This is a genomic window from Cysteiniphilum sp. 19S12-1 (assembly GCF_052030685.1).
Classification (GTDB): Bacteria; Pseudomonadota; Gammaproteobacteria; order Francisellales; family Francisellaceae; genus Caedibacter.
The window spans coordinates 1-53,535 of the sequence record NZ_JBQAJM010000016.1 but is presented as its reverse complement, the minus strand read 5'-3'; the positions used below and the strand labels follow the sequence as shown (position 1 = coordinate 53,535).

Genomic DNA, 53,535 nt, shown 5'->3' with positions numbered 1-53,535 from the left:
AAGTTAAGTAGAACATCATCAGGTTTTTTATTATTACAAAGGCACCTAACGGTGCCTTTTTGCTTTGTGATATAGAATTTATAGTAAAGCCTTCCAATGGTGATCTTGGAATGTTTTGTAAAAAATCATAAGGAAAAGCAGTCTTAACTGATCTATACTTTATGGTGTATGGATTATCTTGGCGATTGACTATGTATAATAATAAATATAATCAACACGGTGGTGTTTTACTCATTGCATTAATTATTGTTGCAGTGGTCTCAATACTATCTGGTTCAATTTTATATATGTTGAAAACCAACGTTGTTCAGAACCAAGCCATTGAGAACTATAATAATTCACGCAACAGTGCGTTTTTATCATTAAAAAGCACTTTGGAAGCAAATGATTATATTTATACTAATACACCAGTTCTTTCAAGTGTTAAAAACTATAGCTCAGGCAATTCAAATATTACGGTAACAAGTACCGTACAATCAGATTTAAATGATGCAATATTTCCAGATAGTGTTGCGTTAAATAATGCCTCAGCAGTGTTACAGTATCATGTTAATATGCAGGTCACAGCTCAAACGCAACATCAGGCAAAGTATGTAGCAATTGTAAATGCACCTAGTCAATATTATCAAGAAAATGATCTGTCTCCTCAAGACACACAGAATGTTAATATCCCCAGTATTATTCTGAACAATCTTGATTTAGCTCAAAAGAGTAGCTCAGAGACCATTGAAAATGGTAATGCAGGATTTCTTGGTGCACTAGAAATAGATAACTCAGGAAGTGTTTCAGGAAGTGGTAAACAAATTAATTACACTCTCAAAGGAACTGTAAATACCTACAGCTTAAAATTTAAAGATAATGGAAATTATCTTCTTGAACAAGGCTGGTATCTAGAGGATGGAGACTGGAACTTAGGAATCCTAATCTATGACAAAAATACTGGAGTAGTATGGCAAACGAGCATAGGATTAACACAACTAGAAAATTTATCAACAAACGACACATTTTCAACTTTGGACTGGACTCAAATATTAGGAACAACAACATATAACCCCGCGTTAGCATATGTCTTGCCAGACTACGTTATTTTTGATGGTCAAAAATTTATGGCACTAGATGATATTGATCCTGGCGATAATCCATATGAGAAACCTAAGGATTGGCGAGTTATCATCGCCCCTTTGAGCTTTCCTCAGTTTAATGCAAATATCGAATACTATGCTGGTGATATAGTTACCGATGATGGTGATAAGTATGTAGCTGAAAGTGATATTAACTCAAACAAAGATAGCCTAGCAGCAGGAGGAAAAGATTGGGTGATAGTTCCAACAACAACAGGATCGCCCTGGGTTTCTCAGAAATATAATCCAGGGGAAGTTGTAACGTATGGAGGCTTTACTTTTGTAAATATCAAAAAAAGCAATAAAAAGAAAAATCCATTTGAGCAAAGTAAGAACTGGCGGATTATTCCGCAAAACTTTCAGGCTATTCCTTATTTGGATGATATATACTATACGGAAGGGTTAGTTGTCATGGATGACAATAAATACTTTGTTAACATTAAAGGTAGTGACGGAAAATCACCTCCAAATTCTGGAAGTAATAACAATTGGTATGAGATATCCGAACCAAATAGCATTTTGGGAGCTAAATTAATTAGTAAAAGTGATCAAATTTATAGCTTTATAGTGAAACAATTTTCTTCTGGAAAAATAGAAGGGGAAATCTATAATGATGTAGGTGCAAGCACTTCTATTGCCCATGATTACGGGGTGGTTCAAGACGTAAGTAAAGTTTATTTGTTAGCCACTGACCAATTACAAAGTCAGAACACAGATCAAGTTATCTTGTTCTTTTCAACAAGTTCAGGGTTAAAACGCATAGTTGTAAGCAATATTAGTAGCACTCCTGAAATTACTAGTGGAACTATATTGTTAGGTATAGCATCACCTATTGATCCCATACAGTACGCACCACAAATTATACCCGATAGCACCACAGAAAACTTTTTAGTATTACCTTATGCATCTTCTGTAGATATTTATAAATATACGCCGGCAACGCCTAGTCTTACATTCTTGAGAACGGTGAGTTTTAGTAATCAAATCGTTAAGCAAGTTTTACCTTTTAAGGGTTTTATTATTGTGATTACAAAAAACGATCCATATTCACCAGAAGCTAGAGATGCACATTTTATTGCATTGAGTGTTGATAAAGAGTTTGCAAGTATAGACCTTATGGAACTATCATCAGTTGATGGTGTTTATTTAACCTATGATCCCGCTACGCAAAAAACCTTTTTAAAAACAGCGACTGATTCAACAGGAGTTGAAATTCAAGACGCTCCCATGCCATATGGTGTGATTGGTATGCAATCAACGCAATAAAATAGCATGTACATAAGTAAGTTTATCTTATAGTATGGATGGCAATATTTTAGGAATTTTTAATTATAAATAATGAAAAAAATTTTATTATGTGTCACCGGAAGCATCGCTGCGTATAAAGCGCTTGAATTAACCAGATTATTAGTCAAAGCAAATTGTGAGGTTAAAGTTTTATTAACTGAATCAGCCAAAGCTTTTGTTACCGGTTTAAGTTTTGAGGCGTTATCGCAGCACAAAGTCTATGATGATTTGTTTGCCTATACCGATCGCCCAATTGAACATATCGAACTTGCGCGCTGGGCAGACGATATAGTGATAGCACCAGCATCGGCTAATACGATTGCCAAATTAGCCTTGGGGTTAGCAGATGATTTGCTAGGCAATGTGATCCTTGCAACGGACAAACCGATATTTATAGCACCGGCAATGAACGTTGTTATGTGGCAGAACAGTGCTGTGCAAGCAAATATAAATCAGTTGAAAAATCGTGATTTTATCATTTTGCCACCAGAAGCTGGAGAGCAGGCTTGTGGCGATATAGGCGATGGGCGCTTGATGGAGCCTGAAAATATTGTAAAGCATCTATTAAAGCCAAAAATAAAAACTGATAAACATGTGGTAATAACTGCAGGACCCACCATTGAGGCGTTGGATCCGGTGCGTTATTTATCAAACCACAGCTCAGGTAAGATGGGTTATGCATTGACCGAAGCTTTTATTGATATTGGTTGGGAAGTGACTTTAATTTCAGGACCTACTCAATTAAAAGCTTCTCAAAACTGTGATGTTGTTCAGGTGAAAAGTGCCAATGAAATGCATGATGCTGTACTTGAAAAGGTGAAAACGGCAGATCTCTTTATTGCAGCAGCGGCCGTTGCTGATTATCGCCCGGAAATATGTGCTGTTGAAAAAATCAAAAAGACAGATCAAAGTGATGAGTTGATGTTGAAATTGGTTAAAAATAAAGATATTTTGGCAAGTGTTGCAAACTTGGCAAGAAACAGGCCTTGTTGTGTCGGGTTTGCCGCAGAGACACATAATGCGCAAGCGCATGCACGAGCTAAAATTGAATGCAAGAATCTTGATTTCTTAATATTAAATCAAGTTAATACGGATACTGGCTTTCCTTTTTATGGTGATCACAATGAAGTAAAGATCTTTAATAAACATTATGAGCAAGTATTAGCCCTACCTTTGGCATCAAAGCGTGATATTGCCGATCATATTGCTGATTATTTAAATGAAAACGTTATCAAAAAAGAAGTGCAAACGGAATTAAATTATGAGTAGACGAATTAAAGTCTTATCCACTGAACTAGCTAACCAGATTGCTGCCGGAGAAGTTGTTGAAAGACCTTCTTCGATTGTGAAAGAGTTATTTGAAAACGCCTTAGACGCTGGAGCGACTGAGATTACATTAGAGCTTGAGCACGGAGGTAAAGAAAAAATATTGATACGTGATAATGGCTCGGGTATTGAAAAAGATGACTTACCATTGACTTTAATGCCGCATGCAACCAGTAAAATATATTCTTTAGATGAGCTTGAAGCGATTAACAGCATGGGCTTTAGAGGAGAAGCACTTGCCAGTATTGGCTCAATTGCTAAAGTTAAGATTACCTCAAAAACAGCACAAGATGAACATGCATGGTCTGTCGATAATCAGTTAGATAATGAATTGATTCCTGCATCTCATCCGATTGGAACGACGATTGAGGTGGCAGAAGTTTTTTATAATACACCTGCCAGGCGCAAGTTTTTAAAAGCTGAACGCACGGAATATGTGCATATTGATGAGCTGTTGAAAAAGTTTATGCTTTGCCACTTCAATGTAGCATTAACTGTTTGGCACAATGGCAAGGAGGTGAAGTCATATCCTGTAGCTGATACACCGCAAAAACAGCAACAGCGTATTGCAGATATCTGTGGCGATGAGTTTGTTGATAATGCCTTATTAATTCAAGCTGAAGCAATGGGACTTCAATTATATGGTTGGGTGGCTAAGCCGCAGTTTTCAAAATCACGTGCTGATTTGCAGTATTTTTATGTCAATGGTCGAATTATCAAAGATAAGCTAATCGCGCATGCGATAAAGCAGGCGTATAAAGATGTATTGCATCATCAAAGATATCCTGCGTTTATTTTGTTTTTTAATATCGATCCACATGCGGTGGATGTAAATGTTCATCCAACCAAACATGAAGTGCGTTTTCGTGAGTCGCGTTTAGTGCATGATTTTCTGTTTGCCAAAATTCATCATGCTTTGGCAGATACTAAGCCACAATTACCAGAGTCATCTGAAGCTGAAAATGACGTTGACTCATTAACATTTAGTACGCCTGAGAAGCCTGCAACACAACTAAATAATCATTGGCAGGACAAACGTCAGTATACACAATCTTCAAGCTCCAGCCATCTCAATGATATGGCGTTATATGGACAGTTGATTAATCAAAAAGATGAAATTCAATACCCTGAAAATACCAGTGATACTCATGATGAAATAAAAGCACAAACCCTTCAAGATAAATGGCAAGATGCTACACAATTAGCTATGCCTTTGGTGATTGAGGAGGTAGTGAAAGAAACCGTCATAGATCAAAATGCTGCAATGACAGAAATAACAACAAAAGCAAAGCCTGTAAAAGATGGTAATATATACCCTTTGGGTTTTGCCTTGGCACAGGTGCATGGCATCTTTATTTTGTCACAAACGGAAGATGGTTTGATTATCGTTGATATGCATGCAGCACATGAGCGAGTGTTGTATGAAAAGGTAAAAACACTATGGGCAAAACATCAAACGGTATCGCAAGTACTCTTATTACCTCTAACCTTTGAGATAAGCCCAGTATTACTCGATGTATTAGATATGCATGAAGCCCTTTTGAATAAATTGGGGTTTGAATATTCAGCACTTGGCGAGAAAACCTTAGTGATTCGTGCTATTCCGGTTTATTTAAAGAATAATCATATCGAAAGTCTTATTGTTGATATTGCCAACAGCCTTAAGGTCAGTGGTAAAGCCAAGCCAATGGATGATTATATGCATGCAATTTTAGCAACTATGTCATGCCACAAAGCCGTGCGTGCGCATGATCAAATTACCATTGAGGAAATGAATCAATTGCTACGCGATATGGAGCAAACAGCAAGAGCAGATCAATGCAATCATGGACGCCCGACATGGGTGAAAATGACAGTCAATGATTTAGATAAGCTTTTTATGCGAGGGAAATAGTCATATAAATTTTGCGCTAACTACTTTTGCCAAGCTGCGTTTCTATAGTAAACTAGGCGTTGATTTTGAATTTTAAATTGATACCAGTAGAGCAAGCATGATTACAACTAATGAAATTAGACGGTCTTTTATTGACTTTTTTAAATCCAAAGGGCATCAAGAAGTAGCGAGTTCATCGTTGGTGCCAGTCAATGATGAAACTTTATTATTCACAAATGCTGGCATGGTGCAATTCAAAGATGTTTTTTTGGGTGCGGATAAAAGATCGTATACGAGAGCTGTGAGTTCACAAAAATGTGTGCGAGCAGGTGGTAAGCATAATGATTTGGAAAATGTCGGTTATACGGCGCGCCATCATACTTTTTTTGAGATGTTAGGTAATTTTAGCTTTGGTGATTACTTTAAACGTGATGCTATCTTCTACGCGTGGGAATATTTGACAGAAGTATTAAAGCTTCCCAAGGAGAAGCTATGGGTGACTGTCTTTAAAGAGGATAAAGAAGCTGAAGATATCTGGATTAATGAAGTAGGTGTTGATCGTAGACGTCTATCACGCATAGGTGCTAAAGATAATTTCTGGGCAATGGGTGACACAGGGCCGTGTGGGCCATGTACTGAGATCTTTTATGACCATGGTGCAGAAGTTGCAGGCGGTCCTCCTGGGACGCCTGAGGAAGATGGTGATCGCTATATTGAAATCTGGAATTTGGTGTTTATGCAATATAATCGTTTGATCGATGGTACGTTAGAGGCATTACCTAATCCATCGGTTGATACTGGGATGGGACTTGAGCGCATTGCCGCAGTATTGCAGCATGTGCACAGTAATTACGAGATTGATATATTCCAGAAACTTATTGATGCTGCAGCAAAGATTGTGGCAACAGAAGATATCAATAATCCATCGCTTAAAGTCTTAGCAGATCATATTCGCGCGTGCAGTTTCTTGATTGTCGACGGTGTTTTGCCTTCAAATGAAGGGCGTGGTTATGTATTGCGTCGCATTATTCGTAGAGCAGTGCGCCATGGTTATAAGCTAGGTGCGGTGGACACTTTCTTTTATCGGTTGATTGCGACACTGGTTACAGTGATGGCTGAAGCTTATCCTGTTTTAAAAGAAAAACAAACGTTCATTGAAGATGTCTTAAAAAAAGAAGAAGAGCAATTTGAAAAAACACTAAGTCATGGCATGAAGATTCTTGAGGAAGAAATTGCTGAACTTGATAGCAATGTAATCTCAGGACAGACGGCATTTAAGCTATATGATACTTATGGTTTTCCATTGGATTTAACAGCAGATATTGCCAGAGAGCGCAATTTAACGGTTGATGAAGCAGGATTTACACATTCTATGGAAGCGCAAAAAGCGCGGGCAAAGTCAGCCAGCAAATTTGGTGTTGATTATAATCAGATGATCAAGACAGACTTACAGACAACGTTTGTTGGTTACTCATTGCCAGTGTCTGATGCACAGGTGTTGGCACTTTTTAGCGAGGGTAAAAAAACAGATAAACTGATTACAGGGCAAGAGGGTGTTATTATCTTGAATCAAACACCTTTCTATGCAGAGTCTGGTGGGCAGGTTGCCGATAAAGGTGTTATTGAAGCGTTAGGTAGTGAATTTACTGTTGAAGATGTGCAAAAATCAGGATCAGCCTTTTTACATATTGGTAAGGTAGTAAGGGGAAGTTTTGTGGTTGATGATGAAGTGACCGCGCAAATCTCTAACAAACGCACAACAACAGCAGCACACCACACCGCGACACATTTATTGCATGCAGCATTACGCGAAGTCGTTGGTTGTCATGTTGAGCAAAAAGGATCGTTGGTTGAATTCAATAAACTGCGTTTTGATTTCTCAAATCCTTCAGCTGTGACAACAAAGCAAATAAAAGAAGTAGAGCATTTAGTTAATGCCATTATTCGTCAAAACCTTGTTGTTGAAACGATAGAAACTTCGCCTGAAGCGGCTAAAAACATGGGAGCTATGGCGCTTTTTGGTGAAAAATATGGCGATGTTGTGCGCGTGTTGCGCGTTGGAGATTTCTCTATTGAGCTTTGCGGAGGTACGCATGTCACTCAAACTGGCGATATAGGCTTATTTAAAATAACCTCTGAAAGCGGTATTGCCTCTGGCGTGCGCCGTATTGAAGCAGTCACAGGTCTTTATGCTGAAAACTATATTGAAGAAAAAGAAGAAACATTAACAACAATTCATGAGCTGTTAAAATCTAGTGATGACAATGTTCTGGATAAATTGTTGAAATTGCAGCAGCAAATCAAAGCGCAAGATAAGGTGATTAAAGGCTTAAAACAGCAAATTTCATCAGGTGACGCTATTGCCATTAACGAGATGCAAATTGATGATGTCACACTAATCTCAGCGCTATTGCCAAATGTTGATATGGGCGTGCTACGCGAAAAGATTGATCAATACAAAGCACAAAAGTCCAAAGTGGTTGTTGCTCTTTCTACTGAAAATGAAGGTAAAGCGCAAATTGCCGTAGGTGTGAGTAAAGCGATTACGGATAAGATTAAAGCTGGTGAATTAATCAATTTTATTGCCAATCAAGTTGATGGTAAAGGTGGTGGACGCCCTGATATGGCACAAGCTGGTGGCAATGACCCACAAAATTTACCAAAAGCGATGACTTCGGTGCATGAATGGGTAAAAGAGAGACTATAATAGCAAGGTGCTATATCGAACATTAAACTTAGGAAAAAGGTATGACCTTTAAAATAAAGACACTTCTTGGAATATCACTTGTTGTAAGCTCGGGTGTTGCTATGGCGACTACTAAAGCGCCTGTTGAAAACTTGATGCAAGTTTACCAACAAGCACTTGATAACTCCCCGCAATATAAAGCTGATTTTTACACGATGCAATCAAGCAAAATGGCGGAGCCTATTGCTTTAGGTGCCTTACTACCAAATATTGGTTTAAATGCAGGGGCAACAGTTAATCAAATCCAGACAACACCACAAAGTGGCAGTTATCGCAACTACACAGCGGGCATCACGCTCACTCAAACGCTTTTCAACTATGGTGACTATCAGACTTACCAGGCATCAAAACAAAGTGCCTTAAGTGCTGAGGAAACCTATAATGCACAAAAGCAGCAGTTTATTTTGGATGTGGCAACGGCATACTTTAACGTGCTCAATGCTAAAGAGCAGGTCGTCTTTTTAAAAGAGAAATTAAAATCGGTTAAAAGCACATTAGATCAATCAAAGCTAAAGCTTAAAGTTGGGATGTCAACAAGTGTTGATGTGAAGACTGCTGAAGCAAATTATTATAGTGCATTGGCGGATTTAAAGGCCGCTGAGAACAGCCTTGAGTCTGCTTATTATGCCTTGTATCAATATACGGGTGTTGATAATAAATCATTAGCTGATTTAAAGAGTAATGTTAATTTCACTAACCCTGCACCTGATAGTATTGACGAGTGGGTTAAGCGCGCACATGCTAGTAATCCAAATCTTAAAGCACAGATTTACACTCAAAATGCAGCAGCAAAAACGTGGTCTGCATCAACAGGTAATTTCTTGCCAAATGTCAGTTTAATGGCAAATTATAGTATTAATGATAACTCAGGAAGCGCTTTTGCAACGGATGCAGCAGCCCTGCCTTTAGGTAACTATAGTAATGGTTATGTCGGTGTAACCTTTAGTTGGAATATTCTAAATGGTGGCAGTGATTATGCCGCTAGAAAGCAAGCTGCATTTGATTATCAAGCAGCTGAGTTTACTACCCTTGATCAGCAACGCAGCATTACTCAGAATATTGAGGTTGATTTTTATAATGTTGTCTCTGGTGTTAAGCAAATCGAAGCTTATAAGCAATCAGTAATTGCAGCAAAAGCAGCGTATGAGCAATATCAAGCGCGGTATAAAGTCGGTAGCTCTACAATTACCGAAGTATTAGATCAGCTGCAAAAACTATATGAAAGCATGTCATTGTTAGCAACGGCAAAATACCAATATGTGACAGATGTCTTGCAACTTAAACTTGATGCCGGCACGTTATCAGAGCGTGATGTTCAAATCTTTAATTCATGGCTTAAGTCTTAGTTTATTCGCTAGATCAAAGCAATTAGCAGGTGAACTTACCCGTAAAAAATGATATAACTAGTGTCGTTTGATGACTAACTAGAGAAGCTTAATGCAAAAGAAGCTAGCAAATGGAGTTATCGTCATTTTTGGCGCCTCTGGAGATTTAACCGCACGCAAATTAATGCCGGCAATATTTAGTCTTTATCAGCAAAAAGACTTAAGTAAAAACAATATTGTCTTGGGTGTGTCGCGCAGTCAGTTTGATGATGGTAGTTTTCGTCAGAAAATGCAAGAAGCGCTTTTAGATGAGTACCCCAAAGAGCAAAAATCAATCGATAAGTTCTTGGCGCAAGTGTTTTATCAGCAGATTGATGTGTATAAAGATGAAGGGTATGTATGTCTACAAAAGCGCTTAAAGTCACTGTGTAAAACACATAAGCTTGAGCATAACTTCTTATTTTATTTATCCACACCACCAAGCTTGTACTATGAGATTCCTCAGCATATTGCCAAACTGGGGCTCAATGATGAGCATGACGGCTATAAACGCATTATTATTGAGAAGCCCTTTGGTACCGATGAACAAAGTGCTCAAGCGCTGAATGCACATTTATTGCAGCATTATCAAGAATCGCAGTTATTTCGTATTGATCATTATTTAGGGAAAGAAACGGTTCAAAATCTTCTGGTATTTCGTTTTGCCAATGCGATTTTTGAGCCACTTTGGAATGCTTCACATATTGAAAATGTCCAGATTTATGCCAATGAAGCCATTGGTCTTGGCTCGCGGGCGGGCTATTATGACCAAAATGGTGCGATTCGTGATATGATTCAGAATCACTTGTTGCAGCTACTAGGGATTGTCGCGATGGAGCCGCCGGCAAAGATGGATGCCTACTCCATTCGTAATGAAACCTTAAAGGTATTTCAATCGATTCGTCGCTTTAAGACAGCTGAAGACATTAAAGAAAATGTTGTCACAGGGCAATATCAAGAAGGTTGTGTGCAAGGTGTTTGCAAAGGTGCCTATCGCGAAGAAGAGGGTGTGGCAGTAAACTCAACCACAGAAACCTATGCCGCGATTCGCTTTTTTATTGATAATTGGCGCTGGCATAATGTACCGTTTTATGTACGCACCGGTAAACGCTTGAATCAACGTGTTTCTGAGGTGGTGATTAATTTTAAAGCCACCCCTCACCCTTTCTTTTCACAGGTGCAGAAGATTACTAAGTTTAAAAATCAATTGGTTATTCGCATTCAACCGGATGAGGGCATTAAATTAAGCTTTGCTGCTAAAGAGCCAGGTAGTGGCTTTAAAACGCATGAAGTGGATATGGGTTTTTACTATTCTGACTTCGCACAGAAATCAATGCCTACAGCGTATGAGCGCTTGATTCTTGATGCTTTACAGGGTGATAACACATTATTTGCTCGAAATGATGCGGTAGAAGCTTGTTGGAATATCATTGACCCGATTATTCAATATACGCAAAAGCATGGCAAAAGTTTATTAAGTTTTTATCCAAGTGGTTCATTTGGTCCCATTGAAGCTGATAAGATGCTTGCTGAGCTTGGACATACTTGGCGCAATCCATCGTCTGTGTTTAAGCAGAAAAAATAATTTGAGGAAATCAATGTCATATATTACTTACCAACAGCAACAAGATATTGCTTATGCGATGTTTGATAAACTGGTTGCATTATCACATTCCAAACAAGGTTGTGTGCATATTGCATTATCAGGTGGTACAACACCGAAGAGTATCTTTGAGCTGATCAATCAACTAGGTCATTCGACTCAAATTAATTGGCAAAACTTACATTTTTGGTGGTGTGACGAGCGCTGTGTTGATTTTGCCGATAAAGAAAGTAATTTTGGTGAAGCCGATAGATTATTGTTTGCAAGCGTTGATATCTCAAGGGAGAATTTACACCCAATGCAAGGCGATATTTCACCTGAGCAAGCTGCTCTTAACTATGTGAGCCGGTTAAAAAAGCATGTACCACAAATCGATGGTGTGCCACAATTTGATTGGGTGTGGTTGGGTATGGGTGATGACGGGCATACCGCATCTCTCTTTGTCAACGGTGTACCATTATCATCGGATAAATGGGTTGAAGTTGCCGTGCACCCAAGTACAAAGCAAGCACGAATTACCTTGACACTTAAAGTACTTAACAATGCTAAAATGATAGACTTTTTAGTGACAGGTGAAAACAAAGCAGCTATGTTAGCTAAGGTATTTGATCGCCAGAGTGTGACGATAGATTATCCGGCTAAAGCAGTGAATCTCACAACTGGGCGCTTAGTTTGGCATGTGGATCAGGCAGCAGCCAGTGAATTGGATGAGGGATAACAACAAGGAATTAAAATGAATCAACACATAAGACAACAGCTACAGCATTTACTAAAAACGGATTACTCAGACTTGGATATCAACAGTTTATTTAAAGAAGATGAAGATCGATTTAATAGATATCATTTGCAGGTTGGCAGTTTATTATTGGATTATTCAAAAAATAAGTTAACGGATGATATTCTAGCCACGCTTTTTGAGTTGGCGGGTGATGCCAAGGTTGAGAAGTATCGCGATAAAATGTTCATAGGAGAGAAGATTAATACCAGTGAGCATCGCGCTGTATTGCATACGGCTTTGCGTGATCTCTCTGATCAAGCGGTTATCGTAGATGGCATTGATGTTAAACCTGAGATTATCAAAGAACGCTCACGTGTCAAAGCACTTGTTGAGAAAGTTCACAATGGACAATGGCGTGGGCACTCAGGCAAAGAGATTACCGATGTGGTTAATATTGGTATTGGTGGCTCTGATTTGGGCCCCAGAATGGTGGTTGAGGCATTAGCACCTTATCACGTAAACAAAACACAGGTGTATTTTGTCTCAAATGTCGATGCTGAATCTATTTTGAGTGTTATCACAAAGCTTAATCCTGAAACGACGTTGTTTATCGTGGCATCCAAGTCATTTACGACCCAAGAAACCTTGATGAACGCAATAACAGCACGTAAATGGTTGCTTGATTTTTACAAACAAGATCAAGTCGCCGTGGCTAAGCATTTCGTCGCGGTATCCAGTGCACTTGATAAAGTAGAAGCTTTTGGCATTGATCTGAATAATTGTTTCCAAATGTGGGATTGGGTTGGTGGGCGCTACTCATTATGGTCCTCAATTGGCATGGCAATTGTATTTGCGATTGGCTTTGCCCATTTTGAGGAACTATTGAAAGGCGCTTTTGCGATGGATAATCACTTCAAAAGTTTACCACTGACAAAGAATATGCCGGTCATTGTTGCCTTGATTGCAACCTTATATAGTGATTTTTATCACACGCAATCGCAAGCCATTTTGGCGTATGACGAGCGTTTGCGTCATTTGGTTGACTATTTGCAGCAAGCCGATATGGAGAGCAATGGCAAATCATGTAAAAAAGATGGCAGCTTAAGCCCTGAACAAACCGGTGTTGTGCTCTGGGGTGGGATCGGCACTAATGGTCAACACGCATTTCATCAGTTATTACATCAAGGTAATGTTATTGTGCCTGCTGATTTTATTGCAATTAAAAAGCCTCATCATTCCTTGAAAGATCATCATCAAGCATTATTGGCTAATTGCTTGGCGCAATCGCAAGCTTTGATGCAAGGAAAATCACTAAATGAAGTTATTGATGAGCTCAAAGCACAAGGTTTATCTGAGCAGGAGATCACTACTTTGGCACCGCAAAAAGTCATTGCAGGCAATAAACCAAGTAATACCATTGTCATCGATGAGCTAACCCCGCACGCATTAGGTGAGTTGATTGCCTTATATGAACATAAAATATTTGTCCAAGGGATTCTATGGGGAATTAATAGTTTTGATCAGTGGGGCGTTGAATTAGGCAAAGCTTTAGGTAAGCCGATTTTAACGAGTTTAGAACAACAAGATTTTGATAATGCAAATTATGATAGTTCAACAAAAGGCTTGCTCAAATACATTTCTTAGTAACTTATTTCATTCTCGCGGCGCTGAATAATATAGCTTAAAACGGCACTACTCATAAGACCAATAAAGCCACCGATAAATACATCAATGATTCGATCACTGCTAGTGTATAAGTAATGCGCACCTGCAAAGGTAACGATAAAAAAACAGCGTGTGGCAAAGGATGCGGTATAGTTTTGAAGTCCTCTGAGACTTACGATAATGCCAATGAAGCTCAGATTAAAAATCAAAGGACTGTTAAGGTTAAACAATAGTGTCACGATAATGCCCAATGATAAACCAATACATGCCCCAGTGACACGTTTTTGAATCTTATCACGCGCCTTTTTAAAACTCAGACTGGCGACGGATAATGATGACCAGAGTAACCATTGTGGTTCAGCTAGTTGTGAAAAATGCCAAACCAGCATGCTGATTAAAAGCGGCAGAAAGTAGACACAGTAATGGATGCTATGCTGTGGTTGTAGCTTTAATGTGAAGTTTTGATAACCCTTTATCGCTTGTGTGCGTAAGCTAATGAGAAAGACAATAACAACGCTTAAAAGACTAATGCTAAACAGCTTAGCAATGATTGTAATAGTGACCAAATCACCATATGCTCTTGTTTCAAAGGCGGTGTAGATAATGCCGATAAACAAATAAGCACCCATGGATTTAAAGCTTGGATTATAGGTTTCAATCATACCAATGATAATCGCAATAATTGAGACGATAGTGATAAAATAAAAGTCACTATGCATCAGCAATTTGACTAAAACAAAGGTGATTACAAATAAAAAAATAAGCATCACAAAAGCAATACGCTTACTGGTATGATCGCAAAAAGGAATAATCACTGCAGCAGCGTATAAACCACACAGTAGATAAATGGGCTGCGAAAGAAAATAACTTAAAATCGCGGCAGGGGTGACAGCAATAAGCATTTTAACAATGGATGAATAATTGAAAATTCTATGCATATATACATCCTTTTTGTGATAGGTGAGCAGATTATAGTACAGCTTGATCAAACCTTAAATTCATTTAGTTTAGATGATTGTTTAGAATATCTAAATTGATGAAAAATTGGTGAAACATATCAACCTTTGCCATTGATGATGCTACTATTTCAAGCATTGTCGAGTAAATATAAGTGAATGTTTAATGCGAATATTAGTCGTTGAAGATGATGAGATGTTAGGTGATGGTATTGTTGAGGGTTTAAGGCAGCATAATTATGCCGTTGATTTAATGCGTGATGGCAAAATGGCTGAGCTTGCCTTAGATACTGAGCCTTATGATGCCGTGGTGATGGATATTGGCTTACCACACAAAGATGGTATCGCTATTGTTAAGAGCATTCGCGCGAAGGGTAATGCGGTTCCTGTATTGCTATTAACAGCGCGTGATGCAATTGATGATCGTGTGCGTGGACTGGACTCAGGGGCGGATGATTATTTGACAAAACCGTTTGACTTATCTGAGCTTCTGGCAAGAATGCGTGCATTAGTTAGGCGTTCTGTCGGGCGTAGTGAACCTAAGATTAAATTTGAAGCGTTGGAGCTTGACCCTGCCGCGCAAACGCTAACAATTAATGGTGAGTTTGTTAAACTATCTAGACGCGAATTTGCTTTATTGGAATGCTTATTGGAAAACATTGGCAAAGTGGTTTCTAAAACAAAGCTGCTTGAGAAGTTATATGGTTGGGATGAAGAGGTTGATTCTAATACCCTAGAAGTGCATATCCATAATCTACGTAAAAAAATTCAAAATAAATATATCAAGACATTGCGTGGTGTTGGTTATATCATCCAAAAACCACCGCAGGAAGCATAAAATAATTAAGGTTGCTTTGATTTCAAAGTATCAATATCAAGAGACTCATCATAATCAACACCGGCAACGTTAAAGCCATTGAGCTCTAGGAAATCCTGATAAAATCCGGCAAAGTCGCTGATTTCTTTGAAATTATCAGAGGTCATTTTTGACATAATCGCATTGGTTAATGTTTGGGTTTTATCATCCATCTCAAGGTTATCAGGGCGCACGCGTCCAACCTCATCGGTGATACGTTTATTACCATAGAGCATATCACGCATAAAGCGATCGATTTGCTCGATGGTGTTCTCATGTGTGCCAAGTTCTTTCATCACTTTGAAAAGCGCGCAGCCATACAGTGGAAATAGCGGGATAAAAGCGCTAGCTTTAGTCACTAATGCTTTGGCAACAGTAACAAACGCTTCACCTTGTAGACTGTGCAGTTCATTGTTAAGCGTTAATGCCGTTTTTTCTAAATGACGCTTAGCTGCCCCAATCGTACCTTTTTTGTAGATAGCATCGGTGCCATCGGCGCCATCATAAGAATAAGCGGTGGTTTTAAAGCCATCGGCTAAAACGCCCGCCTCTTCAAGTGACTCAATCCAAAGCTGCCAATCTTCGCCTCCCATGACTTTAATGGTTTCACTGATATCATGCTCAGTTGCTGCCATCATTTTACCATCAACAATAATTTGTTTGTTTAAGTCAAGAGTGGGCGCAGCTATTTCACCGACGGTACTTTTTAATACCGAGCTGTGTGTTATTCCCGTTTTAGGATCGGTGCGTCTTGGTGAGGCAAGGCTGTAGATTAATACATCAATTTTGCCGTCAAATTCTTGTTTGATCATATCGATGGTTTGTTGTCTGATCTCATCAGAAAAAGCGTCACCTATAATGTTTTTGGCGATGAGTCCGTCCTTTTCAGCTTGCTCTTTAAACCAGATATTATTCCACCAGCCAGCACTACCTAAGCGCTTATCATTGACGCCCGGTTCAAATGACACACTAATCGTGTCAGCATCAGCACCATAAGCAAGGGCGATGCGTGAGGCAAGACCATAGCCAGAGGAGCCACCAATAATTAGAGCACGTTTTTTGCTCGTGAATTTTGGTGAACTTTTCATATAGTTAATTTGTTTTTCAACAACGGCTTTGCAGCCAATGGGATGTGGATTCTTAACCAATCCACCACGCATAATTTCGGGTTTTACAATCATGATATTTTTACAAACTAAAGTCTTAAAGTGTTGACGATGATATTAAGCAGCTCTTAGCGAGTCAAGTAGTTATACCCATCATAATCGTTTGGTGGTGGGCATATTCATCACAAAACCAAGGGAATTTGTTTAACAGGTTGCTCACTTAGCTTGACACCTAAACCAAGTAAACGAATAGGATTGCTTTGTTTGTGATATAGGTTGTCAAAAAGCAGTAAATAGAGCTTAAGTTCACTATTTTCTGCATGTCGTTCAATGCTTGTTTTATGAAATGTGTTATCGGTAACTTTAATAAAAATGCCCTCAATACATAGCGTGTGTTCAGGCTTGAGTCTTGCTAAAAGCTCTTGATGCAATTGGATTAACGCCTGAATGCATTCATCTTTTGTGGTTAGGTCGTTTTGATAGGTGTGCTCAACGCCTAATGACTTGCGGATGCGTTTGGGGTTTACTTCGCGGTGATCAATACCGCGACAATAGTCATATAGACGGATGCCAAGTTTGCCAAAATGATGCTCGAGCGCTTTGATATCAAGCCTTTGCAAATCAGAACAGGTGTTAAGTTCCATTTTTTGAAGCTTATCTTTTGTCACACTGCCAACACCAAAAAGCTTACCAACGGGTAGGTCTTGAATAAATTTATCTACATCCTGCGGGCGAATAACGTATAAGCCGTTGGGTTTATTGATGTCACTGGCAATTTTAGCTAAGAGTTTGTTTGGCGCAACACCGGCTGAGGCGGTAAGCCCTGTTTCTTTTAAAATCTGTTCTTTAATAGCTTGCGCCATTAATGTCGCACTATTGGCGTGGCTTTTAATATTTGTTACATCAATATAAGCTTCATCTAATGATAAGGGTTCAACGAGTGGGCTGATACTTTTAAAAATATCGCGAATAATATTTGAAACACGCTTATATTTATCAAAATCAGTGGCGAGTAATATTAAATCAGGACATTTTTGCAATGCGATACGTGTTGGCATGGCAGAGCGCACACCATAGCTTCGGGCAATATAATTGCAAGTGCACAGCACACCGCGCTTGACATTATTGCCACCAACAGCAAAAGGTTTATCACGAAGTGTGGGATTATCTTTTTCCTCGACTTGCGCAAAGAAATAATCCATATCGATATGAATAATTTTACGTGTGGCAAAGTCACTCATTTTTATATGCTTGTTGCTTCTTTGTTTAAGGTGAAAGTTAAAGCAAATAATAAAATTAAACTGGTGATTGAAGTTGCGAGCATTGTCAGCGCCAGTGGATAGGAAGTGTTTATTGCAAAAAGCGTTGCCACTGAACCAACCACTGAACTGCCACCTAATTCAAGCGCGCCAAACATGGCTGAAGCGGCTCCGGGATATGCGCCAAAAGGTTCAAGTGCGCCACTGGCGCCAGAGCCTGCGGTGAGCGCACAGCCAAAAGTAGCCAACATGCTCGGACCAAAGAAGCCCCAAAGGCTTAAACCAAAGAGTTGATAGACCACAATAAGTAAAACGCCTGAGGATAGTATCAATATGGATCCAAGGACAGATGTCTTTAAAACACCTAATTTATGCACAATAGCGCCAGAGATTATTGAACCAATTAAAAAGGCGCCACCCGCCATGCCAAAGAAAATGCCGATTTGTGAGCGTGGTTCACCAAGCGTTTGAATGATATAGGGTGTCATTGAAAACAGTGTGAAAAAGGCAGAAACGCCAGCGATGGCAGGCAAGGTATATGCCCAGAACGTTAGACTCTTGCAAATGCTAAAGTAACGACTAAATAGACTCAAGCTAAAAGGTTTGCGATTATTAGGGTGTGAGCTTTCTTTGACAAACAAGACGGTTAATATCAGTGTCAATGCACCAAGTCCTGTTAGAAAATAAAACACCGCATGCCATGGAAAATAAGCGGTTAATAAGACGCCAATGATGGGCCCCAAGATGGGTGAGATGGAAATCATGGCATTTAGAAAGCTATAAATCATCGCACTTTTTTTGCCGGAGAAAGCATCTCGGACAATGGCAAAGGCGCTAACGGACATACCACAAGCACCAAAGCCTTGAATAATACGAAAGGCGATAAGCCAACCGATATGGTTTGATAGTGCGCATAATAATGAGCCGATACAAAATAAGCTTACTGAAATAAAGAGTACTTTATAGCGACCAAACTGATCCGATAATGGTCCTAAAATCAATTGACCAAATCCGGTGACGAGGAAGAATAAAGATAAGGTGAGCTGCACCATTTCCTGAGAGGTGTTTAAAATGGCTTTCATCTCAGGAATAACTGGCATATACGTGTCAAGTGCTAGCGCGAAGCTAAAAACAACGGGGGCAAGTAAAAAGACCGTAATAACGGGCGAATACGGCCATTGATAGGTTTTATGTGTCATGATGTCTATTTTGTCGTTATTCTTTTGTTTTTGTGCTTGCTTGATTTTGTCGCAAACAGATAATGCAAGTCATTGTAGCTGTTCTTAAAGCAAAGTCGAGTGCTTCTAACTAAAGTGACGGACTTTTTCCTATTTCAACACCACATCACTTGAGTATACTCGCCACTGGCGTGGCTGGTGGCAGTGACTTTTATCCCGCAAAAAAGTCACCAAAAAGCTCGCCCGACACGTTTTGTTAACGCTAAGCCAACGGGTCAATCGTCCCTCGAAGGGGAAAGGTAAAAACAATATGGCTTCGACTGACGCTCAACCAACGGACGATAACGGCAGCTGGATGCGTGGCAATCGATTTGTGTCATGGATGACAGCGGTTATTTTGAATGCATACTTTGCCATTGATGAGCCAACAACGGGTTCCACATGGCACCCGTCGCACTCATGGCGATATCAGCGCCTGCATTTAGATAGTCATCAATATCTTCAGGACAAACAATACCGCCAACACCGCAAAGCACAAAATCAAAGTGATTCTCTGTGCGTATCTTATGAATGCGCTTAGTCATTTCAAGGGATAAGTCTTTAATAATACTGCCGCAAATGCCACTGTTTAAACGTCCCTCACCAGGAAGCGCTTGGGTATTATCTTTGTTTCTTGCTTGCATTGAAATGGTATTGATCGCCGCAATACTATCAACAAATGGCGCATTGGCTTTGATGATGTCATGTGCTTTAGCTTCGTCTTTGATATAGCCCATCTTGATCATAAGCGGCACGTCCTTGATTGCTTTTTTTACCGCTTTTGAGATCGTGCTTGAAAGCTCAGCATCCTGATAAATACTGCCTTCTTTAGAGACGACATTCGGACATGAGTAATTGAGTTCAATTGCTTTAGCGCCTGCTTCAACAGCCTTTTGTGCGCAAAGGATGAAGTCATTGATAAAATTGCGCTCTGGCACAGGGGTGCCAACACATGAAACGATCATCAGCTGATCAGGCGCCATACATGCATTGGCTTTGGCAATATCTTCCTGCCAAATTTCAATCGACTTGCTTGGAATACCAAAAGAATTGGTAATGGCAATTTCGTGGGGTGTTTGTGGCGCTTCATCAAACGGATAAATGCTTTGACCAATATCGTCAATGGTTAATTGCTTATGACTATCAACCATTAAGCAATTTGGTGCAGGATGTACTTTGCGTTCAACAGTGCGCACGGTTTTATAAACCGGTAGATCAAAGCCTAATTCGGCATATAGCTTGATATATTCAGCATTAATTAAGGGACCTGCGGGCACACCAATGGGTGAGTTTATTTGATAACCCCATAAATTAATTGGTTTTAATTGAATGCGTTTGGGTATAGTGAAATCACACATTGGTCCATTGTTGTAATTCTCATCATAAGATTTATGGATATCGTAAGTCGGATGTAACATAGCTGCTTCAAACTTAAGTTGATTTGCCACATGGTAGAGAAAAAATGAGGAAATGCAAAGTGATTTATTGATTAATGGCACTACCTCAAGAAGTAGTTTGTAAATATAGGCTTTGCAACGACGCTAAATCAATCATCCCTGATAAAATGGATTGCCACGCATCCATGCTCGCAATGACGGCCTCTGACTTGTCATCCTGAGCCAGGATGGCGTGAGGATCCAATGCGGAGCTGCCATGGTTGGTCATCCTCCTAGGTAGTGCCGTTAATTTATTGATGAATAATGACTCGTCCTTGTGTCATTTCTAGTAGCGCTTGATAAGTGGTATCCCATTTTGATAATGCAATACCGAAGTGCAGGGTAATGTCATTGGCAAAGATCGAATCAATCGGTGTTAATTTAAGCGTGTGTAGCACTTGTTCAATTAAGGCGGTATCTCTGTATTGGTAGGTCAATGACAGTTTTTTGGTTGGGGTAAAACTCACCAATTTGCTATTTTTAATAACCTCATTGGCAGCTTGTCCATAGGCACGCACCAAGCCACCAACACCGAGTTTGGTGCCGCCGAAAATTCGCGTCACAACAATAGCAACATTGATGAGTTTGTTACCTTGAAGATGATTAAGGATTGGCTTGCCTGCAGAACCTGAAGGCTCGCCATCATCATTAAAACGAATCTGCTGATTGTCAAAGAGATGATAAGCCCAACAGTGGTGATTGGCATTGTTATATTCTTTTGTAAGTTGCTGCAAGAAGCTGTGAAGCTCTGAAGGATCTTTTAAAGGTAATAAGTGAGCAATAAAACGAGATTTTTTAATCGGCTCAATTTCATGCTGTGATATACATTCAACGCTGTAATAATTTGCTGTCATAGTCGATATTTTGTCACTCTTAAGGTTCAATTAAGGCAAGTATGGTGTTATTAGGCGCTTTATAGTTAATAACAACCGATTGGCATAATACCAAGTTTATCCTTATACTACAGCCCATAATATACCTATGTGGTTTGTGACGGGTATATAAAGCAAAAATTTTTAAAGGGAAACAAATGAAGGCAAATAAGATCATCAAACATTTAGCTTTATCAACCATATTAATGACGAGTACAGCGATGGCAAATATAAAAACAGGTTATGGCTATGTTGAGAATGTGTATATTTTACCAAGTAAAACGCTATTAGATGCCAAGCTAGATACAGGAGCGGGTGTTTCATCGATTTCAGCGACAAATATTCACGTATACGAAAAAGAGGGTAAACAATATGTGCGCTTTGATGTCACACATGAAGCGATAGAAGAGCAGGGTAAGCGCAATAAAGATAAGGTTGAAAAAGTAGCATATGATTTGCCGTTAAAGCGTAAGATGAAGATTAAAAACCGTGCCGGTGAAGATACAAAAGATCAGTATGATGAGCGACCTGTGGTTGAAATGCCGGTTTGTTTTGATGGCAAAATCTATACGATTGAAGTTAACTTAACCGATAGAACGCATTTTGATTACCCGCTACTTTTAGGGCGAAAAGCCTTGATTCAATTGGGCGCTGTGATCGATCCGGCACAAAAATTCACGATGGATGGCAGTGCGTGTGAAGCGTTATTTGCTAAGATGGCAAAAGAGCAGCAAGAGAAAAAATTAAAAGAAGCAAAAGAAATAAAGGAGCTGCAAGAGGAAAAGCGCAGTAAAGCCAAAACAATAAATAGTGACCAAAAAAATGATGTAATGGAAGTTTCTGCTAACCAATCAAAGAACGGTAGCAGTGCGAGTGAACAGGCATCAAATGATAGCAAAGCAAATGATATGGATAAGCAATGAGCAAGGTTAATAAGCAATTTTTTACATTACTGATCATTTTGTTGGTGGCAGGTATTGGTTTTAGTCTTTATCAGCACTTTAAACTTGGGCTTTCATGGTGGCCAAATAGTGAAAATATGACGTGGAAGTTTAATGCAGAGCTGCAAATTGTGCCAGATACGACGGATTCATCACTTAAGGTGAATTTGTTGGTGCCAAACTTGGTTAAGGCTGATGTCCTAGCTGAAAGTATTAATGCGGCAGGTTTTGGTAAGATCGTTTTGCGCTCAGAAGATAAAAATAACCGTATGGCAGTACTCTCTAAAAGTGAGGTGAATCATAAGCAAACAGTGATTTATGATGTGAAGGTGGCGAGTAATGCTCAAAGTGTCGCAGCGACTGTACCTGATCTGGGAAAAGAGAAAAAGAAAATAAAAGATAGACTTGAGCCTAAGAAGTTATTGACGTTGTTAACTACGGCAAAGGGGATTGCTGAGAAGTCGGCAGACTCGCCCACATTGATTGCGCAAGCCATTAACTTCATTAATGATGATGGTAATTTATATTTCTGGCAGGAGATGACTAATGGCAAACCAAGTGCTCGTGCACGAGCTAGGTTGCTTAATTATTTATTAACTGAGCTTAATTTACCGAGCTTGATTATTCATGTGGTACCTTATGAATACAAAGATAAGCTAAATCTTAAAAACTTGCCAACGTGGATTAAGGTATACTACGGCAAAGATTGGCATACGTATGATGTTAGCACAGGTGAGTATATTGATAACCCTAATAGCAAAGCGATGACATGGTGGAGTGGCAATGGCGATTTTGTCAATGTCCAAGGCGGAACAGTTAAGCTTGTATCCTTTACCGCAGCACAACAAAGCATCCCAATGGAGCGCTATCTAGATCTTAAAAACGACACGGTAAAACAAAATATTTATGAGTTTTCTTTACTTAATTTGCCAGCGCAAACACAAGAGATTTATAAAATCATTTTAATGGTGCCTTTTGGCGTGCTGATTATTTTGCTTTTGCGGATTATTATTGGTGTGCCGACATTAGGGACGTTTATGCCAGTGTTGATTGCCTTAGCTTTTAAGGATACTAGTTTGATCTGGGGGATTGTCTTATTTTCATTGGTGGTGATTTTAGGGTTAAGCTTTAGAGCTTATTTTGAGAAATTGCAATTATTGGTCGTGCCACGGCTTGGAATGTTGCTGTGTGTTGTTGTCCTTATTATGGCGTTTATCAGTATTGCAATGCATAAGATGGAGCTATCTCAAGGTTTATCGATCACCTTATTCCCGATGGTCATTTTAACCATGTCGATAGAACGTTTATCGATTGTGTGGGAAGAGCGTGGCGGTACTGAAGCAATTAAGATTGCCATTGGCAGTCTATTTGCGGCAACCATCTGTTATATCTTTATTTTTAACACTTATTTAGAGTATTGGTTTTTCACCTTTCCTGGATTGCTGTTAGTCGTGATGGCTGTAATGTTATTGATTGGACGTTATCGTGGATACCGTTTGACTGAGCTTTATCGTTTTGAAGCATTGGCACAGAAAATTAATGATCAGCAACAAGGAAAAACAGACAAAGGTGACCAGTAAATGTGGTGGATTAGTAAATGGCGTGCACTAAAACAGGCGGGCGTATTAGGGATTAATAATCGCAATGTTGGCTATATCCAGGCATATAATGATCGCAAATACTACCCGCTAGTTGATGATAAACTCAAGAGCAAATCCTTGGCAGTGGAGCATGGCATTGACGTACCTGAGCTTTATGGTGTGATTGGTTCAGAGCATGATAATAAAAATCTACAATCGATCTTAGGGGATCGTCATCAGTTTGTGATAAAGCCCGCGCAAGGTGCCGGTGGTGAGGGCATTCTTGTCATTACGCACTTTATTAATAATCGCTACCGCTTGGCAAATGGTAAACTGATGACACTGGATCAGCTGCGCTATCATACATCAACCACACTAAGTGGTGCTTATTCACTTGGTGGTCGCCCTGATAAAGCGATGATTGAATATTTGATTCAATTTGATCCAACTTTTGCCAAAGTTGCCTATCAAGGGGTGCCAGATATTCGTATTATTTTGATTAAAGGCTTTCCAGTGATGGCGATGGTGCGTTTACCGACACAGCAATCCAATGGCAAAGCAAACCTGCATCAAGGGGCAATTGGTGCTGGCGTTGATCTGAAAACTGGTTTGACATTGCATGGGGTGTGGCATAATGAGATTATCACACATCACCCAGATACCTTGCATGAGATTGAAGGGATTACTGTGCCGCATTGGCAAAAATGTTTATAGATCGCCAGTGCCAGTTATGATATGACAAACTTGGGTTACTTAGGAGTGGATTTAGTATTGGATAAAGATCACGGACCACTGATGCTTGAGCTTAATGCCCGTCCTGGTCTTAATATCCAAATCGCGAACCAAGTTGGTTTGGCAAAGCGCCATGCACTGATTAAGCCTGTACTCAATGAGTCAATGACTAAAGAAGAGCGCATTGAGTATATTTTAGATCGATTATAATTTGGTGATAATAAAAGCTCATAGTTTATTAGACATAATAAAAGCAGTGGCTATAATCAAATTAGCTTATGACTTAACACATTCCATGACAAGTGAGCCTATGAACAATATGAATGAGAACAATAGAAACAACAAACCGCAATGCGCAAAGATCATTGAAATCTCAAAATGGATGATGGCTTTGTCCGTATCGCTGATGAGTTTCAATCAACTGTCTTATGCAGCAGATAAGGAACAAGTGGTTAAGCCTACGGCAGTTAATGTTGGTGAGGTTAAGAAGATCAATGTGCCAGAGACAATTACAGCAGTTGGTAATATTTACGCATTAAAACAAGTTGATTTAAGTTTTGACAATAGTGGTAAGTTAAAAGAGAAATATTTCAAAAATGGTGACCGAGTACTAAAAGGTGAAACGGTTGCCGCTTTAGATGATCAGCAAGATATGGCAACATTAAGCTCATTACAAGCAAAGCTAGATTTAGCTAAGCAAACTTATTCACGAGTCAAGTTATTAGAGCAATCAGGTGCAATTTCCAAAGAAGATATTGACCAGAAATATGCCGATTTGCAACAAGCGCAAGCCGATGTTGATCAACAAAAAACAGTGGTGGCGCATGATAAATTGCAGGCACCATTTACCGGTGTGCTTGGGATTTATAAATTTGATGTTGGTGCGTATGTGGCAGCCGGTACTGCTGTTGTGCAGTTGACACAGGAAAACCCACTAAAGATACGTTTTGCAATTCCTGCAGATCTTAAGCCAAAAGTGGCGATTGGTAATGAGGTTGAACTTTCGACAGAAACCTATCCAAAGAAAACATTCAAAGGTGTCGTCAATTATATCTCGCCAACCGTAGATAGTAAAAGTGGCACGCTTGAGATTGAAGCGGAGGTCAATAATGATGATTATTTATTATCTCCCGGGATGTTTATGTCGGTTTCACAAATTCTAAAGGATAAGCAGGCTATTTTGGCATTACCAGATATGGCGATTCAGACTAACCAACAAGGATCATTTGTCTATGTAGTAAGACCTGACAATACGGTTAAAGTGGTGCAAATAGATATCGGTATGGTGCGCAGTGGTTGGACTCAAGTTACCAAAGGTCTAAAAGAAGGTCAAAAAGTGGTGACGATTGGTGGGTTTAAGCTCACTGATGGCGCTAAAATTAGCATTTCTGACTTGCCACCACCAGAGTTTGACAAGTTACAAAAAGAATTGAATATCGATGTTGACCCAAAGAGTGGCTTTCGGATTAATGATCAGTCAGAAACCCATAGTAATAATGGAAGTAAGTAACGCATGAAGCTTTCTAAGGTATGTATTGAAAGACCGGTTTTTGCGGTTGTTTTAAGTTTGATGATTATCGTCTTAGGTATCGTTGGCTTTAGCTATCTTGAGATTCGTTATTTTCCTAAGATTCAACAGAAAATTGCGCAAGTCTCGATTTCATACTCAGGTGCTTCACCAACATTGATGAAGAATGATGTCACGGTACCCGTTGAGGATGCGCTGTATAATATCGATGGTTTGATCAAAATGACTTCATCCAGCTCCTATGGTAGTAGTAAAATTAACTTAACCTTTGCCGATGATGCTGATATGACCAATGTCATGGGGCAGGTGCGTGACAATATTTCAAGTATCATCTCGCAAAAGTTGCCAGCCGATATTAATGCACCCAGTGTGACTCAAGGAGGTGTTGAGCGTCCTGTGGTTAACTTAGGCGTATTAGATAAAAACCTAACGTCAGCACAGATACGTGATTATGTGCAAAAGAATATTGTTCCGATCTTTCAATCAATCCCTGGAATGGGGGCTGTGTGGGTGTATGGTGCCAGTGATTACGCGATGCGTATTTGGCTTAATCCACAAAAAATGGCAGCACTTGGTATTACCGTTTCTGATGTGCAAAGTACTTTAAATAGTAACAATATCAGCTTTTCAGGTGGTAGCATTCGCGGAAAGTATCGCAATTTCTCCATTAGTTCAGATACGGATTTAACCACTGTCAATCAATTTAAAAATCTCGTTGTTAAAGACGGTGGTAGTGCACCGGTTTACTTAAAAAATATTGCTGAAGTTGATTTGGGAAATGCCAGTTTAAGTGACTCGCCAATGCTGATTAATGGGCAAAATGCCATTAGTGTGCAGCTCAGACCAACAGACAATGCCAATCCAATTACGGTGGCAAATCTTGCCAAAGAAGAGCTCAAACGGGTTGCCAAGCAGCTACCTAAAGGCATGGAAGTCAAAGTGGTTTATGATCAATCAACCTTTTTACAAAAATCAATTGTTGATGGTTATGACACCTTGCTTGAAGCAATTATTTTGGTGATGTTGGTGGTGTTTATATTCTTAGGAAGTGTCCGTGCTGCTTTGATTCCCATCTTAACAATACCAGTGTGTGTCATCGGTGCCTTTGGGGTGATGCTGCTGTGTGGGTTTAGTATTAACGTTGTCACACTTTTAGCGATTATTTTAGCGATTGGTTTGGTGGTTGATGATGCGATAGTTGTGCTTGAGAATGTTCACAGACATATTGAAATGGGCAGAAAGCCTTTTGATGCAGCGGTACAAGGCTCAGCGGAGATTGGGTTTTCAGTGATTGCAATGACGTTAACATTGGCGGCAGTTTATGCGCCGATTGGGTTTTTATCTGGCTTTAGTGCGACTATCTTTAGAGAGTTTGCCTTTACCTTAGCAGGGTCGGTTTTAATTTCAGGTTTTGTTGCCTTGACCTTGTCACCGATGATGTGCGCCTATATTTTGAAATCACGTGAAAAAGAAACCAAAATAGAAGTTTGGCTAGAGCGCATTTTCGATAAACTAAATGCAGCTTATGCCAAAGTATTAAACTTCGTGTTAAAGGCAAAATACTGGGTAGTGGCATTACTGGTTGCTTTGGGTGTTTTGTGTTTTATGTTGTTTAAAGTTGTACCTCAGTCATTTATTCCAAAAGAGGATATTGGGTATTTTGAAGCAAGTATTACCTCACCGCCGAGTGCTGCACTTGATTATACTAACTATTATATGAACATGTTAAGCCAGCATGTTTACGATAATAACCCCTATATTTTAAATAATGCCGAATATGTATTTTCGGGTAATGCGAATAACTTTGTCACAATGCAGCCTTGGGGTGATAAGCGTAAAGTCCCTACCCAGACAGTTATTGATAAACTCTTACCTGAAGCGCAGCAAATTCCAGGCATTAAAGTCAGCATGAGTGTTCCTGATCCTGTGAGCTTTGGACCAGATGCTGATGGCTCCGATGTGATTATTTATTTACATAATGTCGGTCCAATTGATCATTTGGTTAAAGCGGCAGATAGCCTAACCAAGAAACTCATGAATTATCCAGGACTTAATAATGTTAACAATGGTTTGAAGTTTGATAATGTTGTTTATAACGTTAAGTTTCAACGGGGGCTTGCTGCAAATGTTGGTGTTGACTCACAAAATATCGCCGATACATTTAGTATTTTGATGAGTGGTAAGCATATTACCGATGTCAAAACCGATGAGAAAAGCTATCAAGTCAAGGTGCAAATGAATCTTAAAGATTTATCAAGCTTTGGTAGTTTAAGTAAGATCTATGTGCCAAGTGATTCAGGCTTAATGGTGCCATTATCGAATCTTATTAAGGTAACACCGGATGTCAGACAAAGTAGTCTCTTTAGATATAATCGCGTTAACACGGCACAAATTAGCGCGAATATTTCAAGCGGCTATAGCATGAGCGAGGTCTATAACGAGATTAATAAACTGGCAAATCAAACAAAATTAGATGGCGCTGGCGTTGATTTTGGTGGACGCATGGCTGCATTTATATCCTCGAGTGGCACGATGTTTGGTTTATTTGCTTTGGCATTGATTTTTATTTATCTGGTGCTTGCTGCTCAGTTTGAGAGTTTTGTTGACCCGTTTATTATTTTGCTTACCGTTCCTTTATCTACGGTCGGTGCTTTGATCACGATGTTGATCACAGGAGGGGATTTGAACTTATTTACCAATATAGGTTTGATTACACTCGTTGGTCTCATTAGTAAGCACGGTATTTTGATCACGCAATTTGCCAATGAAAACTTTAAAGAAGGTGTTTCTTTAGTTGATGCGGTTAAAACCGGTGCAATAACACGTTTGCGCCCGATCTTGATGACAACCTCGGCAATGGTTTTGGGCTCGATTCCTTTGGCACTGGCGATGGGTCCTGGAAATGTTGCGAATAATATGATTGGTTGGGTGATTGTCGGTGGGCTTTGTTTTGGTACGATATTCTCGTTACTGATCGTGCCTGTGGCTTATGTGATCTTGTCACCTTTAGATCATAAGAAAAAGAAAATACTCAAAGCAAATAAGGCGCAATTATTACAAAGTTAATTTGAATATGTAAACGATGGAATGTCTCTACTTATCAGGGATTGAGGATTAAACCCTACATGAATGATTTCGTATGTTGACATAAATTCAGTAGCAAATAAGATACTTTTTGGACTATGTTGAATAGTTGGTATATTGACAGCAGGAGGAAATATGGGGCAAACACGCAAAGATTTTACATCCGTTTGGATATTTATTTTGGCAGCGGTGGGATCTGCAGCTGGACTTGGCAATTTATGGCGCTTTCCTTATTTGGCGTATGAGCATGGCGGGGCTGCGTTTTTTATGGCATATATCATTTGTTTACTATGCATTGGTTTGCCGCTATTAATCCTTGAAGTCGGTTTGGGCAAAGTATCAAAAAAAGGCGCACCCGAATCATTGGCTCTCATTGGTCATGCCAAGCGCTTTAAAATCATTGGTTGGCTTGCAGTTCTTGCGGCCTTTGGCGTGTTGACTTATTACATTGTGATTACCTCATGGGTGCTTAATTTTGCGGTTGATTCATTTAAAATGCCGTGGCAAACGGGCAGTGAAAGTTATTTCTTTAATCAATTCTTAGGATTAAGTGCAGGCATTGATAGCTTTGGCACGCCTAAATTGGCAATTGTGCTAGGTGTTGTTGCTATTTTGTTGTTGACGTATATTTCATTATATAGAGGCACCAGTGGCTTGGCGTTTGTTGCGAAATGGATCACACCTATTCCCTTTATATTACTGATTATTTTATTGGTTAACTCAGTCTCTTTATCGGGAAGTCTTAGCGGCTTACACGCGCTATTTGTGCCAATATGGTCATCCCTTTTAGAAACCAAAATCTGGTTTGCTGCGGCAGCACAGGTGATTTTCTCCATCTCTTTGGCAACTGGGGTTATGTTTGCTTATGGTGCCTTGTTGGGCAAGGATGTTAAAATTGGGCGCACATGTACGATTGTGGTGATTGGTGATACGTTAGCATCGATTATCTGCAGTATGATTGTCTTTTCAGTGCTTGGGCATGTAGCGCACATTGATGGCAAGAGTATTCATGATGTGGTCTCAGGTGGTATTGGTCTAGCATTTGTGGTAATCCCACATGCATTGACTTTGTTACCTGCAGCGCAGGAATTTTTCTCATTTATATTTTATGCATCTGTTTTCTTTTTGGCATTTACCTCGATCGTATCCTTATTTGAAGCGGTCTTGGCAGCTTTGATGGATAGTAAGATCAAACTTAAGCGCGCCAGTATTTTGTTTGTTATTTGTGTGGCTTTACTTATTTGTAATTTGTTTTATACCATGGGCAATGGCTTGTATTTGCTGGATGTGGTGGATCATTTTATCAATGGTTATTTAATGCTTGTGGTGATGGTTGCCGAAGCGCTTGTTATTGCGTGGCTTTATGATATTAACAAGCTCACGCGAGAGCTTTTCCCTAACCACAATCCCAATATGTTACATGTTATTTTCAAGGCACTAACCGCTTATATTATTCCGATCGTATTAAGTGTACTGTTTATCAAGCAGGTATATGCCGACATCTCAGGTGGTTATGGCGGTTATCCGAACAGTTATTTATGGGGAATAGGGGCTTTGATTTTAATATTGAGTGCTGTGGTTGCTCAGCGCTTAAGTCGCAAGTTTTAAAGCTAATAATTGCAAAACACAGGGTAACTTGTCAGCAGTATAATTAATAACAAATAAAAGAAGAGAAGAGTATGCACAATAAAGATTTAACGAGATTCGGTCGTTGGAATTTATATCAAGTTGAGGTGATTGAACGATTTTCATGGTCAGCATTATCAGGAATTTTAGTAGCTTATCTAATGGCTGTGTTTGGGGTGGACAATAAATATGCCTACTTACTTTATGCCGGCACAAGTGGTATGACATATGCCATCATGGTGCTAGGAGGATATTTAGCAGATAGTTTTGGCGCTAAGCGAATGGTGTATATTGGTCTATTTACGAAAGGAATAGGTTTTTTAATTTTGGCATTATCAACGCATTTAAGTATGGCAATTTTTGCGTTATCAGTCATAGCTGTAGGCATAGGTCTTTTTAAAGCAGCACCCTCAGCATTATTGGCACAAGTAACTAAATTAGGTGAAGAGTCGAAGAATTTTACAGCGCTTTATATGTCGATAAATATAGGTTCTGTTATAGCTAAACTCACATTGATGCTCGTTGCTTTTGCATTTATTGACTATGTATCACTTTTTTGGATTAGCACCATCTCAAGCTTTTTGGTGATTATAACTTTTTATTTAATGCGCCATACATTAAAGGATGTTTCTACAACCGGAGGTGCTAAGAAATTTGATAAAAACCAAATGAAGTATATTGCAGTCATCATTCCTGTACTTAGCATTATCGTCTCAATGATTCTGTCATTTAAAACATTGCTTACAATAATCACAGTAGTGGTTGCGGTTATTGCGATGCTTTATTTGTTTAAACTTGCATTAAAAACACCGAGCGTTTGGGCAGTTATTGCCTTGATGTTTATTATTGCGCCATTTAACATCGTTTACGTTCAGTTATATACGAGCTTTTTAAGTGAAGCAAAAGCAAATGTAGGTGAAGTGTTAGGGCAACTTATGCTTGTGTTAAACCCGTTGACAATAGTGGTTTTTGGCTCAATATTTTTGGGTGTATATAAGCGTTTTGCAATACATGATTTTTATAAAATGGCAATTGGTACACTATTGATAGCATTATCATGTGGCATTATCTCTAATTGGAATGGTGGTACAGGTTTGGTGCTAACTTATATTGTGAATGCTATTGGAGAGCTTCTCGTTAGTGCGATTGGGCTTGGTGTTGTAGCAAGGTATATGCCAAAGTCAAAAGTAGGTATTGGTACAGGTATATTCTTCTTAATGCTAGCAGTGTGGAATGTGGCAGGCGGTTATATTGCGTCAATGACAGTTGATTATAGCACTCAAACAGTAGCCGCTTTGATTAGCAGTGTAGCGATCGTGGTGGCAGTTATTATTGCGGTTGGAACTTATATTTGGAGTAAAAAAGATAAAAAATTAGCTTAGGAAATTATGGTATTAAGCACTTTTAACAAAATGGTCATTTTTAAAAGCAACACAATACTGAAGTGTGCTTTGTGCTAAAACATCTTTCTTTAATTTGTTATAGCACTGGTTGTTTGGCGCAGTGACACTTTGCAAATGCAGCTTAGCGTTAGCATTATTGTGATTGTTTTCAACAATGGAGCTGTCAAACATCGCATTAGGATACCAAACCTTTAAACCAGTATCTTTGCCAAACCAATCGGTCATCTGATCACCCACTGACATAAGCCAGTAGACATGACGTTGGTCACTTAGTGCGCGACGCAAAACATCCTTGTAAGCAACGCGTTCATTGGTGTTGTTTGTGCAAGCATTGGCAGGCACTGATCCTGATAAAAAGACATATTGATCAAGTGTTTTATCAGATAAATGTAAGTGCTTTTTAAGCCAGCTTCTGGTCGCCGATGATTCATTATGATTGCAAGATCTTGCGGTGATAAAGTAGCAGGCAATGCCATCTTTGAAACAGTTTTGTTCAATAAATTCAGCAGTGGCAGGATCATTAATGCCTGACTTAGTGAAGTAATCATCATCAAATGACGTTAACTCAATGGTGTTATCGATATCAAACATAATTGCTGGTGTTTTACCTTTAGCTTCAATCGCATGGATAAAGCCAATTTTCTTGAAGTTAGCAATAAGATTGGTTAAATCACTCATCATTGCGTTTGCATCCTTGGCAAATTGCGAGTCTTTGGCAAAGTCATTATAGTCTTTAGTGCCCATATAGCGTTTCGTGTCAGAATTATCAGCTATTTGATCTATCGCTGCTTTGGCATTGGTAGGCAAGCTAAACGGTTTACCATATTTGGCGTTAAATGCCATTGTCAGTGAAGTGACTTCACTATACAGTTTCAATGAATCAACCGTTGCAGGTTTTGCTGCAGGTGCTTGTGCTAAAGAACTCTGGCAAGCCATAGCAAAAAATGCAGTAGTTAAGAGTTTTCTGTATTGTCTAAATTGTTTCATGCTATTGATCCTTAAGCATTGTTGGGTTGTGAAATTATTGTTTAAGCACATAACCGTTGAGCTTGATGCTAATAAAACAGTTGTCATTGGGAAATAGAGATTATGTGTCTTTATTTCCATATCATCTTGCGATTAAAAGCAAATAAATTTTAAAAGGGAGATTAAGCAGTAATTGTTACAGAAATATTAAAGAAAGACTTTGTATCGTTGATCTTAGGTTTTTTAGTCAAAATTGTGTAAAGCAATCTTGGTGCGTTGTGCTAAAATGCGGCTCTAAATTTTTGATTTTTTAGTTTTTTAATATCAGTATCCATTGTAAATGCTTTGTGATGGGTATAACAAATAATAGGGTTTAGGTAATGTCGCAAATACATGAACAACAAAAACAGCAAGAAATTCAAGATAAGCAAGAAATGCAAGAAATGCAAAAAAATTATGATCCTAAAACATTAGAGCAGCAGTGCTATGACAAGTGGGAGAAAAAAGGTTTATTCAAATGTGGGCAAACCAATGCTGCACCTTATACGATTATGCTGCCACCGCCTAATGTCACCGGCACGTTACATATGGGGCATGGTTTCCAGCAGACTTTGATGGATTTGTTAACACGTTATCATCGGATGATGGGTGATGATACGCTATGGCAATCAGGTACTGATCACGCCGGTATTGCGACACAAATGGTGGTTGAGCGCAATTTAAATGCTCAAGGCTTAACGCGTCATGATCTAGGGCGCGAGAAATTTATCGAAAAAATATGGCAATGGAAAGAATACTCAGGTGGCTCAATTGCTAAACAAATGCGCCGCTTGGGTACATCTGCTGATTGGTCACGTGAGCGTTTTACGATGGATGAAGGCTTATCACAAGCCGTACAAACTTGCTTTATTAAGCTGTATGAAGATGGTTTGATTTATCGAGGTGAGCGTCTGGTGAATTGGGATCCGGTGCTGTTAACCGCAGTTTCTGATCTAGAGGTGGTACAAGAAGAAGAAAAAGGTTCATTATGGCATTTTGCCTACCCATTAGCAGAGGGTGGCACTATTGAGATTGCGACAACACGTCCTGAGACGATGTTAGGTGATGTTGCTGTGGCAGTGAATCCAAATGATGAGCGCTATCAGCATTTGATTGGTAAGATGATTAAACTGCCATTAACCGAGCGTGAGATTCCTGTTATCGCGGATGATTATGTTGATATTGCTTTTGGTACGGGCTGTGTCAAGATCACCCCGGCACATGATTTTAATGATCACGAGATTGGTAAGCGTCATCAATTACCAATGATCAATATTCTAACAGCAGAAGGTAAGATCAATGATAATGCACCAAAAGCTTATCGAGGTTTAGATCGCTTTGATGCGCGCAAACAGATTGTTGCTGATATGGAAGTGCGAGGTTTGCTCGTCAAGGTTGAACCACATACCTTGAAAGTACCACGTGGTGATCGCACCGGTGTTATCCTTGAACCGTATTTGACCAAACAGTGGTTTGTTAAAGCCAGTGAGTTAGGTAAGCCTGCTTTAGAGGCGGTTGAAAATGGTGATATTCGCTTTGTGCCTGATAACTGGAAAAATACCTATTACTCATGGATGCGTGATTTGCAGGATTGGTGTATTTCGCGTCAGTTATGGTGGGGGCATAGAATTCCTGCTTGGTATGATGAGCAGGGTAATGTCTATGTCGGTGAGTCGGAAGTCGATGTTCGCATTAAATATGGCTTATCGTCAGAGCTTAGATTGTATCAAGATGACGATGTCTTTGATACGTGGTTCTCATCCGCATTATGGCCGTTTTCTACGTTAGGCTGGCCGAACAATACTGCTGAGCTTAAAAAATATTATCCAACGAGTGTGTTGGTTACAGGCTTTGATATTATCTTTTTCTGGGTGGCACGAATGGTGATGTTTGGGCTTTATTTTATGGATGAAATCCCCTTTAAAGATATTTATATCACAGGGCTCATTCGTGATGCTGAAGGACAGAAGATGTCGAAATCAAAAGGCAATGTACTTGATCCTGTGGATTTGATCGATGGTATTTCGTTGGAAAATTTGGTGGTTAAAAGAACGCAAGGTTTGATGCAACCACAGATGAAAGCTAAGATTGAGAAGCAAACGCGTAAACATTTCCCAGAGGGTATTGAAGCTTATGGTACTGATGCGTTGCGTTTTACTTTTACCGCTCTAGCATCGACTTCGCGCGATATCTGCTTTGATGTCTCGCGAATGGAAGGGTATCGCAATTTCTGCAATAAACTATGGAATGCTTCACGCTTTGTTATGATGAATCTAGAAGGTTATGATTCGTCATATAATCAGTATGAAATGGGTGTGGCAGAAGAATGGATTTGGCATGAGCTGAATAAAACAGTTGCTGAAGTGCATAAGCATATTGCCAATTATCGCTTTGATTTACTGGCACAAGCGATTTATGAGTTTGTTTGGAATCAATACTGCGATTGGTATCTTGAGCTTGCCAAAGCCACACTCAATGATCAAACGATCAGTGCCGCGCGCAGACATGCCGTGCAATATACTTTAATCACCGTACTTGATAAGATCTTACGTTTGGCGCATCCGATTATTCCATTTATTACTGAAGAAATATTTAATCAAGTTAAAGTATTCACCGAGGAAGATGCAACATCGATTATGGTCAGTAGCTTCCCGCTATTTGATGAAGCGCTTATCAATGAGAGAGCGGCTCACGAGACAGAATGGCTTAAGCGCGTTATCGTTGCCATACGCACCGTGCGTGCTGAGATGAACATCAAGCCGAGTTTGAGCATTCCGCTTTTTATCAAAAATGCATCAAAAGACGAATTAGATAAACTCACTGCAACAAAATCCCTTATTCAGTCGATGGCAAAAATCTCAAATATTACGCTGAGTGATGAGGTGCCAATGTCAGCAACAAATCTTGTTGATACACTGGAGTTACATATTCCATTAGCAGGACTCATAGATGTCTCAGCCGAACAAGCGCGTTTGAAAAAAGAGCAAGAGAAACTTGATAAGGAAATCGCGCGCTTAATGGCAAAGCTTGGCAATGAAAAGTTTGTTGCTAATGCGCCAGAGGATGTCGTAGCCAAGGAAAAGGAAAAGCTTGCTGAATATCAAACAACGCAAAGCAAATTGATTGAGCAATTTGAAAAATTAAAGGCGTTAAAAAAGTAATATAACTCGTAACTCTTGGATAGGTAAGCCACTGGTTTGACCAGTGAGACTTTCAAGGCTTTGCCTTTAGATTTAGTTTGGGATGCTGTCATAATATACCTGTGGGCTTGGCGTTCACACAGGAGAAATAAAAATTATGACAGCATCAGCTTATATGAAAGTCTAAGTCATTCGAAATGGGACTGCAAATATCATGTGGTATTTGTTCCAAAATACAGGAAGAAAGTGCTTTACGGTAAGATTCGCAATTACCTTGGTCCGCTATTCCATGAGTTGTCGAATCAAAGAGGTAGTAAAATACTGGAGGGGCATATGGTTCAAGACCATGTGCACATGCTAATAAAAATACCACCAAAATACTCAGTTGGGGAAGTAATTGGGTATATCAGGGGTAAAAGTGCAATTGCTGCAGTTGCACGTCAATTTGGATGAAGGCAGCGTAATTTCAATGGTGAGCGATTCTGGGCAAGAGGCTATGCTGTTTCGACAGTAGGCTTTGAAGAGGTTCAGATACGTGAGTACATTAAGAACCAAGAGCAGATTGACGGACGAGGTTCAGATGAACCTGGTAAGTTTTAAGTCTTGGAATAACGTTTAATCTGGCAGCCCTTGGGGCTGCTAAAAACCGCCAAGCCTCCCGTTCCACGGGAGCGGTATGACTCTCTTCAATCAACTTCCAGATGCAAAACCAGATGACCGATAGCTTGTAATAAGGAGATGTATTCCGTTTTATTTTGATACATGTAGTGCATTTATGTCTGGTTAAAAATCTTCGATCATGCGCCTACCAATCAGTAGATTATAGTAACAAAACCAAAATATTATCAATTTTAAGATAGAGTATAAAATGATTAAAAATATAAGTAATGTGAGCAAGTTAGGCTGGAAAATTATTGATACCATTGCGGATGTCTTTAATGGAAAAATTCCACAGTTCAATTAACAAGCTGCTAGGTAGTTACAATTAAATTTAATTTTAGGGGATTAAAGTTTGTTGAGGAAATTAAAAGATTATAATTTATTGTCGCTGGTATTTTTTTTATTAGCTCACTGTTTAGTCTGGACTGTAATTACTACTATTAGCAGGAACACACCTAATGGAGATACAATAGAAGCATTTAATTGGGCTAGTAATCTTGATTTTGGCTATGACAAGAATCCATATATGCCAGGAGTTGTGGCGTATATAGGTAAAGTTATTTCTAATTATGCACATAATTCGTGGGGATATTATCTTTTACAGCAAGTCATTATTTGTTTTGGTTTTCTTGGGGTTTATGCTCTAGCTGTAAAGGTAGTTCATAGAGAGAAAGCAGTCATTTCTGTACTTTTATTAGAGGGCTGCCTCTACTTCAATGTATATGCACAGACTAATAATGATAATTATATACTTATAGGTTTAATTCCCTGGTGTGTCTACTATTTTTATAAGATTTGTCATCAGGAGATTAAATATAACAATTTTGTAATTTTTGGATTACTCAGTGGTTTAGCTATGATGACAAAGTATAGTTATTTAATTTTTCTGGTTTGTTTTCTAATTTATGTGCTTATTCAAAAAGCTATATACCATAGATTATGGCAACACAAGCTCTGTATTTTTGCAGGGTTATTCAGTTTTTGTTTGGTTATAGTGCCACACATCGTGTGGCTAATAAATAATCAATTTATCACGATAAATTATTTGCTCTATAGGTCATCATACCCTAATCAATCCACCTTTATAAATAGACATATTTTAGAACCTATCAATTTTATTTGGATGACAATATGTAATCTAACTATTGTCTTTACAATGTTTATTGGACTTAGAGCAAAAAAATCAAGGCATATTTTGGCTATTCAACATCAAACTTTCTTAGTATGTGTAGGCATATTGCCAATAATAATAGTTTTTGCTTATTATTTTATTTCAGGTAGTCAGGTGTATTGGGAATGGGGAGTTCCTTTTGTTATATATATTGGTTTAATTATGGTATGTTATTTTGATACAAAATATAATATCTTAAGATTATTAGTCTATGCAATCGTACTGATGTTTTTTGGGGGTAGTCTAAATCTGTTGATCAATAAGGTTATAAAACCTGGTGGAAGCGCTGATTTCCCTGCGGAGAAAATTGCAAGTTATACATATAGTTTATGGAGGGAAAATATTAATACTCCTTTAAAATATATTGGTGGAAGTCGCTATCTGGCTGGGTATATTGCTTACTATATGCCTCAGCATCCAAAAGTTTTTAATGAATGGAATAGTTTATATTCAGGTGGAATTAGTGATTGTGATATTCAAAAATATGGAGCTCTTTTTGTTCAAAATGGTCAATATGGTACTTTGGTTAAGGGATTGCCTGAAGAATATTTTGACTCAAGTAGATTTGCACCAAGCTTATATAGGAGGTTTCCTAATCTTAAATTATTAGGCAGTAAAAGCTTCATGTATCTTTCTGACTCAAAGGAAAAAACAACTGTTTTATTTGGGATTGTTCCCCCAGATCCATTTATTAAATGTCGTTAAATTTTTAAAAATTAAAAACCTCTTGAAAAAAAATTTCCTATCCTCACTTTCTAGGCATTGAATTTTTAAAGCCCCATGATTGTTTATACCCATCGTAAATCGTTTTACGGTTTTTAGTGTTGAAGAAATAAGGATAAAGGATATATGAAAGCAGAAAAGTTTACCCATAAGTTACAAGAGGCGCTTACTGAAGCGCAGAGTTTAGCCATTAGCAAGAGTCACACGATGCTAGAGCCTATTCATGTGCTAAAAGCATTGTTGGATCAAGAAGGTGGCATGATTGCATCTATTATCACCCAAGCAGGTGGTAATTTATCAAATCTCAATAGTGAATTAAGTAATGCCTTAAATGCGTTAGCTACCAGTAGTGCAGCAAGTCAAATCAGTGCGTCAAATAACTTGATTAAAATACTGCAACAGATGGAAAAACTTGCCAGTGAAAAGCAGGATGAATTTATTTCAAGTGATTTGTTTTTAATCGCAGGGTTTGTCGATGGTGCGATTAGTAAAATATTTAAAGCGGCGGGTTTATCAAAAGAAAACCTAACTCAAGCGGTGGATAAAGTCAGAGGTGGTTCACGCGTTGAGAGTCAAAATGCTGAAGATATGCAAGGTGCGTTAAAGAAATATACGATTGATCTAACTGAAAGGGCGCGACAAGGTAAGATTGATCCGGTGATAGGGCGCGATGATGAAATTAGACGCACGATCCAAGTATTGCAACGTCGCACTAAAAACAATCCCGTATTAATTGGTCGCCCAGGCGTTGGTAAAACCGCCATTGTTGAAGGCTTAGCGCAGCGCATCGTTAACAATGAGGTGCCTGAAGGTATTCGCAATAAACGTATTTTATCTTTGGATCTGGGGGCGTTATTGGCAGGAGCCAAGTTCCGCGGCGATTTTGAAGAGCGTTTAAAATCAGTACTTAAAGAGCTAGCCAAACAAGAAGGTAGTGTGATTTTGTTTATCGATGAGTTGCATACTATGGTTGGCGCAGGTAAAGCTGAAGGTTCGATGGATGCCGGTAATATGTTGAAACCCGCCTTGGCGCGTGGTGAGTTAAGATGCGTGGGGGCAACGACATTAGATGAATATCGCGAGAATGTTGAAAAAGATCCTGCACTAGAGCGCAGATTCCAAAAAGTATTGGTTGATGAACCAACGGTTGAAGATACCATTGCGATTTTGCGCGGGTTAAAAGAGCGTTATGAAGTGCATCATGGCGTTGATATTACCGATCCGGCAATTGTCGCTGCAGCGACTTTATCACATCGCTATATTACTGATAGGCAATTGCCTGATAAAGCCATTGATCTAATGGATGAAGCAGCAAGTCAAATCCGTATGGAGATTGATTCACGTCCTGAGGAAATGGAGAAGTTATATCGCCGGATTATTCAATTGAAAATGCAGCGTGAGCAATTGAAAAAAGAAAAAGATGATGCCACCAAGAAGCGCTTGGATGTTTTAGAAGATGAGATTAACGCTTTAGAAAAAGAATACTCAGGCTTTGAAGAAATTTGGAAGTCAGAAAAGGCGCAAATGCAAGGTTCACAAAAGCTAAAAGAGCAGTTGGACCAGGCTAAAATTGATCTAGATGCTGCTAAGCGAACTGGTGATTTATCAAAAATGGCAGAGTTGCAATATGGGCTTATTCCGCAGTTAGAAGAGCAGATTAAAGCATTGGCTAGCGCTGATCCAATCAAAACAAAACTCGTGCGTACACAAGTGACTGAGAATGAGATTGCTGAAGTGGTTTCTAAATCAACTGGGATTCCCGTCAATAAAATGATGGAAGGTGAGCGTGAGAAGCTACTACATATGGAAGACTTCTTAGGCAAACGTGTGATTGGTCAAAAAGAAGCGATTACCGCCGTGTCAAATGCCGTTCGTCGCGCGCGCTCTGGATTATCTGATCCGAATCGTCCAACAGGATCATTTTTATTCTTGGGTCCAACGGGTGTTGGTAAGACTGAGCTGACCAAGGCATTAGCAGAGTTTATGTTTGATAGTGAAGATGCGATGCTTAGGATTGATATGTCAGAGTATATGGAGAAGCACTCAGTGGCTCGCTTGATTGGTGCGCCTCCAGGCTATGTTGGCTATGAACAAGGTGGCTACTTAACTGAGCATGTAAGACGCAAACCTTATTCGGTCATTTTGCTTGATGAAGTTGAAAAAGCACATCCAGATGTTTTTAATATTCTATTGCAAATCTTAGATGATGGACGCTTGACTGATAGCCAAGGGCGTACGGTTGATTTTAAAAATACTGTGCTCATTATGACTTCAAACTTAGGCTCGCAGTTAATCCAAGAAAAGCTGCATAGTGAGGGTTATGACCAAGTCAAAGAACAAGTGCTTCAAGTTGTATTGCAACACTTTAGACCTGAGTTTATCAATCGTATTGATGAAACCGTTGTCTTTGAGCCATTAGATAAAGAGATGATTAAACAAATCGCTGAAATTCAAATCAATCGTGTGCGCAAGCGTTTGCATGAGCGTGATTTGACATTAACGATTTCAGCAGTAGCAATGGATGAGCTAGCAGATCACGGTTTTGATCCGGTATTTGGTGCAAGACCGTTGAAACGCGCGATTCAGCAATACATCGAAAACCCATTGGCTACTTATCTTTTAGAAGGGCGTTATGTGGCAGGTGATACTATTCAGGTCACCAGTGAACATGATAATTTTGTTTTTTCTAAAAAAGATTCCACTATTATAGAAAAGGCAGGTAAGTAGGTGAGTCAACAAAAACGGTTGTCATTACAGGTGCTAATGTAATGAATCAAGAATATACCGCTCACAAACCATTTTACAATATTTCTGCCGTCGAATTTCTTGCACTTTTGAGCGATTGTATTTTGCCAATAGTCCTAGCTATTACCTGCAATACAATCACTCAAAATCATCAAAAACTTCTTTGACATCAAACAACGCAAAATGATTTACGAGCGGTATAAGTTGCGTCAGCTAATACCTCTCCCCTTGCGGGAGAGGTCGTGCAGCTTAAGCTGTACGGGTGAGGGGGAGTAATTGAAGCTCAACTTATTTTTGAATTATTACAATAAAGGTATTGGTCTTGTTCTGATATAATGCTGAGCATATTTATTTAGATTAATATCGCTATGTTATTACAACGTATCTTAGCTTTAGGACTTCTGTTAAGTAGTTCCATTATCTCATTTGCATCTGGATGGCAGCTTCAGCAAAAAAAATCCGTTGGTATTGTGCCAAAGAAAGTGCAGTTTTACGCTTTTGAGGCGCTTAAAAAAAAGCATTTTCCGCTGCTTGTCGATGTCGTGTTGTTGAATAATGACGCATATAAAGCGGGACTCACGATTCAATCACAAGATAATGTTCAAAGTGTGCTTGATGTAGCAACTCAAAAGGATGCATTTTTAGCAACGAATGGTGGCTTCTATCAAGAAGGATTTCTTGTCAATGGTCTTTTGATTGATCAAAGCAAACTGCGCTTACCGTTGGTTAACAATACGTTGTTATCATCAATTATTACGATTGATCAACATGGTCACATCAATATCTTAGATAAAGATCAAACATATCATCATGCTTACTATGCTTTTCAGGTGGGACCTATTTTGCTTAAAGATAACCTCATACAAGAAGTCAATGATGATAAACTTGCCAAACGTATTATTTATGCACAGACAAGCTCAAAACTTATGGTGATTTATGTTGATAGCGCAACCTTGCAGCAGGCGGCATATGTTGTTAAAGCACTTGCTAATTACTTTGATATCAATATTAAACGCGCGGTAAATTTTGATGGTGGTAAGGCGGGGGCTTTTATCTTACGTAAATATATAACACCTGTGATTTATCCAGAATATATTCCTGTGAAAAGTGTTGTGTATTTCACGTTAAATGCTGATTGAGTGCTTATGTACATTGTGATACAGTCCCATCTTAATAATCACATTTAAGTTTAAGCTAATGGATTTAGGGTTTTCTGAGTTAGGTAAAAAATCTGAATATAAAACACAATATGATGCCAGTTTATTATTTCCGATCCCGCGATCGATAAAGCGTGATGAGTTGGGGATAAAAGGAACCCCTGAGTTTAAAGGTGTCGATATTTGGACGGGCTTTGAAATCTCATGGTTGAATATGAAAGGCAAGCCACAAGTGCGCATTGCAATCTTTGAGATTGATGCGCTTTCTGAGTGCTTGATTGAGTCAAAAAGTTTTAAGCTTTATTTAAATTCTTTTAATAGTACACATTTTGCCAGTGATGATGAGGTTGTTAATATTATGCAGCATGATCTCGCTCAAGCTACCAATGGTGAAGTGTCTGTGACATTGTACGCATTAAAAGATTACCCTTGTCATATTGCTAACCAATTTACAGCAGAGTCGATAGATGAGCTTGATATCGAAATCAACGAATATACGACAAACCCTCAGTTTTTAACTGCAGATCAGACAATCAAAGTACATGAGCGCCTAAGTAGTGATTTACTGAAATCCAACTGTTTAGTGACCTTTCAACCGGATTGGGGTAGTGTGGTGGTCGAATATCAAGGAGGCAAAATTAATCGCGAAGGGTTGCTGAAATATCTTGTTTCTTTCCGTGATCATAATGAGTTCCATGAGCAATGTGTTGAGCGTATTTATAGCGATATTATGCGCTATTGCCAGCCTGAAAAATTATTTGTTTATGCGCGCTATACACGCCGTGGCGGACTCGATATCAACCCAATGCGCGCAAACTTTATGTTTGATGCTGAGCAAAATAAGCAAAAACAGATACGTTTGGCACGTCAATAATGCCTCAATAAAGGGAGGTATTAATTTGCCTTATAAGCAGGTATAATTGCCAGACTTCAAAGTTTGAATGTATTTAAATGGAAGTTAGCCATTATAAAATTAGTAACATTGACGTAAACAGCGGCAAAGTTGAGTTTTACGATACGCTCACCAAAAAGGGTGCGTTTGTACTTGCTAGTGAGCTGTATCAACAAGACAGAATTGACCTTTTTTCAGAAGCAGATCAGCGTATTATTGCTTTTTATGCAGGGCGTCAAGATACAATGTTTGGCAAACAACGCTTGGTCGAGCAATTTAAGCAAAAAACAACACGCCAAAGTAGCCTTATTATATTGGTTGCGTTATATGCTGTAATTTTCTTTGTCTCAAATCTAACCGGCTCTACGTTGATTAATTTAGGTAGTGTTGGAGGTATGTTGATCATAGCTCCTGCGGCAATCTTTGTTTATTCACTAACTTTTTTGGTCGACTCGTTGTTGACTGAAATATATGGTTTTTCAATTGTTAGAAGAGTCTATACAACAGTTGCTTTAATGTCATTATTTGCCTTGTTGTGTTTGTATGGGCTGTCCAAATTACCGGCACATAATGGTGAAAATTATATTGCTGAGTTGCTTTTTATCAAAGGAGATATTTTACGAACCTTTATCGTTTCATTTGCCAGTTTTTTGGTTGCTGAATATATTAATACAGGCATTATCTCGCGATTAAAGTACTATTCGCGCAAAAAATATGGGTTTGAAGAAGCAAAAGAACGCAAGCGTATTATTGCAAGATTTCTGATAGCAACCTCCATTGGGACAATGGTCGATAGCTTAATATTTTGCTTTGGCGTGTTTTTATTCGTCGTACCAATACAGATGATTATAATTGTTGTAATGACTCAATATGTTATTAAGCTTACTTATGACATTATTGCATGTATCTTTTCAAGTAAGTTGGCAATGTATATTAAACAGCTAGAGAAAACCGACATTGTTGAGCTGCCAAGCAATAAAATTACTCATATTATTGGCTTTAAGATCGATTCAGATCGTTGTGTTAATTCATATGTTAATAACTAAAAAGGGAGAAGGAAATGGGGAAAAATTCACATTATAAGATCAGTAATATTAACCCAAATAATTTTACAGTTGAGTACTATGACACTTTAACCAAGAAGAGTAGTAGTCGATTAGCTAATAGACTCAATGAAAATGACATTATTGATTTATTTTCTGAAAGTGATCAGCGCTTAATTGCATTTAATGCAGGCAAGCAAGAAAGTCTATTTGGTAAGGTAAGGAATAATATAAAGTTGGCAGCGCTCGAAGAGAAGAAATATGTTTTTTTGCTATTTGTTTCACTTTATACCGTCATCTTTTTTGCATCAAATTTAGCGGGTTCAACAATTATTAGCTTAGGGAGTATTGGTGGTATTCCACTGGCAGCACCAGGTGCCATATTTGTTTATTCGTTAACATTTCTATTTGATTCAATCCTAACTGAAGTATATGGTTTTTCAATTGTTAGGCGAATTTATACAACGGTTGCGTTAACTTCGCTAATAGCACTATTAATTCTTAGTGTCTTGGCGATGTTGCCTACGGTTAATGGGCACAACTACGTGCGGGAATTGGTTTTTTCTGAGGCTGGAGTGATTAGGGTTTTTGCTTTTTCATTTATTAGTTTTGTAATTGCCGAATTTGTTAATACCAATATTATTGCAAGATTAAAGTATTATTCGCGCGAAAAGCATGGACTGCAGGAAGGCAAAGAACGCCGGCGAATTATTGTTAGGTTTATTATTGCAACGGCCATTGGTACTTTTATCGATAGTGTTGTTTTTGCTTTTGGTGTATTCTTATTTGTTGTACCACTAAAGGTGATCTTCATCATCATAATGACTCAGTATGTTATTAAATTATCTTATGATGTCATTGTTTGTACTATCTCAAGTAAAATTGCATTGTATATTAAGCGTCTAGAGAAAACCGACATTGTGGAGCTGCCAAGCAATAAAATCAGTGGTATTGTTGGTTTCAAAATTGACTCAGATCGTTGTGTCAACGTGTTTAGTGATAAAGCTTAACTTCAACTAATGCGGCAATAATTTCAGCATTTGAATATTCATCATCAAGGGGTATGAGCATATCTTTTTTGTTGAAAATGCCTTGTTTTATTTTGAGGTATAAATTGCCATCAATTTGATAAATGTTTTGAATCGTGTAGTTATTTTTGCTTTTGATAATGCACAGGCTAGGAAAGGCAATTTCTTCAAAGTTTAAGTAGTCAAAAATCAAAACATTACCAGTTTGATAGGGTGCTATATTTTGATCAAGTTCAATAGCAAAGGCATTCGTTGATAACTGATTATTCGCGATTTCAGTGACTTTGCTGTCATCATCTTGATAGTTACCAGTAATAAACTGTGCTAAATTTGCCTTAGTAATCACGGGGCATAGCCGACTTGATTTTTTCAGTTTGTTTGCATTGTCGACAAGATTGTGACGGACAAAATCATCAATGCTGACTTCAAAGAAATCTGCAAGCATCTTAATGGTTTCAATCGACGGATTTTTATTGGTTTGGCTGGTGATGTTATAAATAGTCGTTGCTGAACAGCCAACTTGTCTGGCAAGCTCACTGACTGACTTGATACCATGCTGACGCATAAGGTTAAAAATGTTATGACTTAATTGTTGTACTATGTTTGCCATGGTTTTTCGACTCCCAAATTTGAATGCCAAGTATAGCAATAACTCTGGTTGTTTGTCAGTAGGATAAGCGTATATTCGGATAAAAAATTACTTGAATAAGTAAAAATAGCTAAAATTTACTTTACAATAAAAATTTTGAGCGATAATATGGTTTCAAGTTTTGTAGCGGGGGTTATTGAAACTTTAGATGAGGGGCAGGGAGCTTTTGGGGTAAAGTTCCTAGAAGAAGGCTTTAGCGTGGGGCTAAAGCCTTTTTCATTTTTATTTTGTTTTAACAATTTTTCTGATCAGAAAATTCGATAAAAAATTAAATGTCAATGCTAGTAAAGCATCATAAATATTGCTAGAATGCCGCTGTAATTAAGACGAGTCTAAATTTATCTAAACTTAATTACGAGGTCATTTATGTTACGTATCACTGAAGAAGCCATCACTTTTGATGATGTGCTGTTGTCTCCTGGTTATTCCAATGTATTGCCGCATCAGGTTTCATTAGAAACGCATCTTACGCGTAAAATAAAATTAAAGATGCCATTAGTATCCGCAGCAATGGATACCGTAACCGAATCGCGCTTAGCTATTGCCATGGCGCAAGAGGGTGGTGTGGGTATTATTCATAAAAATATGCCAATCAAAGCACAAGCAGCTGAAGTGCGCAAGGTTAAGAAGTTTGAAAATGGCATGGTGATTGATCCGATTACTGCTTCACCTGAAACAACGATACGCGAGTTGTTAGCTATTACTGAGCAGTATCATTTCTCAGGCGTGCCTGTTGTTGAGGGCAAAGCACTCGTTGGTTTGGTGACATCGCGTGATATTCGTTTTGCCAAAGACCTAACACAACCGATTTCAAGCGTTATGACCCCAAAAGAGCGTTTAGTAACGGTGAAAGAGGGTGCGCAAGAAGATGAGATTCAGCGTTTATTACATCAGCACCGTATTGAAAAAGTATTGGTTGTCAATGACCGCTATGAACTCGTTGGTTTAATCACAGTAAAAGATATTCAAAAATCGATTGATAAACCCAATGCGTGTAAAGATGAATTAGGGCGCTTAGTGGTTGGTGCAGCCGTAGGTACGGCAGGAGACACTGAGGCACGTGTCAAGGCGCTGGTTGAAGCCGGAGTTGATGTGATCGTTGTTGATACAGCACACGGCCATTCGCAAGGCGTGCTTGATCGTGTAAAATGGGTAAAAACGCATTTCCCAAAAGTACAAATTATTGGTGGTAACATCGCCACAGCGGAAGCCGCGAAAGCTTTAGTTGAGGCGGGAGCTGATGGTGTTAAAGTGGGTATTGGTCCAGGATCAATCTGTACAACGCGTGTTGTCGCGGGTGTTGGCGTGCCACAATTAACGGCTATTTCCAATGTGGTTGCGGTGATGGCGCCATTGGGTGTGCCTGTGATTGCTGACGGTGGTATTCGCTATTCAGGTGATATTTGTAAAGCAATTGCCTCAGGCGCATCGGTTGTTATGGTTGGTGGATTGTTTGCAGGAACGGAAGAATCACCTGGTGAAGTTGAATTATTTCAAGGGCGTTCATACAAGTCATATCGTGGTATGGGTTCATTGGGTGCTATGGCAAAAGGCTCATCTGACCGTTATTTTCAAGACAGTGTTGATGCGAAAAAGCTCGTACCTGAAGGCATTGAAGGACGTGTTCCATATAAGGGAACGCTTGCTGCAGTCATTCATCAATTAATCGGTGGTTTGCGTGCTGGTATGGGGTATACAGGTTGCGCTACAATTATCGAGATGAATACCAAACCAACCTTTGTCAAAATCACGGGTGCTGGTTTTAACGAAAGTCATGTACATAATGTGATGATCACCAAAGAGCCACCAAATTATCAATTGAAATAACTAATAAAGGCAATTATTTCTACCCTTATTTTATTATGTAAACATTGGCTTAATGTTGGTCGAAGTCAATGATCGTTTCGTCGTCATTTGTGTACATCCCTTCGACTTCGCTCAGGGTACGGATCAGGCTTACCTTGTTGAGTAACCACTTGGTTGACATCAAGAAAAAAGAGTGAAAAATAACAAAAAAAGCAGATTTGGAATTTAAGCGATTGTATCAGCATTAAAATTGCTCTATTGTATGCGGGTATTTTATGTATCGTTAATTAATTTACCGCGATACAGTATTTATAAACATTATTTTAAACTCAAAATAAAAGTGGAGTATTGGCTCATGAACGATAGATTAAAGATTAACGTTGGCTTGGCTGAGATGCTTAAAGGTGGCGTGATTATGGACGTTGTAACTGCAGAGCAGGCAAAAATCGCTGAAGAGGCGGGTGCTGTTGCGGTGATGGCGCTTGAACGCGTTCCTGCTGATATTCGAAAAGACGGTGGCGTTGCGCGCATGTCAGATCCAAAGCTGATCAAAGAGATTATGAGCGCAGTGAGTATTCCTGTGATGGCAAAAGTGCGTATTGGTCATTTTGTTGAAGCGCAAATTTTAGAGTCATTAGGTATCGACTTTATCGATGAAAGTGAAGTGTTAACACCTGCGGATGATGAAAACCATATTGATAAGCATGCTTTTAAAGTGCCTTTTGTTTGTGGTTGTAGTAATTTAGGTGAAGCATTGCGTCGAATTGGTGAGGGCGCTGCCTTGATCCGTACTAAGGGTGAAGCAGGGACCGGTGATGTGATTCAGGCAGTAAAACAAATGCGTGCATTAAATCGTCAGATCAAAGAAGTACAAATGGCGGATAGTGGTGAGCTGATGGCGATTGCTAAAAAACTAGCTGCACCTTATGAGCTAGTAAGATATGTACATGAGCATGGCAAATTGCCTGTACCTAATTTCTCAGCCGGTGGTATTGCAACACCTGCTGATGCAGCGATGATGATGCAATTAGGTGCGGAAACCGTTTTTGTTGGTTCTGGTATTTTCAAATCAAATAATCCTAAAAAACGTGCTGAAGCCATTGTAAGTGCGGTAACACATTTCAATGATCCAGATGTGATTGCTAAAGTCTCAGAAGATCTAGGTGCGCCAATGACGGGAATTAACTGTGATCATTTGTTACCGCATGAAATGTTTTCAGCTAGAGGCTAGTAACGAGTAATGAATATCGGGGTACTTGCGTTACAAGGTGCGTATGATGCGCACCAGAAAAAAATTGCATCACTGGGGATTAACTGTATTTTAGTCAAAACAGAAGCCGCTTTAGCTAAGGTTGATGCGTTGATTTTGCCAGGTGGTGAGAGTACGACAATGACTTATTTGTTACAGAAACATCAACTATGGCAACCATTGATTAAGCGCATGCAAGAAATTCCAATTTTAGCAACGTGCGCTGGTGTGATTCTATTACAAAAAATGGGTGTGTTGGATATCGACGTCATTCGCAATGGTTATGGGCGACAGTTAGAAAGTGGTATTTTCCCTTTAAATGTCAAATTTGACACGACAGAGGAAGAAGTTGAAGCTTTTTTTATTCGTGCACCGATTATTAGCGCGATTAATGATAAAGAAATAAATGTCATGTCTTATCATTTAGATAAGCCTGTTTTAATTAGAAAGCATAAAATATTGGCAGCAACTTTTCACCCTGAGCTATCTCAAAGCTCGCTAATACATAAATACTTTATCGATTTAGTACGGCATTAGGAAGATTGATTTGACCAATCATTTGCTGGTATAAACGACAATAGGATGGCTACAGCAGGCTTCAGTTCTTGGTATTCCTCTTTTGACAGCTTTGATTTAAGTCTCTTAAGCTCACTTTTACGCACATCTATTAGCTTTTTCCGATATAACTTTGATACATGGAAGCGATCTGCTACAACAATATTGTTTCCAAAAACCTCTTTGGCAGCATTAATATAACCTTCATACAAATCAGAACAGACAGCTGAAACAGTATTGCGTAAGCGGGAAGGTATGCTTTTAAAAAACTTAAGAATATCATCTTTATTTCGTCCTTCAATAATTAGCTCACGTCTATCTCGCAGGGAAATATTAAGTATTTGTATATCTGATAAATCAAGCAATTCAACAGGTAATACCACAAAAAATATCTTTGCTCATTTTGGTATCTTAGGAAGTCTAGAGTCATCAAGGAAATCATCAACACTATAAGTATATACTTCATCATGATGTATGGTTGATTTATATGTAATTTCTTTTGGCGTAAAAACCCCTATATATGTAGGCATAATTTTTAATGAATTTTTCTTGAAAACATTTGGTGTGTAAGATGCAAAGTTTTTGTTACCTGAGTAGCGTGCTGATTCATATAAAAATGCTTCGATACTATTTTTCCTCATGGATTTTGATAGTTGCTGTGTGTAAGCATAACTATTTTTAGAAGTTAGCAATTTATGGTCTAAGCGTTTAATTTTAGTAAGATCAAGAAAATTTTGGATATTGCATTGTACTGAAAAAACCGTTCTTTCAAAGTAAAGCGTATCGTTTATGTTTGCTTGACGGTTAAAATTAAAGAAATAAAAAGCGGATTCAGACAATGATGTTTCTTTATTGCTCGAACCATACCAAAGTGACTTTTCATAGATCGACCCAAACCTAGAGCCATATTTCAAAGGCGGGTATCTGAATGGGGTATATATTAAATAATGATGATCAACATACTTGGTGTTGGGCTTAGCCTTTTCCTCAAGTAGTTGTTCTAATCGTTCTTGTTCTTGGATGTTGCCATTTGTGAGCTTAAGTGTTGAAGCAGTATTTTGTGTTTCAATACTTTTATAAACTGTTAGCCTTTCACATGGTTGAATGTGATTTTTGATGAACTCAAACTCGTCCACGATAATAGTCCAAATAGTTCATTACCAAAACCAAGCCTTTGACTGACTTCATTAAATCCATTGGAGTGTCGTCACTAAGATCGTTATTGTTGCTGGTCAGCCATTTTTTACATATTGCTTCATTACCACCATATATCGCGTCTAGTGATCGAATAACTTTTATAAAATATAACGCGAGTTCTCCAGTGCTAGTTTCAGGTGAAAAGGTATTTGAATTAGTTTTCTTTGCTTTACTGAAAGCTGAATTACTCATATGAAGAATGCGTGCGATATCCGATTGTGGGATATTATATAACTTCGAGACATTCTCTAAAGACTTTGCAATGATTGAGCTATCATTAGTCACACTAACCGCAGTCATTTTAGCAACTCCTTATTTGTTTACTTTAGCAAGTATAATTTAAAAAAGTGAAAAAGTAAAATATAATATCATTTTATGGGTTGCTTGAAATTTTAACAGATGCTGTTTAAATTTCTTGGGGTATTATAATAAATCATGCAGTGCTATTTTGTGTTGAATTGACTCCATTATTGCGTATTATTGTACATTGACTACAAAGCAATATTTTGCGATGATGCGCGCTTATTTTCATGAATTACTTTTGTAATTGTGAATTGCTTTTTTTAATGCTTTCTTATTAGAACGAGGTTAAAGGTGAGAAACTACTTATTTGGGTGTGTTGTATTGGCTTTGGTGAGCGTGAGCTTTGCTGCCAATAATACTGATCATGCTACATCATCGGCGAATGCAGCTATTGGTCCTGAGTCAGCGCAGAAAGCAAATGCGTCAAATGATAAAAGACAGATTTCCTTAGATAAATCAGATAAATCAGATAAAGGCGAGAGTTTTTGGACATTCTTAAAAGGCACTCAGCCTGATAACGCCGTTTACTTAGGGATGTTTACTTGGCATTTTAATCCTGAAAGTCGCGCGCATGATCGTTGGTCAAATAATTTGATTGGTGGTCTTTACAATAGCATCTTTGTTGGCACTTTGCTTAATTCATTCAGTGATCGAGCTTTTGTAGTTGGAGTGCAACGTAATCTCTATACCAATCAATTATCACAAAACAATCAGGTGAATGTCGGGTATCGTTTAGGGTTAATCTCAGGTTATGATCAACGAATGTCAGATTTTGCGAAATATTTACCAGTGTTGCCGATTCCTGAGCTTTATATTGATTATGCTTACAAAAATTTTGGTGCAGAATTATCTTATATTGGCGTGGTATTTACCGCGAAGTTTTTTATCCGTTTTTAATTGACTGTGGTCTACGCAGTAACAAGTTCAAATGAATGTCCTTTGTGTGCATGGCGTGCACAAATAACGGCAAGTAATCCAATTGCTAGTACAAATGTCGCGAAATGAATGCTCGTCATCGTAAATTGTGTCAATAAAAAAGTTGCCATGGCTCCACCTAGGAAGGACATGAAGTTGAATAATGCAGCGGCTGACCCTGTGATGTGATGCGGTGCACTTGAGATAGCCCCTGCACTTGCTGTTGGACGAATCATCGCGTAGCCTAATGTTGTGATCCACATAGGCAATACTAAGGTATAGATATTACTGATGAAAATGACATTTAACAGGATGGTGTTACGTCCAACTTTATATGGCTCTTAACTGCTGTTTTTGTCTCGCACTGAATGCGTAGTTTCAGCGCTCCTTATGCGCACAAAGCGTGGGATGACCAATACTTTGTATAGTTTCATCATTGTTTACCAGAATGCCTAATATCAGCAAGATTTTTAAAGAAGGTTATTTTTAGAGCAAGATGAGTAGCTCTGCTTGATTAGATTGATTAAGATGCATTCACATTTAATCAACGAGCTCACTGACAATGACTCAAATCATCAAAGACTACTCATCCCTTGAAGATTATACTTACCATGTTCGATACAATCCAGAACTTTTAAAGCCACATGCCTGCCAAAATTGTGGCTGTCATCATTTTTGGCAAAATGGTTATTATCAACGAAAGATTTCAGGGCGCGATCAACATCAGAGCGATCGTAATCCGATTGATATTATTCGCTTTAAATGCAGTCACTGCAAGCAAACCTATTCGATTATGCCATCACCTATTGCCTTGTACCGTTGGTATTTTTGGTGTTTACAATTACAAGTGCTTTTATTGCTATTGCAAGGGATCAGTGTCAATGCTGTCGCTAAACAATATGCCATATCAAGAGACACTGCATCACGCTGGTATCTGTGGCTGATGCATTCATTCAAGGACTTTCAGCTAAGTCTTTGTGCCGATCATCCTTACTATG

The 53,535-nt window shown here is 38.8% G+C and carries 41 protein-coding genes and 2 pseudogenes; 30 read left to right on the top strand and 13 right to left on the bottom strand.

Annotated elements, in window-relative coordinates; all coding sequences use genetic code 11:
* The first annotated feature begins 191 nt into the window (after window positions 1-191).
* From ACTS4L_RS06865 to pgi, 8 genes are all read left to right on the top strand, one after another.
* Complete coding sequence (locus tag ACTS4L_RS06865) at window positions 192-2,387, top strand: hypothetical protein (protein ID WP_440651848.1); 2,196 nt, start codon at window positions 192-194, stop codon at window positions 2,385-2,387.
* Between the two features lie 72 nt (window positions 2,388-2,459).
* Window positions 2,460-3,677: a bifunctional phosphopantothenoylcysteine decarboxylase/phosphopantothenate--cysteine ligase CoaBC gene (coaBC, locus tag ACTS4L_RS06860; protein WP_440616475.1), complete on the top strand. Its 1,218-nt coding sequence runs from the start codon at window positions 2,460-2,462 to the stop codon at window positions 3,675-3,677.
* Window positions 3,670-5,628: a DNA mismatch repair endonuclease MutL gene (gene mutL / locus ACTS4L_RS06855; protein ID WP_440616473.1), complete on the top strand. Its 1,959-nt coding sequence runs from the start codon at window positions 3,670-3,672 to the stop codon at window positions 5,626-5,628. The genes coaBC and mutL overlap by 8 nt, the downstream gene beginning before the upstream one ends.
* A 97-nt stretch (window positions 5,629-5,725) precedes the next feature.
* Window positions 5,726-8,314 (top strand): alanine--tRNA ligase, encoded by a 2,589-nt coding sequence (gene alaS / locus ACTS4L_RS06850; protein ID WP_440616472.1) that lies wholly within the window; start codon window positions 5,726-5,728, stop codon window positions 8,312-8,314.
* Window positions 8,315-8,355: 41 nt separating this feature from the next.
* On the top strand, window positions 8,356-9,699 hold the full coding sequence (locus tag ACTS4L_RS06845; RefSeq protein WP_440651846.1) for a TolC family outer membrane protein: 1,344 nt from the start codon (window positions 8,356-8,358) through the stop codon (window positions 9,697-9,699).
* Between the two features lie 91 nt (window positions 9,700-9,790).
* Entirely contained in the window at window positions 9,791-11,302 is a 1,512-nt protein-coding gene (gene zwf, locus ACTS4L_RS06840) for a glucose-6-phosphate dehydrogenase (protein ID WP_440616470.1), read from the top strand.
* A gap of 13 nt (window positions 11,303-11,315) precedes the next feature.
* On the top strand, window positions 11,316-12,038 hold the full coding sequence (pgl, locus tag ACTS4L_RS06835) for a 6-phosphogluconolactonase (protein WP_440616468.1): 723 nt from the start codon (window positions 11,316-11,318) through the stop codon (window positions 12,036-12,038).
* Between the two features lie 15 nt (window positions 12,039-12,053).
* Complete coding sequence (gene pgi, locus ACTS4L_RS06830) at window positions 12,054-13,682, top strand: glucose-6-phosphate isomerase (RefSeq protein ID WP_440616467.1); 1,629 nt, start codon at window positions 12,054-12,056, stop codon at window positions 13,680-13,682.
* Here the strand turns inward: pgi and ACTS4L_RS06825 are convergent.
* Window positions 13,679-14,641 (bottom strand): FUSC family protein, encoded by a 963-nt coding sequence (locus ACTS4L_RS06825; RefSeq protein ID WP_440616466.1) that lies wholly within the window; start codon window positions 14,639-14,641, stop codon window positions 13,679-13,681. The genes pgi and ACTS4L_RS06825 overlap by 4 nt on opposite strands.
* Before the next feature lie 184 nt (window positions 14,642-14,825).
* On the opposite strand from ACTS4L_RS06825, the gene ACTS4L_RS06820 reads away from it, so the two are divergent.
* Entirely contained in the window at window positions 14,826-15,497 is a 672-nt protein-coding gene (locus ACTS4L_RS06820; protein ID WP_440616464.1) for a response regulator, read from the top strand.
* A gap of 5 nt (window positions 15,498-15,502) precedes the next feature.
* On the opposite strand, the gene fabV is transcribed toward ACTS4L_RS06820, so the two are convergent.
* The 6 genes from fabV to ACTS4L_RS06790 form a co-directional block, all read right to left on the bottom strand.
* Window positions 15,503-16,696, bottom strand: a complete 1,194-nt coding sequence (fabV, locus tag ACTS4L_RS06815) for an enoyl-ACP reductase FabV (RefSeq protein ID WP_440616462.1) — start codon at window positions 16,694-16,696, stop codon at window positions 15,503-15,505.
* A gap of 107 nt (window positions 16,697-16,803) precedes the next feature.
* Complete coding sequence (gene dinB / locus ACTS4L_RS06810) at window positions 16,804-17,862, bottom strand: DNA polymerase IV (protein ID WP_440616460.1); 1,059 nt, start codon at window positions 17,860-17,862, stop codon at window positions 16,804-16,806.
* Window positions 17,863-17,864: 2 nt separating this feature from the next.
* Window positions 17,865-19,079, bottom strand: a complete 1,215-nt coding sequence (locus ACTS4L_RS06805; RefSeq protein ID WP_440616458.1) for a multidrug effflux MFS transporter — start codon at window positions 19,077-19,079, stop codon at window positions 17,865-17,867.
* 371 nt (window positions 19,080-19,450) lie between these two features.
* On the bottom strand, window positions 19,451-20,545 hold the full coding sequence (locus ACTS4L_RS06800) for a hypothetical protein (RefSeq protein WP_440651844.1): 1,095 nt from the start codon (window positions 20,543-20,545) through the stop codon (window positions 19,451-19,453).
* 55 nt (window positions 20,546-20,600) lie between these two features.
* Window positions 20,601-20,762, bottom strand: a complete 162-nt coding sequence (locus tag ACTS4L_RS06795) for a hypothetical protein (protein WP_440651842.1) — start codon at window positions 20,760-20,762, stop codon at window positions 20,601-20,603.
* A gap of 22 nt (window positions 20,763-20,784) precedes the next feature.
* The gene (locus ACTS4L_RS06790) at window positions 20,785-21,387 is read right to left on the bottom strand and encodes a YigZ family protein (RefSeq protein WP_440616454.1); all 603 of its coding nucleotides are present in this window, start codon (window positions 21,385-21,387) and stop codon (window positions 20,785-20,787) included.
* Window positions 21,388-21,563: 176 nt separating this feature from the next.
* Here ACTS4L_RS06790 and ACTS4L_RS06785 point away from each other — a divergent pair, with 176 nt between their 5' ends.
* The 7 genes and pseudogenes from ACTS4L_RS06785 to ACTS4L_RS06755 all read left to right on the top strand — a co-directional run bounded on the left by ACTS4L_RS06785 (window position 21,564) and on the right by ACTS4L_RS06755 (window position 32,278).
* Window positions 21,564-22,328, top strand: a complete 765-nt coding sequence (locus ACTS4L_RS06785; protein ID WP_440616453.1) for an ATP-dependent zinc protease family protein — start codon at window positions 21,564-21,566, stop codon at window positions 22,326-22,328.
* A complete protein-coding gene (locus tag ACTS4L_RS06780) occupies window positions 22,325-23,926 on the top strand; it encodes a UUP1 family membrane protein (protein ID WP_440616452.1) in 1,602 nt (533 codons plus the stop codon). Before ACTS4L_RS06785 ends, ACTS4L_RS06780 begins: the two co-directional genes overlap by 4 nt.
* Window positions 23,927-24,868 (top strand): annotated as a pseudogene (locus ACTS4L_RS06775) (alpha-L-glutamate ligase-like protein).
* A gap of 100 nt (window positions 24,869-24,968) precedes the next feature.
* Entirely contained in the window at window positions 24,969-26,168 is a 1,200-nt protein-coding gene (locus tag ACTS4L_RS06770; RefSeq protein ID WP_440616451.1) for an efflux RND transporter periplasmic adaptor subunit, read from the top strand.
* 3 nt (window positions 26,169-26,171) lie between these two features.
* The gene (locus ACTS4L_RS06765) at window positions 26,172-29,252 is read left to right on the top strand and encodes an efflux RND transporter permease subunit (protein ID WP_440616450.1); all 3,081 of its coding nucleotides are present in this window, start codon (window positions 26,172-26,174) and stop codon (window positions 29,250-29,252) included.
* A gap of 153 nt (window positions 29,253-29,405) precedes the next feature.
* The gene (locus ACTS4L_RS06760) at window positions 29,406-30,878 is read left to right on the top strand and encodes a sodium-dependent transporter (RefSeq protein ID WP_440616449.1); all 1,473 of its coding nucleotides are present in this window, start codon (window positions 29,406-29,408) and stop codon (window positions 30,876-30,878) included.
* A 71-nt stretch (window positions 30,879-30,949) separates the two neighbouring features.
* Complete coding sequence (locus ACTS4L_RS06755; RefSeq protein ID WP_440616448.1) at window positions 30,950-32,278, top strand: oligopeptide:H+ symporter; 1,329 nt, start codon at window positions 30,950-30,952, stop codon at window positions 32,276-32,278.
* Between the two features lie 12 nt (window positions 32,279-32,290).
* Here ACTS4L_RS06755 and ACTS4L_RS06750 read toward each other — a convergent pair whose 3' ends face one another.
* Entirely contained in the window at window positions 32,291-33,286 is a 996-nt protein-coding gene (locus ACTS4L_RS06750; RefSeq protein WP_440616446.1) for a hypothetical protein, read from the bottom strand.
* A gap of 413 nt (window positions 33,287-33,699) precedes the next feature.
* Here ACTS4L_RS06750 and ACTS4L_RS06745 point away from each other — a divergent pair, with 413 nt between their 5' ends.
* From ACTS4L_RS06745 to ACTS4L_RS06710, 8 genes and pseudogenes are all read left to right on the top strand, one after another.
* Complete coding sequence (locus tag ACTS4L_RS06745) at window positions 33,700-36,465, top strand: valine--tRNA ligase (protein ID WP_440616477.1); 2,766 nt, start codon at window positions 33,700-33,702, stop codon at window positions 36,463-36,465.
* A gap of 144 nt (window positions 36,466-36,609) precedes the next feature.
* A pseudogene (gene tnpA, locus ACTS4L_RS06740) lies at window positions 36,610-37,044 on the top strand (IS200/IS605 family transposase).
* A 412-nt stretch (window positions 37,045-37,456) separates the two neighbouring features.
* The gene (locus ACTS4L_RS06735; RefSeq protein ID WP_440616444.1) at window positions 37,457-38,980 is read left to right on the top strand and encodes a glycosyltransferase family 39 protein; all 1,524 of its coding nucleotides are present in this window, start codon (window positions 37,457-37,459) and stop codon (window positions 38,978-38,980) included.
* Between the two features lie 144 nt (window positions 38,981-39,124).
* The gene (gene clpB, locus ACTS4L_RS06730; protein WP_440616443.1) at window positions 39,125-41,725 is read left to right on the top strand and encodes an ATP-dependent chaperone ClpB; all 2,601 of its coding nucleotides are present in this window, start codon (window positions 39,125-39,127) and stop codon (window positions 41,723-41,725) included.
* Between the two features lie 386 nt (window positions 41,726-42,111).
* Window positions 42,112-42,882 carry a phosphodiester glycosidase family protein gene (locus ACTS4L_RS06725; RefSeq protein WP_440616442.1) on the top strand — a complete coding sequence of 257 codons (771 nt, stop codon included), beginning with the start codon at window positions 42,112-42,114 and terminating at the stop codon, window positions 42,880-42,882.
* A 58-nt stretch (window positions 42,883-42,940) separates the two neighbouring features.
* Complete coding sequence (gene queF / locus ACTS4L_RS06720; RefSeq protein ID WP_440616441.1) at window positions 42,941-43,774, top strand: NADPH-dependent 7-cyano-7-deazaguanine reductase QueF; 834 nt, start codon at window positions 42,941-42,943, stop codon at window positions 43,772-43,774.
* Window positions 43,775-43,851: 77 nt separating this feature from the next.
* The gene (locus tag ACTS4L_RS06715; protein ID WP_440616439.1) at window positions 43,852-44,838 is read left to right on the top strand and encodes a VUT family protein; all 987 of its coding nucleotides are present in this window, start codon (window positions 43,852-43,854) and stop codon (window positions 44,836-44,838) included.
* Between the two features lie 14 nt (window positions 44,839-44,852).
* The gene (locus tag ACTS4L_RS06710; protein ID WP_440616438.1) at window positions 44,853-45,845 is read left to right on the top strand and encodes a VUT family protein; all 993 of its coding nucleotides are present in this window, start codon (window positions 44,853-44,855) and stop codon (window positions 45,843-45,845) included.
* On the opposite strand, the gene ACTS4L_RS06705 is transcribed toward ACTS4L_RS06710, so the two are convergent.
* The gene (locus ACTS4L_RS06705; RefSeq protein WP_440616437.1) at window positions 45,829-46,473 is read right to left on the bottom strand and encodes a helix-turn-helix domain-containing protein; all 645 of its coding nucleotides are present in this window, start codon (window positions 46,471-46,473) and stop codon (window positions 45,829-45,831) included. The genes ACTS4L_RS06710 and ACTS4L_RS06705 overlap by 17 nt on opposite strands.
* A gap of 135 nt (window positions 46,474-46,608) precedes the next feature.
* Here ACTS4L_RS06705 and ACTS4L_RS06700 point away from each other — a divergent pair, with 135 nt between their 5' ends.
* The 4 genes from ACTS4L_RS06700 to pdxT all read left to right on the top strand — a co-directional run bounded on the left by ACTS4L_RS06700 (window position 46,609) and on the right by pdxT (window position 50,104).
* Window positions 46,609-46,776: a hypothetical protein gene (locus ACTS4L_RS06700; RefSeq protein WP_440651840.1), complete on the top strand. Its 168-nt coding sequence runs from the start codon at window positions 46,609-46,611 to the stop codon at window positions 46,774-46,776.
* A 102-nt stretch (window positions 46,777-46,878) separates the two neighbouring features.
* The gene (guaB, locus tag ACTS4L_RS06695; protein ID WP_440616435.1) at window positions 46,879-48,339 is read left to right on the top strand and encodes an IMP dehydrogenase; all 1,461 of its coding nucleotides are present in this window, start codon (window positions 46,879-46,881) and stop codon (window positions 48,337-48,339) included.
* Window positions 48,340-48,673: 334 nt separating this feature from the next.
* Window positions 48,674-49,549: a pyridoxal 5'-phosphate synthase lyase subunit PdxS gene (gene pdxS, locus ACTS4L_RS06690; RefSeq protein WP_440616434.1), complete on the top strand. Its 876-nt coding sequence runs from the start codon at window positions 48,674-48,676 to the stop codon at window positions 49,547-49,549.
* Window positions 49,550-49,558: 9 nt separating this feature from the next.
* Complete coding sequence (gene pdxT, locus ACTS4L_RS06685) at window positions 49,559-50,104, top strand: pyridoxal 5'-phosphate synthase glutaminase subunit PdxT (protein ID WP_440616433.1); 546 nt, start codon at window positions 49,559-49,561, stop codon at window positions 50,102-50,104.
* Here the strand turns inward: pdxT and ACTS4L_RS06680 are convergent.
* From ACTS4L_RS06680 to ACTS4L_RS06670, 3 genes are read right to left on the bottom strand one after another with little or no spacing between them, the layout of a single operon-like run.
* Complete coding sequence (locus ACTS4L_RS06680; protein WP_440616431.1) at window positions 50,101-50,505, bottom strand: transposase; 405 nt, start codon at window positions 50,503-50,505, stop codon at window positions 50,101-50,103. The two genes, pdxT and ACTS4L_RS06680, sit on opposite strands and share 4 nt — an antisense overlap.
* Window positions 50,506-50,520: 15 nt before the next feature.
* Window positions 50,521-51,258, bottom strand: coding sequence for an RES family NAD+ phosphorylase (locus tag ACTS4L_RS06675; protein WP_440616429.1), 738 nt, complete (start codon window positions 51,256-51,258; stop codon window positions 50,521-50,523).
* Window positions 51,245-51,619: an antitoxin Xre/MbcA/ParS toxin-binding domain-containing protein gene (locus ACTS4L_RS06670; RefSeq protein WP_440616428.1), complete on the bottom strand. Its 375-nt coding sequence runs from the start codon at window positions 51,617-51,619 to the stop codon at window positions 51,245-51,247. The genes ACTS4L_RS06675 and ACTS4L_RS06670 overlap by 14 nt, the downstream gene beginning before the upstream one ends.
* A 294-nt stretch (window positions 51,620-51,913) precedes the next feature.
* Here ACTS4L_RS06670 and ACTS4L_RS06665 point away from each other — a divergent pair, with 294 nt between their 5' ends.
* Complete coding sequence (locus tag ACTS4L_RS06665) at window positions 51,914-52,519, top strand: hypothetical protein (RefSeq protein ID WP_440616426.1); 606 nt, start codon at window positions 51,914-51,916, stop codon at window positions 52,517-52,519.
* 11 nt (window positions 52,520-52,530) lie between these two features.
* On the opposite strand, the gene ACTS4L_RS06660 is transcribed toward ACTS4L_RS06665, so the two are convergent.
* Window positions 52,531-52,800, bottom strand: coding sequence for a hypothetical protein (locus tag ACTS4L_RS06660; RefSeq protein ID WP_440616425.1), 270 nt, complete (start codon window positions 52,798-52,800; stop codon window positions 52,531-52,533).
* Between the two features lie 299 nt (window positions 52,801-53,099).
* On the opposite strand from ACTS4L_RS06660, the gene ACTS4L_RS06655 reads away from it, so the two are divergent.
* On the top strand, window positions 53,100-53,535 hold a 436-nt coding region (locus ACTS4L_RS06655), incomplete at its 3' end, for a helix-turn-helix domain-containing protein (RefSeq protein ID WP_440651838.1).

Coding starts and splice junctions, on each gene's coding strand:
- ACTS4L_RS06865 (WP_440651848.1), top strand. CDS start 192: ATGTATAATAATAAATATAATCAACACGGTGGTGTTTTACTCATTGCA.
- coaBC (WP_440616475.1), top strand. CDS start 2,460: ATGAAAAAAATTTTATTATGTGTCACCGGAAGCATCGCTGCGTATAAA.
- mutL (WP_440616473.1), top strand. CDS start 3,670: ATGAGTAGACGAATTAAAGTCTTATCCACTGAACTAGCTAACCAGATT.
- alaS (WP_440616472.1), top strand. CDS start 5,726: ATGATTACAACTAATGAAATTAGACGGTCTTTTATTGACTTTTTTAAA.
- ACTS4L_RS06845 (WP_440651846.1), top strand. CDS start 8,356: ATGACCTTTAAAATAAAGACACTTCTTGGAATATCACTTGTTGTAAGC.
- zwf (WP_440616470.1), top strand. CDS start 9,791: ATGCAAAAGAAGCTAGCAAATGGAGTTATCGTCATTTTTGGCGCCTCT.
- pgl (WP_440616468.1), top strand. CDS start 11,316: ATGTCATATATTACTTACCAACAGCAACAAGATATTGCTTATGCGATG.
- pgi (WP_440616467.1), top strand. CDS start 12,054: ATGAATCAACACATAAGACAACAGCTACAGCATTTACTAAAAACGGAT.
- ACTS4L_RS06825 (WP_440616466.1), bottom strand. CDS start 14,641: ATGCATAGAATTTTCAATTATTCATCCATTGTTAAAATGCTTATTGCT.
- ACTS4L_RS06820 (WP_440616464.1), top strand. CDS start 14,826: ATGCGAATATTAGTCGTTGAAGATGATGAGATGTTAGGTGATGGTATT.
- fabV (WP_440616462.1), bottom strand. CDS start 16,696: ATGATTGTAAAACCCGAAATTATGCGTGGTGGATTGGTTAAGAATCCA.
- dinB (WP_440616460.1), bottom strand. CDS start 17,862: ATGAGTGACTTTGCCACACGTAAAATTATTCATATCGATATGGATTAT.
- ACTS4L_RS06805 (WP_440616458.1), bottom strand. CDS start 19,079: ATGACACATAAAACCTATCAATGGCCGTATTCGCCCGTTATTACGGTC.
- ACTS4L_RS06795 (WP_440651842.1), bottom strand. CDS start 20,762: ATGACCAACCATGGCAGCTCCGCATTGGATCCTCACGCCATCCTGGCT.
- ACTS4L_RS06790 (WP_440616454.1), bottom strand. CDS start 21,387: ATGACAGCAAATTATTACAGCGTTGAATGTATATCACAGCATGAAATT.
- ACTS4L_RS06785 (WP_440616453.1), top strand. CDS start 21,564: ATGAAGGCAAATAAGATCATCAAACATTTAGCTTTATCAACCATATTA.
- ACTS4L_RS06780 (WP_440616452.1), top strand. CDS start 22,325: ATGAGCAAGGTTAATAAGCAATTTTTTACATTACTGATCATTTTGTTG.
- ACTS4L_RS06770 (WP_440616451.1), top strand. CDS start 24,969: ATGAACAATATGAATGAGAACAATAGAAACAACAAACCGCAATGCGCA.
- ACTS4L_RS06765 (WP_440616450.1), top strand. CDS start 26,172: ATGAAGCTTTCTAAGGTATGTATTGAAAGACCGGTTTTTGCGGTTGTT.
- ACTS4L_RS06760 (WP_440616449.1), top strand. CDS start 29,406: ATGGGGCAAACACGCAAAGATTTTACATCCGTTTGGATATTTATTTTG.
- ACTS4L_RS06755 (WP_440616448.1), top strand. CDS start 30,950: ATGCACAATAAAGATTTAACGAGATTCGGTCGTTGGAATTTATATCAA.
- ACTS4L_RS06750 (WP_440616446.1), bottom strand. CDS start 33,286: ATGAAACAATTTAGACAATACAGAAAACTCTTAACTACTGCATTTTTT.
- ACTS4L_RS06745 (WP_440616477.1), top strand. CDS start 33,700: ATGCAAGAAATGCAAAAAAATTATGATCCTAAAACATTAGAGCAGCAG.
- clpB (WP_440616443.1), top strand. CDS start 39,125: ATGAAAGCAGAAAAGTTTACCCATAAGTTACAAGAGGCGCTTACTGAA.
- ACTS4L_RS06725 (WP_440616442.1), top strand. CDS start 42,112: ATGTTATTACAACGTATCTTAGCTTTAGGACTTCTGTTAAGTAGTTCC.
- queF (WP_440616441.1), top strand. CDS start 42,941: ATGGATTTAGGGTTTTCTGAGTTAGGTAAAAAATCTGAATATAAAACA.
- ACTS4L_RS06715 (WP_440616439.1), top strand. CDS start 43,852: ATGGAAGTTAGCCATTATAAAATTAGTAACATTGACGTAAACAGCGGC.
- ACTS4L_RS06710 (WP_440616438.1), top strand. CDS start 44,853: ATGGGGAAAAATTCACATTATAAGATCAGTAATATTAACCCAAATAAT.
- ACTS4L_RS06705 (WP_440616437.1), bottom strand. CDS start 46,473: ATGGCAAACATAGTACAACAATTAAGTCATAACATTTTTAACCTTATG.
- guaB (WP_440616435.1), top strand. CDS start 46,879: ATGTTACGTATCACTGAAGAAGCCATCACTTTTGATGATGTGCTGTTG.
- pdxS (WP_440616434.1), top strand. CDS start 48,674: ATGAACGATAGATTAAAGATTAACGTTGGCTTGGCTGAGATGCTTAAA.
- pdxT (WP_440616433.1), top strand. CDS start 49,559: ATGAATATCGGGGTACTTGCGTTACAAGGTGCGTATGATGCGCACCAG.
- ACTS4L_RS06670 (WP_440616428.1), bottom strand. CDS start 51,619: ATGACTGCGGTTAGTGTGACTAATGATAGCTCAATCATTGCAAAGTCT.
- ACTS4L_RS06660 (WP_440616425.1), bottom strand. CDS start 52,800: ATGTGGATCACAACATTAGGCTACGCGATGATTCGTCCAACAGCAAGT.